We start from the raw sequence: 49,409 nt of genomic DNA, 5'->3' as shown, positions 1-49,409 counted from the left end.
CTCAGCACCACTGCGTTCAAGGGGATAATTTCTCAATAACGGGCGATCGCGAACACATAGAGAGCATGGACTGCCAATAACGTTAACCACACCAGCGTTACCGTCGGCATAAAGGGCACTGCCATGGGTTGCACCTGATGCCAAAACCAGCCACCGGAGTTAAAAGCAGCAAACAGGGCAACATGAACAGCAAAATTCATGCGATCGTCCAAGCGGCGATAGCTCGGATCACGACGATCAGGCTTGCGCGGCCAACGGGGAGGCATATAGAGCGTACCTAAATCACTTCCAGCTCATCGGGGTGCAAATGGGCAATGAACTTGGGACTAAACCGCACCTGAATCGGGTAGTTGGGACTAATGGGACGGCCTTGCCAGTCGCTGAGAATGGCGAAAATCTCTCCTTCCATGCCCTGAATGTCAAAGGGTTCGTTACGGTGATCGGGATGGTGATAGACGATGGTAGGGGTCTTAACGCGCACCCGCAGACCGACTCTTAAGGATTGTTGCTCGATAACACTCATTCGTTTCTTGCTCTCCTCGACTGGCAGGGGGTTTCTTTTTATCGTCGCATACGGGGCGATCGCCTTAGGACAACTGAAAATCAATTGTTACCATTACTGCCCGATCGCTGTCAGTTGGTAGAGGAGATCATCAAATGACTAGGGGAGTTACCATTGGCCCCCATTGTCAGGGGGGGCATCAGGAGCAAGGAGCGCACTTGATGGCGTTTTTCGGGGCTGAGGTATTCCTGCTGGACACACCGCCAAGTTTGCCACTGGCGTGTTTGCTCAAGGGCAATCATTTCTGCGAGGCAAGGAGAGGCTTGGCGGAGGTTGAGTCCGAGTTCAGTACGGAAAAAGTCATAGAGGACAACGCCATCGTGAAGTGTACCTAAGAGTTCTTGCAGCTGAGCAAAGGCGTCCACCTGTTCGGTGAAGGCGTCTCCATAGACACTGCTAAAGAGTTCCATCTGATAGCGGACTCGCTTGGTTTGCTTGCGGAGATCGTGGAGTTCTTCACCCGCTGTTTGCAGCCACTGGGGCGGGTTGCTAACCGCAAGAAAGAGGGGGCGATCGCCCTGCCATTCAATGGCCACTTGCCACCCCGGATGCAGCAGCAGTTGACACACCAAGGGCAACAAAATATCTGGGGCAATCAGTTCCGTTGGCAAGTTGGCAATCTCACGATACTGAGGGGCAGCTAGCCATTCTTCTAGCCCCTGTTGCAATTTGCGATAGCGATCGCTCCGCAGCAGTTGCAGGGCTTTTTGCAGCAGTTCTGTCCGTTGCTTTTCGAGTTTTTTAATGAGTTTTGCCAGTTGTTGTTGCTCAGGGCGAGGTAGGTGAGGGTAATACTGCTCCTTAAGCGCCAGCATCATCACATCCAAATCCCGTACGGGACTAAGACTGCCGGCGATCGCCCGCACCCGCTGAATCGAAACCCCCTTGGGCAAACGCACTGTATTGCAAAAGACCTCCAGAGCCGTTCGCAGGCGGCGCAGACCTACCCGCATCTGGTGAATTGCCTCAACATCGCGATCGCGAATCACCCCCGGCTCGTGTTTGCTAATTTTGCGGTAGTACTTTTCAAAAGCGGCGTATGCGACATGCCCTAGGGTTTCCATAAGACCCCCTCCCTGCTCAACGCCCAAAGGAATACCACTATTAAATTTAACGTTTATTAACTAAGGCTACTTTTATCTTAACTTTAACTTAACCATATCCTACCGTTGTGGCTGAATCATGATCATGGCTCAGCAAAAAAAAGCCCCGCTCGATCAGAACGGGGATCAGGGAAATCAGTGAAGTAATTCAGTAAGAGCGGAATAAAAAATAAAAATTGGGAATCTTAGGCAGCCGCTAGATTTTTAGCAACAAAGTCCCAGTTCACCAGTTGGTTAAGGAAGTTATCAATGAAGTCGGGACGACGGTTTTGGTAGTCGAGATAGTAGGCGTGCTCCCACACGTCAAGGGTCAGCAGAGGCACTTGCCCATGAACCAAAGGATTTTCGGCATTGGGGGTTTTGGTCACTTTCAGCGTACCCGCTTCGAGCACCAGCCATGCCCAACCACTACCAAACTGGGTCGCTGCCGCATTTTTGAACTGAGACTTGAACTCGTCGTAGCTACCAAAGGCACTGTTGATCCGAGCGGCCACATCACCTGTAGGAGCGCCACCGCCACCGGGCTTGAGGCTATTCCAGAAGAAGGTGTGATTCCACACTTGAGCTGCGTTGTTGAAGATGCCCACCTTGGCAGCATCGCCATAGGTTATGCGAATAACATCTTCAAGGGATTTGTCAGCCAGTTCAGTATCTTGAGTCAGTTTATTCAGGTTGTCCACGTAGGCTTTATGGTGCTTGCCATAGTGAAATTCAAAGGTTTTCGCAGACATCCCATAGGGTTCAAGGGCACCCGGATCAAAGGGAAGGGGTTCTTGTACAAATGCCATAGTGCTCAATACCTCTCTAAAGGTGATGCAGGTTTAGGCTACTAGAGATCAGTCATCGCCAAAAGGCACCTAGCAGCAGTGCCCATCGCCTAATTAACAATTCGCAATAATTATATCATCCTCCTTTCCCCTTTAGAAAAGAGCTGTCTGGCAGCATGATATGTTCAAAGGGGTTCTTGGGTCTTGGGTTCTATGGTTGCTTCTGTCCTTCGCCTAGATCAGGTTTTGATTCCTGAGGATGCCCCCATTCGCTTTGGTACCGATGGCTGGCGGGGCATCATTGGCGCTGAGTTTACTTTTAACCGTCTGCTGCGGGCAGCCAAGGCAGCGGCGGCAGTGCTCCATCAAACCTATGGCAAGGGCACAACGCCTCGCATCATTGTGGGCTACGATCGCCGGTTTTTAGCGGAACAGTTGGCCGCAGCCGTTGCTCAATTACTGGCGAGCCAAGGCTATGAGGTGTGGCTTTCCAATTGTGCGGCACCGACCCCCGCCTTTAGTTGGGCCGTCAAAGCAGAGGGAGCTATTGGCGGCTTGGTAATGACGGCAAGTCACAATCCCGGTATCTATGCGGGACTGAAGGTGAAGGGCGCCTTTGGCGGCTCCGTACCCACGACCGTCACCCAAGCCATTGAAGCGCAGTTAGCTCAGGGAGACCCGCCACCCGTGGGTGAGGCCAAAACAGACTATCAAGCCTTTGATCCGTGGCCCAGCTATTGTGCAGCCTTGCGCACCCATGTTGATCCAAGACCCATTCGTGAGGCGATCGCCACCGGTAAGCTGCAAGTCTGTGCCGATGTCATGCATGGGGTCGCCGCCGGTGGATTAGAGCGGTTATTGGAGATTCCCATATCGGAGTTTCGGCGCGATCGCGATCCCCTCTTTGGGGGGGGTGCTCCTGAACCGATTGGCCGTTATTTAGCCACAACCCAAGAGCAGCTGCGGCAACAACACAGTGCTACCCCGACAGTGTGTTTAGTCTTTGATGGTGATGCCGATCGCCTAGCAGTCATTGATGGCGAGGGGGTGCTGTACACTGCCCAAGAAATTATTCCCATCTTGATTGATCATCTGGCACAACACAGTAGCTACCGAGGGGCCGTGATCAAATCCATTAGCAGTTCTGATCTGGTGGCGCGAGTGGCCGCCCACCATGGTTTAGCGGTGATTGAAACGCCCATTGGCTTTAAGTACATTGGCGATCGCATGCTCGCTGGAGAAACCATTCTCTTAGGGGGTGAAGAATCCGGTGGGATTGGCTATGGCCACCATCTTCCCGAGCGAGATGCCTTACTCTCAGCATTGTACCTACTACAAGCCCTGGTAACATCTGGCTTCAGCGTAGGGGAATACTATCAGCAGTTGCAGGCAACCACGAACTTTTACAGTGCCTACGATCGCCTTGATCTCACCCTGACGTCCTCCGCGCAGCGGCAAAAACTGGAGACGATGCTAGCTGAGCATCCCTTCACCCAGATTCTAGATATGCCCGTCAGCCATTGGGACACCATTGACGGCTACAAATTTCAGCTGGCCAATGGCAGTTGGTTGCTGATTCGCTTTAGTGGCACCGAACCGCTGCTGCGCCTCTACTGCCAAGGGAAAACGCCTGAAGAAGTGCAGCGCATTTTAGAATGGGCAAATCAATGGGCAGTTTCAGTGGCCAATAATGCCTCTAGCACCCCAGCGGGCTCCTCAGCAACAGCCGGGTAAAGCACGCTCAAAAAGAATCACAATCGTCATCTACACGTCATCTCCAAAATAATGGAAAAATCCTAATGTCAGTAGACCCCTCTAGCGAAAGTTCCGCCGCCAGTGTCCGGGCGCCCCTCTCCCTCTGGACAAAATTAGCCTTCGGTGCTGGTGATCTCGGAACTGCTATCACTGCCAATTTACAGGTGTTTTTCCTGATGGTGTTCTTGACCAATGTGGCTGGACTCAATGCTGGCTTGGCAGGCAGTGTGTTGATGATTGGCAAAATCTGGGATGCCATCAATGATCCGATCATCGGCTACCTGAGCGATCGCACCCCTGTGGGCAAGTGGGGACGCCGCCACATTTGGATGATCTCAGCAGCCCTTCCCTTTGGCATTTGCTTTTTCTTGAACTGGTGGGTACCGACGACGAATCAAGGGTTGCTCTTTGGCTATTACGTTCTCATGGGTCTCCTCTTTAGCACGTTTTACACCGCAGTCAATCTGCCCTACAGCACCCTAACACCAGAACTCACGGAGGACTACAACGAACGCACCAGTCTGAATAGTTTTCGCTTTGCCTTTTCCATTGGTGGCAGTATTGGCTCGCTGCTGTTGGCGCAATTTCTCTTCCAAGTCATTAAGGAACCCAAAACTCAGTACATTGTTCTAGGGGGCATTGCCGCCGTATTATCTGTGCTGCCCATCTATTGGTGTGTCTGGGGCACACGGCAACGGGTACGGGAGTTTGAACGGCATACCCCCAGCCAACACCCTTTACCCCTGAGGACGCAACTGCGCTTGGTCTTTAGCAATCGGCCTTTCCTATTCGTGATGGGGATTTACCTCTGTTCTTGGCTGGCGGTGCAAATTACTGCCTCGCTGATTCCCTTTTTTATTGGCGATTGGTTGCAAATGTCCCCTGCCGAATATACGCAAGTGGCACTGGCGGTTCAATCGACAGCGATGATCATGCTCTTTGTCTGGAGTGCTGTGAGTCGGCGTATTGGTAAAAAGGCGGTGTATTACATGGGCATGGCACTGTGGATTATGGCTCAGGCCGGCTTGTTTTTATTGCAGCCGGGGCAAACAACGCTGGTGTATGTGTGCGCGATTCTGGCGGGGTTTGGGGTTTCGACGGCCTACCTTGTCCCTTGGTCAATGATTCCCGATGTGATTGATCTCGACGAACTCAATAGTGGCCAGCGGCGGGAGGGGGTCTTCTATGCCTTTATGGTGCTACTGCAAAAAATTGGTCTTGCCTTGGGACTGTTTCTAGTGGGTCAGGCCTTGCAGTGGGCAGGCTACCTCTCCAGCGTTGCCGATGAGCCGCGCCCCGTTCAGCCTGCCTCGGCACTGTTGGCAATCCGCATTACTATTGGGCCGCTACCGACCTTTTTGCTCATTATTGGCATTGTTTTGGCCTACCTCTATCCCATTACGCAGCCGGTACACCAAGCAATTCTCTTAAAGCTGCACGCTAAACGGCAAGGAGAGGCGGGTGCATGAAGGGCTGGTACGTGGGCGATCGCGCCTTTGTTTGGGGAGAGCGCACCTACATTATGGGGATCTTAAATATCACCCCCGACAGTTTTAGCGATGGCGGTGACTTTTTTAATCCCGCTAGTGCCGTTGCCCATGCCCTCGAAATGGTAGCAGCAGGGGTTGATGTCATTGATGTCGGCGGCGAGTCCACCCGGCCGGGCGCCAGTGAAGTGCCAATTAGTGCCGAGTTAGCGCGGGTGTTGCCCGTGATTGAGGGCATCCGTCAGCAGTCGCAGATTCCCATTTCCATTGATACGACCCATGCGGTGGTTGCTCGGGCAGCGGTGGCAGCAGGTGCCAATATCGTTAACGATGTCTCAGGCGGGCAGGCGGATCCGGAAATGTTTGCCACGGTAGCAGCATTGGGGGTGCCCTATATCCTCATGCATCGGCGGGGAACCCCAGCCACCATGCAGCAATTAACTGACTACGAAGATTTGATTGGCAATTTGCTTAGCTATTTTCAGGAACAAACGCAGCGAGCGATCGCCAGCGGCATTCCCCCCGAACACCTGATGATTGATCCCGGCATTGGTTTTGCCAAAACCACGCCCCAGAATCTCACCCTTTTACGAGAACTGCGGCAATTTCACAGCCTTGGCTATCCTCTCCTGCTGGGGCCATCGCGCAAACGCTTCATTGGCGACGTGCTGAACCTGCCTAATCCTAAAGACCGGGTTTGGGGTACCGCAGCGGTCTGCTGTCATGCCATTGCCCAAGGGGTCGAGATGGTGCGCGTCCATGATGTGGCGGCAATGGTGCAAGTGTGTCGGATGGCCGATGTACTCTGGCGATCGCCCTAGGGAGACTCAAACCACTTGAGGATACCCACCGCTATGAGAAAAAGACTCGCCAAGCCCTCTAAATAGGGGCCAAAGCGCAAGGGGGTTTGTTCGCGGAGTTGCTGCCCCAACCAAAAGCCACTGCCAATGCAGACCCAACTGGTTACTGTACTCGCTATCACGGCATCAAAAATTGGTAGGCGCGCCAAGCCCGCAGCTACCCCTGTGGCAAAGTTTGTCAGGGTCAATGCCAAACCCAACAGCAGCGACTGGTAGAGCGTGAAGTCGTAGGCATAGTCAAGAATTGGTAATAAGTTCGGCTTTGTGGTTTTAGACGGATGATTCAAGTTGAGCAAGACTCCCCCCAGTGCCGATGCCCCCATGACTATCAGTAAACCACTGCCAAGCCGCTGTGCCCAAATCAACGGCACATACTGCTGCACCCACCCACCCAACCCCATGGCCAAAAAGGTACTGCTACCAGAAAGAGCCGCAATCAGGACATTACCCAGCCCACTCATACGATAGCGGCGCAGGCCATAGCTAACGGCCACGCTAAAGTTATCCATATTGGTGGCAAAGCCAAAGAGTAGGGAGGCGATCGCGACGGGGGGCACTAAGAAACCTCTCAACAATTCACCCTGAGCATCAGCGATTTCTAAGGACAAAGGCACCTCTTAATTAGGAGGGTCTTGCGGGGCGATCGCAAATTTTCTGGGGGGGTGCATATCCCTTGAGGGCTTTTCTCACCGAGACTGCTCAATCTAAGCCCCGCCACTATGCTTGGGTAGATTAGGAACAATTGCTGCGCCCCGGAGCAGGCACACACAACTCCCACTCAGCATTAAAGGGTTCATAGCCCAGGGCCACCCCTGCACGTTCCGCCTGGTAGCGCACTTCCTCAAAGCAGTCAAAGCCATCGGGGCGCACAGCAATGATAATGTACTCGCGATCGCTCCGACGACGGAGGTTGGCCAACAAAATGGCCAGTGTGGAAGTGGGCTTCGTGAGGTCTGCTTTGGGCACCAGCACCTTTTGGGGATGGATGATGACCCCCTCGCGACGACACTCCAAATAGCGGGGGGTACGTTCCCCATTTTGGGCATTTTCCCGTGCCAAAATTTGCACATTGGTGCGTTCTCGCCCAAGACTACTGGCACTAATCACCACCACAAGCAGGATTAGCGTGCCAATGGTACAGGCCAAGATCGAAAGGAAGGGAAATAAGTCCAGTTGCAAATGGTGGGATTGACGCCGCTGCACAGCCTGATGCCTTACATGATTTTGGGCACACGGAAAAAGTCATCCTCGCGATCCGGGGCGATCGCCAGTAGATCCTCCCGATTCGGCCAAGGTTCCAACACATCGGGACGGGTCACATTACTGACTTCAATCGCACGGGTTGTCGGCGGAATATCGGTGACATCCAGTTCACTCAATTGGTTCACATAGTCAAGGATGCTATCTAGTTGCTGTGTCAGCGCTTCAATTTCACTTTCATCGACAGCGAGGCGAGCCAAGTGAGCGACCTTGCGCACATCCTCTGCGGTAATGACTTTTGTTGCCATGCGTGATCCCTTAGAAATAAACATCCATACTGGAGCGACCCGTGGTCTTCAGCCAGTTTTGCGCCTCGATATAGTTATTGGGCGCCAGTTGAATCGCTCGTTTCCAGTAGTCTGCGGCGCGATCAAAGAGTTGTTCAGCCTCCTCCGAGCGCTGCTGCTCTTCTGCCTGTGTCCCCAAGTAGTGGTAGATCACCGCAATATTATTGAGGGCTTGGGGCATGCGGGGATTGAGTTCAAGGGCTTGGTGATAATACTCTAGGGCTTTTTCATGATCACCATTACTGGCGTGGATCAGGCCAATGTTGTAGAGGATGTAGCTGCGATCGTTGGGGTCTTCCTCGAGTTCTAGGGCTGCTTGGTAGTTCTCTAATGCCTCAGCATATTCCCCGTCCGCTTGGGCAGACATGCCATCGCGATAATAGGCAAAGGCGGTTTTTGACTGCGAACTGGTGGGCAAAACCTTGAGAATGAGGTCAGCCATGACCGTAAAGGTTTTGTCAATAAAATTGTCGTTCCGTTGCGATCGCGGCATAGAGCCTCCTTGAACGGTCTCTTGCCTAGTGTATCAAAAGCACCACCAGCGATCGCACCCCTCGCCAATGCCTAAGATTTAGATTTGTAGCGTTCCACCAAGAGGCCCCTAACCCAGACCTAAGATCGTCATACAGCCCTTTTCTAAGATATGGCGTGTACGAATGAGGAGAGCATCCTATCCTCCAGCGGTTTTGACTGTTTTCAGCGTGTGCCATCCTTGGGAAAAGGGCTGTAGTGGCCATCCGTGCCGTGATGCTCACCAGATGTTGGGAGTTTAAGATTTATGATTGAAAATATTCTATTGGCAGACTCAGGAACTGGACAATCCGAACAAATGCTCAAGTCGCTGATGGAGTTGCCAGCGATTCAACGGGCTGCCGTCACTGTTTTGCACGTGATTCCACCGAAAATTACTGCCGAGGAGATGGCCGAACAACGTCAAGCGGGTGCCAAACTCCTAGCGGAAGCCGTTGCCCGACTGCACCTTGACCCAGTGATTAGTGTCAATACCATGCTGCGGGAGGGGGATCCTAAGGATACCGTGTTGCACGTGGCCGATGAAATCAATGCCGATTTGATCATCATGGGATCGCGGGGACTCAAGCGCCTGCAATCCATTCTCGAAAACTCCGTCAGCCAGTATGTGTTTCAACTGTCTTCCCGACCGATGTTGCTGGTGCGCGATGACCTCTTTGTGAAGAAAATCAACCGCATCATGGTAGCGCTCAATAATTCTGCCGCAGCCAAAGCCTCCTTACACTTAGCCGTGCGCCTGATGGAGGGGATCAAGGGTGGCAAACTCATTCTTGCCCATGTCAATCCCGACCTCAAGGGTCATGCCGATACCCCCCGCACGGCTGCTGAAAAAGATCCAATTCTTGCGGAAGCGGCAACAGTGGCCAAGCAGCGGGGTGTGGAATACCAGTGTGTCCTGACCACTGGCAAGCCCGCTGAAGAAATCTGCCGCATTGCTGCTGATACCAATGCCGATCTCCTCGTTCTGGGTTCCCCGGATCGGCGTCCGTCGATCGCTCGCAGTTTACCCGACTTGGATCGCCTTTTGGGCACTTCCCTGTCTGACTATGTGCGGGTCTATGCCGAGTGCCCCGTGCTCTTTGTGCGACAATCGGAGACGTAGTCTGGTCTAGCGGCAGTGACCTTTTTCGATGATCTGCGCTGGCAGGGCGATCGCCAGTGGCGACAATTGGCTGAATCCCTTGAGTACACCTTTCTCCAACTCTTTCGCCAGCAAACGGAGCCGTTTTGGGAGGACTCCCCCTCCTTAGAGGCATGGCTACGCTGGTTCTTTCAGGGGGTCTTGCTGGTTGGCCTTGGATTCGCCCTGTATTTTCTAGGGCGCAGTCTGTGGCGATGGTGGCAGGGACGATCGCGATCCTCCTCAGCAACACTCGTTTCTACCCATGAGGAGCGACCCAAACCCGTACGGGAATGGTTAGAACTCGCCCAAAACCTACAATTGGCGGGGGACTACCGGGGGGCCTGCCGTGCTCTTTACATGGCTTTGCTCTATCGGTTGCAGGAGGCGGGCTGGCTGCGGCTTCAGACCCACTGGACCAATAGCGACTACCTGCGGGAATTGGAGCGGCTCTTTCAACTGGGGGAGCGATCGCCAGCCGTGCGGCGGAGTATTCAGCACCTCTTTCAAGTTCACAGCCGCAGTTACTATGGGGCCGAGGCGGTGGATGCCCAAACCCTAGCCACCTGTCAAGCCGCCTATTTTGAGGTGGAACCCTTCCTGCGGGAGCGCCAGCAATGATCGCGATCAACCGTCGCCAGTGGTTCTTCCTCGGCTTCGCTGTCCTTGTGCTGTTGGTGGTTGGCCTCCTGATTTTGGTGGTGGCTCCCAGTAGCCGCGCTGGCTCCTCCTTTGATTCCTCCCCTTGGGGCACCCAGCAGTTTTATACCTACCTAGAGCAGCAGGAGTTTCGGGTGGAGCGCTGGCAGCGGAACTATAACAACCTCAAGGGCAAAGGGCACATTCTTATTCAGATTAGTGGTCGCCCCATCGGCTGGCCACCGTCCCTTGAGGAGTGGCTGGCTCAGGGCAATACGCTAGTGCGCTTCTACTGGCATGGTGAACCCACCGCCGCCCCCTTTGAGGAACGGCTCTCAACGCCTCAGGGCAATGTCTTGATTGAAACGCGCCGCCGCGTTCCTTTCCAGCAGGGCGATCGCCCCCTCCTCAAGGATGATCACGGTTTGATTGTCTATCTCAAATACACCCACAGTCTCCATAACCATGAACAGCGCGTCCTTGGCGTCTATCCTTGGTTGGTAGCCAATGTCTATGGCGGCGAAACGGGCCTTGCCAACTTTGCGGTTGTGGCTCAGCTCTTGCAGGAGGTGGCTGAACCGGGGGCAACGATATACTTTGATGAATGGCTGCACGGCTACCGCCAACGCACTCCAGAGGAGGGGGTCAGTGAGACAGTGCCTCAAACCCTCTTCGACTACTTTAGTCGTACCCCTTGGTTGGCTGTGGGGCTACAATTCGCCCTCTTGCTTCTCTTTTTGCTATGGCAGCAAAGTCAACATTTTGGCCCGCCCCTATTGGAAAAAGAACCTGTCGCCAGTAATAGTGCTGCCTACATTGAAGCCCTCGCAGGCGTTCTGCAGCGGGCACGGCAGCGGCAGTTTGTCCTAGAACAGCTTCAAGATCGCTTCCGCTATGATTTGGCCAATCAACTCGGCCTTGCCACCAATCCTCACCATCTGCCTAGGGATGCAGAACTCATTCAAGCGTGGCAAATAGCAACGGGGCGATCGCCCGACTCCCTGCAAGACCTCCTCAGTATGCACCAAAGCATTGATGATTCTCAGTTACTCAAATGGCTAGAGCAGGCTGGCAGGGTCCTACAGGCTCTGGAAAGGGCTGTCTGATGATCTAGCCTTTGGGCTTTGTCTTCACACACACTGGTCCATTGACAAGGGTTTGGCAAGCCAAGCGATAATTCTCTGGCTTACGGCGGAGCTTGCGTTCTTCCACTGGCGTGCGAGGGGAGAGATTTTCCATGCCCTCGACAATCTCAACCATACAGGTGCCACACTGACCATAGCCCCCACAATTAAAGAGCTTGCCCTTGAGGGTGTAGAGGTCAACCCCCGCTTCCATTGCTTTTAAGCGCAGATTCGCACCGTTGGCAGCAATAATTTCTTTGTTTTCGTTAACAAACTTAATATTTGTGGCCACAAATTCAGTTTTGCTTGCCATAGGAACCTACGCTAGTTACCATTCTTAATACATTCTCATTTTGGCAGAAAAACTGCCCAACCGTAGCTGAAGTTACGGGTAAATTGGCCGTTAAACTCTTAGTAGGGAAGCGGTTGTTACCGTGATCCGGCTGCTTAATAAAATTTGTTCATGCAAACGCTAAATTTTTGTATAGGAGGAGCGTAGTCAATGGGACTACCCTGGTACCGAGTCCACACTGTCCTGATCAACGATCCAGGGCGGTTGATTGCGGCCCACCTGATGCACACGGCATTGGTCGCCGGTTGGGCAGGGTCGATGGCTCTTTATGAGCTAGCTATTTTTGATCCCAGTGATCCAGTTCTCAACCCAATGTGGCGACAGGGAATGTTTGTGTTGCCCTTCATGGCACGGTTGGGGGTCACGGGGTCTTGGAGCGGTTGGAGTATTACTGGCGAAACGGGGATTGACCCCGGTTTCTGGAGCTTTGAGGGGGTTGCCCTAGCTCACATCGTCCTGTCAGGTCTGTTGTTCTTGGCGGCCTGCTGGCACTGGGTCTATTGGGATCTCGAACTCTTCCGCGATCCTCGCACCGGTGAGCCTGCCCTCGACTTGCCGAAAATGTTTGGCATTCACCTGTTCCTTGCCGGTTTACTCTGCTTTGGCTTTGGTGCTTTTCACCTGACGGGCCTCTTTGGTCCTGGGATGTGGGTCTCTGACCCCTATGGCTTGACGGGCAGTGTTCAGCCTGTTGCCCCCGAATGGGGACCCGATGGCTTTAATCCCTACAACCCCGGTGGTGTGGTTGCTCACCATATCGCCGCAGGCATTGTCGGTATTATTGCTGGTTTATTCCACCTGCTGGTGCGTCCACCCCAACGGCTTTACAAAGCTCTGCGCATGGGGAATATCGAAACGGTACTCTCCAGCAGTATTGCCGCTGTCTTCTTTGCTGCCTTTGTCGTTGCCGGCACGATGTGGTATGGCAGTGCCACCACGCCCATTGAACTCTTTGGGCCGACTCGCTATCAGTGGGACAGTGGCTACTTCCAACAGGAAATTAACCGCCGCGTGCAGGCCTCCCTCGCCAGTGGCGCCACGCTTGAAGAGGCTTGGTCAGCCATCCCAGAGAAACTGGCCTTCTACGATTACATTGGCAATAACCCCGCGAAAGGTGGTCTCTTCCGTACTGGCCCGATGAACAAAGGGGATGGGATTGCCCAAGCTTGGAAAGGCCATGCTGTCTTCCGTAACAAAGAGGGTGAAGAACTCTTTGTTCGTCGCATGCCCAACTTCTTTGAAAGCTTCCCCGTCATTCTCACCGACAAGAATGGCGTTGTCAAAGCCGACATTCCCTTCCGTCGTGCTGAGGCGAAATATAGCTTTGAGCAACAAGGCGTTACCGTCAGCTTCTACGGTGGTGAATTGAACGGCCAAACCTTCACCGATCCACCCACCGTCAAGAGCTATGCCCGTAAAGCTATCTTCGGTGAGATCTTTGAATTCGACAAGGACACCCTCAACTCCGACGGGATTTTCCGCACCAGTCCCCGTGGCTGGTTTACCTTCGGCCATGCGGTGTTTGCTTTGCTCTTCTTCTTTGGTCACATTTGGCATGGTGCCCGTACGCTGTTCCGCGATGTCTTCTCTGGGATTGATCCCGAACTGTCGCCGGAGCAAGTGGAATGGGGCTTCTACCAAAAAGTGGGCGATGTCACCACTCGTCGCAAAGAAGCTGTCTAGTCATTCCTAGGGGACTACTATGGAAACCATCACCTACGTTTTCATCTTTGCCTGCATTATCGCGTTGTTCTTCTTTGCCATCTTCTTCCGTGAGCCTCCTCGGATCACTAAGAAGTAGCCTCTGACCCATCAGCGAATAGGTCTTTAATACTTGCCGATCGCCCCTGCGGTCGGTTTTTTGATTTTTATCTGATGTCCAGGGGGATGATGCCCGCCGATTCCTGAATCTTTCGCTCTCGAAGCCACGGTTTCTGGTACAGTCTTTATGGCATAGTGGGACGGCCAAGCTTGTTGTCTGTCAATCGCTAAGGAGAAACCTCTGAGTACCCGAGTCATTATTGTCCGCCACGGTGAAAGCACGTTTAATGTCCAAGAGCGGGTGCAAGGTCACAGTGATGCCTCTTCGCTCACGGAACGCGGTCGTTGGATGGCAGCCCAAGTGGGTCTCGCCCTGCGGGGCATTCCCATCCGCAAGATTTACACCAGTCCCCTGAAACGGGCAAAGGAAACCGCAGAGGGCATCCATGCTCAGCTCCAAGATCCGCAACTCAAGCCACCCCATTCCCTTGATTTACTCAAAGAGATTGCGCTGCCTGCTTGGGAAGATCTGCCCTTTGCTGAAGTGAAGGCACGGTTTCCAGAGGACTATCGGCGCTGGCAGGAAGCCCCAGAAACCTTGATGATGAAAATCACCACGGAGAGTGGTCAAACCGAGGAGTTTTTCCCGCTATTAGATCTCTACGATCGCGCGGGCATGGTCTTAGAAGCACTGCTGACGGCTCACGAAAATGAAACGATTGTCATTGTCGGTCACAGCGGTATGAACCGTGCCCTGATTTGCACGGGTCTCGGCTTGGGGGTCAAGGGCTATTTGCGGCTCCAGCAGGCCAATGGCGGCATTAGTGTCTTAAATTTCAGCAACGGCTTGCGGCAACCGGCCCAACTGGAGGCTCTTAATCTCACGAGCCATCTCAATGATCCCTTTCCACAGCCCCGCTTCAAGGAGCAAACGCTGCGCATCTTTCTCGTCCGCCACGGTGAAACGGATTGGAATCGCGAGGGACGCTTCCAAGGGCAAATAGATGTGCCCCTCAATGAAAATGGCCGTGCCCAAGCGGCGGCGGTGGCCGAGTTCCTCAAGGAGGTGCCCTTTCACCATGCCTTGAGTAGTCCTCTACTGCGTCCCAAGGATACGGCTTTGGCGATTTTGCAGTACCACCCTAGTGTGCAGCTAGAGCTAGAACCAGCCCTTGCGGAGATTAGCCATGGTGATTGGGAGGGCAAGTTTGAACTGGAGGTGGAGGCAGCCTATCCGGGGGAACTGGAACGCTGGCGGACAACCCCTGCCCTTGTGCAAATGCCCAATGGGGAAAACCTCCAACAGGTGCACGATCGCGTCGTTAAGGCGTGGGAAGAGTGGCTGAAACGCTGGCAAACCAATGCTCCCACCCCCCACAATGTTTTGGTTGTGGCTCACGATGCTACTAATAAGATCTTGCTCTGCCACATTGTTGGCTTGGGCATTGAAAACTTCTGGCTCTTTAAGCAGGGGAATGGCAGCGTTACGGTGATTGACTATCCCCTCAAGGGCGGTCTGCCGCGATTGCAGGCAGTGAATATCACCACCCATTTGGGGGGCGTGCTGGATCGGACGGCGGCAGGAGCCTTGTAGTCCATGGTGTGGCGACTGTTGCAACAGGTGCGGCTGCTAGATCCGGTCAACCGCCAAGATCAACGCGCGGATGTGCTGCTTGCAGAGGATCAACTGGTGGCGATCGCTCCGGCGGAGGTGCCCGCTGATGTAGAAATCATCCCAGCCAGTGATTGGGTTTTGGCACCACCCTTGGTGGATCTCTACAGCCACAGTGGTCAGCCGGGCTATGAAGCGCGAGAAACCCTAGACAGCCTTTTGGCGGCTGCTGCTGCCGGAGGGGTGCAGCATTTAACCCTATTGCCCACCACGGAACCCGTGATTGATGATCCTGCCCTTTGGCAAGCATTACAACGGCAGATACCGCCCACCGCTTGGTCACAGGTACGGGTTTGGGGTGCACTCACCCAAGGATGCAAGGGGACGGCACTGACGGATTTAGCCGAACTGGCGGCCAGTGGCGTGGTTGGCTTTTGTGATGACCGAGGGTTGACCCATTGGCCCTTGGTGCAGCGGGCACTAACCTATCTCCAACCCTTTGGAAAACCCGTTGCCCTTTGGCCCTTTGATCCGGCCTTGGCGGCAAATGGGGTGGCGCGGCAAAGTGGCGTAGCCACTCGTCTGGGATTGGTGGAGCAACTCGTCTGCTGTGAAACCATTCCCCTATTGGCGATTTTGGAATTGGCACGCACCGTCTCAACCCCAATTCACCTCATGCGTCTGTCAACCGCTCGCAGTGTCGAGATTCTCGCTAAGGACAAGCCCGCAGGGGTCAGTGCCAGTGTGTCGTGGCTACATTTGGTCTTTGGGGTTGAGGATTTAGTTAGTTACGATCCAAATCTCCGCCTTGAGCCACCCCTAGGGACGGCCCGCGATCGCCAAGCGCTGATTGAAGGACTCAAAACGGGGGTCATTGAGGCGATCGCCATTGACCACACCCCCTTGCTCTATGAAGAAAAAATGGTTTCCTTTGCCGAGGCACTCCCCGGTGCCATTGGCCTCGAATTAGCCCTACCCGCCCTCTGGCAGGAGCTCGTTGCCAAGGAATACCTGAGTGCCGTTGATCTGTGGCACGCCCTCAGTACGGCACCGGCGCGGATTTTGGGCATTGAGCCACCCCGCCTCGAACTGCACAGTCGCCACTTTGTTCTCTTTGATCCAACCGTGATCTGGACAGTGACGCACCAAAGCCTGCGATCGCGCGCCAGCAATACGCCCTTTTGGCAGCAATCCCTGCGGGGTCAACTGGTGCCCTTTTCGCCTAGCATCAACTCTGGCCGCACCCACTGATCAAACTCCTCAGCCGTGAGGTACCCCAATGCCACCGCTGCTTCCTTCAGGGTTTGACCTTCGCTGTAGGCTTTTTTCGCGACTGCTGCTGCCTTGTCGTAGCCAATGTGGGGGTTCAAGGCCGTCACCAACATCAGCGATCGCTGCAGATGGCGCTGAATTTGCTCCCGATTGGGTTCAATGCCCACAAGGCAAAACTGGGTAAAGGCTTCACCGGCATCACTCAGAAGTTCAATCGAGCGCAGCACATTGTGAATGATCAGGGGCTTAAAAACATTCAGTTCAAAATTTCCTTGGCTGCCGGCTATCCCCACTGCGGCATCATTGCCCATCACCTGCACACACACCATCGTCAGGGCTTCGCATTGGGTGGGGTTGACCTTGCCCGGCATAATCGACGACCCCGGTTCATTGGCAGGTAAGATCAGTTCTCCTAAACCACAACGGGGGCCTGAGGCCAACCAACGAATATCATTGGCCATTTTCATCATTGCTGCGGCCAATGTTTTTAGGGCACCACTGAGCATCACCAAGGGATCATGGGCTGCCAAGGCGGCAAAGGGATTTTCTGCCTTGCAAAAGGGATACCCCGTCATAGCTGCCAATTCCGCTGCCACGCGATCGCCAAAGCCGGGGGGGGCATTGAGACCCGTACCCACTGCTGTACCACCAATGGCGAGGGGATAGAGATGCTGTAATGTGTACTCAATATGGGCTTGACAGGCAGCGATTTGACTGGCATAACCCGAGAATTCTTGACCAAGGGTTAGAGGCACCGCATCCATCAAGTGAGTGCGCCCAATTTTAATAATGTCAGCAAAGGCCGTCACTTTTTCCTGCAATACCGCCAGTAAGTGCCGCAGCATCGGCAGCAGTCGCTCCTGAAGCTCAATCACTGTGGCAACATGCATTGCCGTCGGAAAGGTGTCATTAGAAGACTGGCTACAGTTCACATGGTCATTGGGGTGGATCGGAGTTTTGCTCCCCTTAGTGCCCCCTGCCAGTTCAATGGCACGGTTGGCAATCACCTCATTCACATTCATATTGGTTTGGGTACCGCTGCCCGTCTGCCAAATGGAGAGGGGAAACTGATCATCCCAGCGTCCCTCAATGACTTCAGTGGCAGCTTGAATAATCCATGCCGCCTTATCCGCAGCTAAAACCCCTAAATCGCGGTTGGCGATCGCTGCCGCCTTTTTTAGCCGTGCCATGGCATGGATCACCTCTAGGGGCATCCGCAGGCTACCAATAGGAAAATATTTGAGGGAACGCGCCGTCTGGGCACCCCAATAGCAGTCCGCTGGCACCTCAATGGCACCCAAGGAATCGTATTCTATGCGAGTTGCAGTTGTCATTCAGAGCTATTCACCCAATCGTTACTAGAGAATTATCCCAACTAACTGCCAATCCCTTCCTGGAGTGCGTCTTGAAGGACTGCATCGCTGACACCATGACGCTTGAGGCTTGCAATTAATGCAGACAATGTTGTGTCACTCTGTATTCCTGTTCCCGGCGCGTTGCTCTGCGAGCCGAGATGATCTGAATAATATTAAATAATATCTTCACGCTCAATGAAGACAACGTACAGCAGATTGCAGCGCCGATCTAGGCTAATGATGGCATCACACGCTTCGTCATTGCGACTTGCATCAACAACCACTGGCATTGGAGGGTATCAAAGTTAATCTTTCAATTTTGAGTGCCTTCCTTGGGGGAGGAGCTATTCTAAAACGTATTTGGGAAAAGCAAATGTCCGATTGTGGTTGCCACATTGAAGTAAAAAATGCAGCGGAGCGTAAAACCCTGCGCATCGTACTTCTTGTGAATTTAGCGATGTTTCTTGTGGAGTTGGGTAGCGGCATCCTGGCTCATTCCACAGCGTTGATTGCTGATTCTCTTGATATGCTTGCCGATGCTCTGGTCTATGGCCTCTCCCTCTATGCTGCGGGGCGTTCTCCAAGGCACAAAACCCGTGCGGCAGTTCTGAGTGGTCTTTTTCAGATGACCCTTGCAGTTTTAATTTTGGGGGACGTGATCCGTCGCTTTACAGCAGGTAGTGCGCCAGAGGCTGATTGGATGATGGCGATCGCTTTCCTTGGACTGGTGGCCAATGGCTACTGCCTTTACTTAATTGCCAAACATCGGCAAGGGGAGGTGCACATGCGCGCCAGTTGGATTTTTACCCAAAATGACGTGATTGCTAATGTCAGTGTAATGATTGCCGGCGGACTGGTCGCCCTCTTTCAATCCCCTTATCCCGATTTGATGGTGGGCTTTGGCATTGCCAGCCTCGTTCTTTGGGGAGGGATTCGCATTGTGCGGGATGCACGGCAAGCGGCGATGAACACCCCTGTAGAATAAGTAGGGTTACTTTTTGGGGAAGTCTCCTGTGAGCGCACCAGCGATCGCCATCATTGACTACGATATGGGCAATCTGCATTCCGTTAGTAAAGCCCTTGATGTGGTGGGGGCAACGCCCCTAGTGAGCGATCGCCCCCGTGACATTTTAGCTGCTGATGCTGTAGTACTCCCCGGTGTGGGTGCCTTTGACCCAGCCATGACTCATCTCCACGAGCGGGAACTGGTGCCTGTCATTCAGCAGGTGATTCAGCAGGGGATGCCCTTTTTGGGGATTTGCCTTGGCCTGCAAGTCCTCTTTGAAGGCAGTGAAGAGGGAACAGAACCCGGCCTTGGTATTTTTGCAGGTAAAGTCAAACGCTTTCAGTCTGAACCCGGCCTCACAATCCCCCACATGGGCTGGAACCAACTGACCTTGACCCAATCCGCCTGTCCCCTCTGGCAGGATTTACCGCCAACCCCTTGGGTATATTTTGTCCACTCCTACTTTGTGGCCCCTGATAATCCAGAGCTAGTGGCTGCAACCGTCCGTCATGGTCAGCAAACTGTTACAGCCGCGATCGCCCGCAACAACGTCTTTGCTTGTCAATTTCACCCTGAAAAGTCGGGTAAGGTCGGCTTGCAACTTCTGCGCAACTTTGTTACTTTGGTCACACATCAGTGTAGCTATTCCAATAAAGGATGAAATATTATTCAGTACAATAATCGATACACACCACCGTTTCCTCCCCATGGCTCTCTACCCATTTCTGGAGCTGCCGTTGATACGCATCTATTTTTTTCGGGTGATGCCCCTCTGGTTGAGGGCCTAACTAATGGTGGAAACTTGTATGCCAAATCGCTGGGCACGGTCGATCTTTAGCTCTCTTGAGACTTGAGACAGTTGTAGTATTGATTTAATTAACGCGCCCTGGAGGACTCGAACCCCCGACATCCGGTTTTGGAGACCGACGTTCTACCAACTGAACTAAGGACGCAAGGCTGTTTACAGAGAGCGATCAAACCGTGCTTTGATGCGCGAAGCTTTACCCATAAGGTTGCGCAGGTAGTAGAGTTTAGCACGGCGGACTTTACCCCGCTGGATTACTTTTATACTATCAATTCGTGGCGAATGTAGCAAAAAGACGCGCTCAACGCCCACTCCTTGAAAGACACGGCGCACAGTAATGGTGCGGTTAATGCCCGTGTTGCGCATGGCAATTACATCCCCTTCGTAGGGTTGGACACGCTCTTTACCGCCTTCTTGAATTTTGACTCCGACCCGAACGCGATCGCCCACATGAATCACGGGCAAGTCAGCCTTCATGTGCTCCGCTTCAATCGAGCGAATAATGTCTTGGGCGTTCATGACAGTTCCTTAACTCGCAATCTCTTAGCATACCCTAAGTATTTAGACTTGTCTAGGCCAGTTTTTCATTTCTTCCCTTGCACATCGCCAAGGGTGTATCCCAAGCTCAGCAGCATCCGCCGCAGTAGGGGCAAGCTCAAGCCAATGACATTACTAGGAGTCCCGACAATTTTCTCGACAAAGGCACCACCTTGGCCATCGAGGGCAAAACCACCAGCACAGGCAAGGGGTTCACCAGAAGCGACATAGGTGGCGATTTCGGCATCGCTAATATCGGCAAAAACGACTTGGGTGGACTCCACCTCAACACAGGTGCGCCCCTGTGCCAAATCAATCAAGGCATGGCCTGTCAGCAATTCTCCCGTTTGACCGCGCATTTGTTGCCAGCGGGCGATCGCCACCTCTGGCGAGGCTGGTTTACCATGAATTTCACCGCCAAGAACTAAGACAGAATCACAGCCCAAAATTAAGGCGGGAGCTGAATGACTCTGAGCCACCGTTTCTGCTTTACACCGTGCCAGTAGCCGCACCAGTTCTGTCGGCGTTGTTGCCTGAATCACTGACTCATCAAAGTAACTGGGTTGAATGATTGGATCAATACCAATTTGTTGCAGCAATTGGCGGCGGGCAGGGGACGCCGAGGCAAGGACAAAGGGCACCATAGCGCTGTGTTTGAGGCAACCAGTCTTCATGATCTCATATTGAAATCATTAAAGCTGAATGAGGTGTCCGATTGAGGGCTTATTATTTTAGGTGTTGCATCTGGAGCCAAACCAATGACGAGTGCCGCCTACACCTACACTCCCCCCGGCGGGCTACCCCAAGATGCGCCCTTACCCGATCACTTTTTGCCCTACAAAACACTCCAGTCGCTGCCGGAGATTTGGCCCCTATTGGCACAACGTCATGGGGACGTGGTGGCTCTTGATGCTCCCTACGAAGACCCTCCGACTCGCATTACCTACAGTGAACTCTATCAACGCATTCAACGTTTTGCTGCTGGCCTACAAGCGCTGGGTGTCGCTCCTGGCGATCGCGTGGCCTTATTTGCTGACAATAGTCCCCGCTGGCTGATTGCCGATCAAGGCAGTATGATGGCCGGTGCCATTAATGTGGTGCGCAGTGGTACCGCAGAGGCTCAAGAACTTCTCTACATTTTGCGCGATAGTGGTTCAACCCTGCTGCTGATTGAAAACTTGGCCACCTTGCACAAACTTCAAGAGGGTTTAGCAGAGACACGGGTGCAAACCGTTGTCCTCCTAAGTGCAGAACCCCCAGAACTGGCGCATTTTCCCCTGCGGCTCTTGAACTTTGGTCAAGTCTTTACGGAAGGCCAATATGGCACAGTGCGAGCAGTAGCCATTACCCCCAATGACTTGGCAACTCTGATGTACACCTCTGGTACCACGGGTCAACCCAAGGGCGTGATGGTTACCCATGGGGGGCTGCTGAGTCAAATCGTCAATCTCTGGGCAATTGTGCAACCCCAGGTGGGCGATCGCATCCTTAGTATCTTGCCCATTTGGCATGCCTACGAACGGGTGGTCGAGTACTTTCTCTTTGCCTGTGGCTGTAGCCAAACCTATACTAACCTCCGTCACTTCAAGAACGACTTAAAACGGTGTAAGCCCCACTACATGATTGCCGTACCCCGTATCTGGGAAGGATTTTATGAAGGGGTGCAAAAGCAACTGCGCGATGCCCCGGCCACAAAGCGGCGTCTTGCCCGGTTTTTCCTCAGTGTTGGCCAGCAATATGTCCTGCAACGGCGACTGCTCACTGGTCTCAGTCTGACCAACCCCCATCCCAGCGGTTGGCAAAAATTTGTTGCCCGTCTGCAAACCTTTTTCCTCAAGCCCCTCTACGAACTGGGGGAGAAGCGCGTCTATAGCAAAATTCGTGAAGCCACGGGCGGTGAGATTAAACAGGTGATTAGTGGTGGCGGTGCCCTTGCCCCCCATTTGGACACATTCTATGAAGTCATTAACCTAGAAGTACTGGTGGGCTATGGCCTTACAGAAACGGCTGTGGTCCTGACCGCTCGCCGCTCTTGGGCGAATCTTCGGGGATCCGCTGGTCGTCCTATTCCCGATACCGCGATTAAGATTGTGGATCCAGAAACTAAAGCCCCCGTTGAGTTTGGCCAAAAAGGACTGGTGATGGCCAAAGGGCCACAGGTGATGCGCGGCTACTATAACAAACCGGAGGCCACTGCCAAAGTGCTGGATGCTGAAGGCTGGTTTGACACTGGGGACTTGGGCTACCTCACCCCCAATGGGGATCTGGTGCTGACGGGGCGGCAGAAGGACACGATTGTTCTCAGCAACGGTGAAAATATTGAACCGCAGCCCATTGAGGATGCCTGTGTCCGCAGCGCCTATATTGATCAAATTATGCTGGTGGGACAGGATCAAAAAGCCCTTGGTGCCCTAATTGTGCCCAATTTAGACGCTCTGGAGCAGTGGGTGGTTGCCAAGGGTTACCGACTGGAGTTGCCGAACCGACCGGCAGCGGCGGGCACGGGTGAACTGGTGACGCTAGAGAGCAAAGTGATTATTGATCTCTACCGCCAAGAACTGCTGCGGGAAGTGCAAAATCGCCCTGGCTATAGCCCAAATGATCGCATTGCCACATTTCGCTTTGTCCTCGAACCCTTTACGATAGAGAATGGTCTTTTGACCCAAACCCTAAAAATTCGCCGTCATGTCGTGAGCGATCGCTACCGCGATATGATTAACGCCATGTTTGAGTAATCTCCATGACAGACCCTATGGATACTAAACTGCTCTTGCGGCGCCAAATTATGGTGAAAGCAATCGTCACTCCCGAGTGGAAAGACGATGCCCAAAGGCAGCTTCAGGCACAACTAAATCAAGTGGATAACCAAATTCAACAGTTGGATTTTCAATTGCAGCAAGTGATTGACGAACTGCGCAAAAGTAATGAAGCAGCGGATGTGGTCTCTGCCCGCATTCAAGAGGTTCAAGGGCAAGCCAACAACCAAAAGTCACAACTGTTGCAGCAAAAAAATCTGATTCTTCAACAATTGGATCAGGTGCAACGCCTAGAAATGGGTCAGGAAGTGGATCAAGGTCAAGTGGATAATTTTTTCTATGTCACCAAAGGAGACAACCTGATCCAAAAAATGCAGGTGGAGATTCTCCTGCGCAATGGCGTCATCGAAGAAATTCGCGGCACGCTCTAAGCTTTTACCTTTCATTTTTTGGTGAATTTGACTCCCTCTCGATTGCCAACCAAGGATAGCAGCCTCTATGATTCGTGAACTGTTCATGCCCGCCCTCAGCTCCACCATGACCGAAGGGAAAATTGTCTCTTGGGTGAAATCTCCCGGGGATAAGGTGGCCAAAGGGGAAACCGTGCTGATTGTGGAATCCGACAAGGCCGATATGGATGTGGAGTCCTTCTACGACGGTTATTTGGCGGTGATTACCGTGCCTGCTGGCGAAGTGGCACCCGTCGGTTCCACCATTGGCCTCGTAGCAGAAACAGAAGCAGAAATTGCTGAAGCAGAGGCAAAGGCCAAGTCCCTTGGGGTGGCTACGAGTTCTACGGCAACGGCCTCGACTCCCGCTGCAGCCACGAGTAATGGCTCCGCAACGGCTCCTGTGGCAGTGTCTGCTCCCGCCAGCCCTGTCGCTGCAACTCCTGGGCGAGTGATTGCTTCCCCCCGTGCCCGCAAATTGGCTAAGGAACACAACATTGATTTGCAAACCCTCAAGGGCACTGGCCCCAATGGTCGGATTACCGCCGGCGATGTGGAAGCCTTGATTGCTGCGCCTGCAACCGCCGTCGCACCAGGAGCAACACCCCCTGTCCCCACAGCCGCTACTGCTCCGGTTGGGGCCAAGGAGGATTTGGTGCCCCTGACAACGCTACAAAATGCCGTTGTGCGGAATATGGTGGCCAGCCTTGGCATTCCCGACTTTCATGTGGCCTACACGATTACAACGGATGCCTTGGATCGGCTGTACCAGCAAATCAAATCAAAAGGGGTGACAATGACAGCACTCCTTGCCAAGGCGATCGCCTTGACATTGCAAAAACACCCAATTATGAATGCCTATTACACGGAGCAAGGGATTCAATACCGTCGCGACATTAACATTGCTGTGGCTGTGGCGATGCCGGGGGGGGGTCTGATTACACCGGTGCTGAAGAACGCTGATCAAATTGACATCTACAGCCTCTCGCGCACTTGGAAAGACTTAGTGGAGCGGGCACGCGCCAAGCAACTGCAACCCGATGAGTACAGCACGGGCACCTTTAGCCTCTCAAACCTCGGGATGTTTGGCGTTGACTCCTTTGATGCCATTCTCACGCCCGGTCAAGGGGCTATTATGGCGGTGGGGGCGTCCCGCCCGACGGTGGTTGCCACAGAGGATGGCCTGCTGGGGGTAAAACGGCAGATGAAGGTGAATATCACCTGTGATCACCGCGTGATCTATGGTGCCGATGCTGCTGCTTTCCTTCAGGATTTGGCGAAACTGATTGAAACCAATCCCCAAGCACTGACGCTCTAAACTGTGACTGCCCTGCTGGAAATCAGGGATCTCCATTTTGGCTATGGGTCAACCCCCTCACTACTCCAAGGGATTAATCTCACGGTGCAAAGGGGCGATCGCCTTGGCATCATTGGTGACAATGGTTCGGGCAAAACCACACTCCTGCTTCTCTGTGCTGCTGTTCTCAAGCCACAGCGGGGAACGATCACCTGCTTGGGGCAGTCAGTGGTGGCTGGACAGTTTCAACCAGCAGTGGGGGTTGTGCTGCAACATCCAGCGGATCAGTTAATTGGGGCTACCGTAGCCGAGGATGTCGCCTTTGGTCCTGAAAACTTGGGCTGTCCGACCGCAGAGGTGCGGCAGCGAGTGCATCAAGCCTTGGCCATGACCGGCACTCAGCATTTGGCCGATCGTGTGCCCCATCAACTGTCGGGAGGAGAACAACGCATGGTGGCGATCGCGGGCATTTTAGCCATGCAGCCGCAGTTGATTCTCTATGATGAACCCACGGCCTTTTTGGATCAGCGGAGTTGTGGCACGTTGATCGAGTTTTTGCAGGCGGATACCACCTCCGGCATCATCGTTAGCCATGACCCTGCATTTTTACGCACAGTCTGTACGCAAATTTTGCTCCTAGAGTCAGGACATCTCCGTCCAGTGGCGTTGTAACCTATGCTGCATCGTCGCGTTTGGCTGTTGTTCTTTCTCTTCTGTTGGAGTTTGTGTTGGACGATTTGGCCAGTACAGGCGCAAAACTCAACGCTGATTCGCGGCGTCTGGCTGACAACCAATGATTTACCGATCCTGCGCGATCGCCCTCGGTTGGAAGCAACCCTCAATGATTTACAGCGGCTGAACTTCAACACCCTCTACCCCGTTGTTTGGAACTCTGGCTATGTCAGTTTCCCCAGTGCCACGGCAAGGAATCTGGGAATTCAGCCCTTTGTACTGCGGGGAATCCAAGACTACGACATTCTCGGGGAACTCACACAGCAGGCGCACTGCCGCAATCTGTTGGTCATTCCTTGGTTCGAATTTGGCTTCATGGTGCCAGAAACCTCAGAACTCGCCCTTGGCCATCCGGACTGGCTCACCCAAGGGGTCAATGGTCAAACCACTCGCTTAACGGCGGCCGGGGAAGTGGCGTGGCTCAATCCCTTTCATCCGCAGGTACAAGCCTTTCTCACGAGTATTGTCCTTGAGGTGCTGCGGCAGTATCCAGTGGATGGTGTACAGTTTGATGACCACCTCAGCCTGCCCGTGGAGTTTGGCTACGATCCCTACACCCGTGCCCTCTATCAGCGGGAAACGCAAAAGCCCGTTCCCGATAATCCCCGTGATCCGGACTGGATGCGCTGGCGTGCCGACAAACTCACTGCCTTTGTGCAAACGTTGCGGCAGCAGGTAAAGCAAGAATTTCCCAATGCCATTTTTTCCGTCTCACCGACCACATTGCCCACCGCCTACCAAACATTTCTCCAAGATTGGCCGCAGTGGGTCGCCCTCGGACTCCTTGATGAAGTGATTGTGCAAGTCTATCGCTACAATCTTCCCAGCTTTGTGCAGCAGTTGACTCAGCCGGAGATGCTCCACGCCCAAGCCAAAATTCCCACTGCCGTTGGTGTCCTCACGGGGCTACGTACCAGCCCTGTGCCCATTGAACTGGTGGATGCCAAGGTAGAAGCTGCGCTGCGATCGGGACTGGGGGTGTCCTTTTTCTCCTTTGAGACGCTGTGGGAACGGGCGCCGGAACCCCGCGATCGCCGCCAAAGTACAATCCTCTTTCATTTTCGCCAGCCCCTGCCGAGGCGATTCTTTGGCCAGACTTGCCCGAAGGCTTAACAGTCAAGGGTGGTTTCGCGCTCCCAGGGGGTCACTCGATGACGAAACTCTTCCCATTCTCGGGATTTGAGTTTGAGGTAGGCATCCACACACTCACTGCCGAGGCGCTCGCGAAAGAGGGGATCCCGATCCAGGGCTTCTAAGGCCAACATCAGATTTTGCGGCACTTCCTTGGCAGTTCCCTGCGGCAGCGGGTCGGTGTAGCTATTGTTGTCGTAGCGTGGCCCCGGCTCAAGCTTGTTAACAATGCCATCCAAGCCAGCGGCAATCACGGCTGCCGTGAGCAAGTAGGGGTTCGCGGCGCCATCGGCTAGGCGCAGTTCAAAGCGTCCAGAATCGGGAATCCGAATCGCATGGGTGCGGTTATTGCGGGTGTAGGTCAGGGTGCTGGGAGACCAAGTGGCACCAGAAAGAGTCACAGGGGCACTGAGACGACGATAGGAATTGACGGTTGGAGAGGTAAAGGCACAGAGGGCTTCACCGTGGGCCAAGACACCGGCAATGAAGTGGTAGGCGATAGCCGATAGCCCCAACTCCCCCTGATCATCATGAAAGAGATTCATCTTCCCCTCCAGATCCCAAAGGGAGAGGTGCATGTGGCAGCCATTACCCGTCAGGTGCTCAAAGGGCTTGGGCATAAATGTGGCACGGTAGCCGTGGAGTTCAGCAATACTTTTGACCATGTACTTAAAGAAGGCGTGGCGATCGCTGGTTACCAAGGCATCATCAAAAAGCCAATTCATTTCAAATTGGCCGTTGGCGTCTTCATGGTCATTTTGGTAGGGTTGCCAGCCGAGGGTCTGCATCCCATCGCAAATATCGCGGATCACCTCAAAGCGGCGCATCAGGCTCAGTTGGTCATAGCAGGGCTTCGCCTGAGTATCGGCTGCATCGGAAAGGCTCTGACCGTCCGCACTCAGGAGCATAAACTCACACTCAACACCTGTGCGGGGACGAAAGCCTAAGTCTGTCGCCTGCTGCAGCACCTGTTGTAGCACCCAACGGGGGGTTTGTTTCAGGGGGGTGTTATCCCCTTGGAGTAAATTGGCCGGCATCCATGCCACCTCCGGCTTCCAAGGCAAGGGAAACACGCACTGGCGATCGCCGACTGCAAGGACATCGGCATCGGCGGGGGTCATCTCTAGCCAAGCCGCAAATCCTGCAAACCCCGCTTGTCCTGCGGCCATGCGATCCACCACCGCTGCGGGAACCAGTTTCGCGCGTTGTACGCCCAATAAATCAGTAAATGAGATCAGAAAATAGGTAATGCCGTGGGCGTCAGCGTAGGCAGCAAGGGACTCCGACATAAACACACGATCACCCAAAAGGATTGGTCACAGTATAAGCGGATCCCTTATGAAGTCAAGGGGGGAGGCCTTCTAGAGCTTACTGCCGCACTCCGGACAGAAGCGATGGCTAGAGATAGTTTTTGCCCCACAGTTGGCGCAGTAGATCAATTCGGCAGCCTTTTCGAGCACCTTGCGTTCCGGCAGCCCCAGCATTTGCGAGTTGGCCTTGCCGGGGGCAACCATCGGGTAGCAATTTTCATCGCGGGTAACATGGGCATCCAGTAGCACTGGGCCATCGTAGGCCAAGACTTCTTGGACAATCGCATCCAAATCGTGGCGATCGCTCACCCGCAACCCCTTAACCCCGTAGGCCTCCGCCAATTTCACAAAATCGGGCATCCCCTTGGCCATATTGGAATGGGAATAACGCGCCTCGTAAAAGGCCTGCTGCCACTGGCGCACCATTCCCTGCCAAAAATTGTTAATAATGACCGTCTTGACAGCAATACCATACTGAGCCAATGTGGCCAACTCTTGGGAATTCATTTGAAAACTGGCATCGCCACTAATACAGATCACCTGTTGATCGGGTAGTGCCACCTTCACCCCCATTGCTGCGGGCATGCCAAAGCCCATCGTGCCCAAGCCGGCACTGGAAATCCAACGCCGAGGGCCATTTTTCAGGAATTGCGCCGCCCACATCTGGTGCTGACCCACATCAGTCGTGTAGTAGGCATCAGGTGCATGGCGACCAAAGGCAACAATCACCTCTTGGGGCGAGAGTTCACCACTGGGCTGCGGCACGACGAGGGGATAGTCCTCTTTCCAGACCTTGATGCGCTCGAGCCACGCTTGGGTGGCGGGTTCAACGGCTTCACCACTGTCTTCAATGTGCTTGAGGAGTTGCTGGAGCACTGGTTTAACGCTGCCAACAATCGGCACATCAGGCACGCGGTTTTTGCCCACTTCGGCAGGATCAATGTCAATGTGAATCACCTTAGCGCGGGAGGCAAATTCATCCAGCTTACCAGTCACGCGATCGTCAAACCGCGCCCCCACGGCAATCAATAGATCACATTCACTGACGGCAAAGTTGGCATAGGCGGTGCCATGCATCCCCAACATACCCACAGAGAGGGGATGGGACTCAGGAAACGCCCCCTTACCCATGAGCGTTGTTGTCACAGGAATCTGGAATAGCTCGGCTAACCTAAGCACCTCCTCGTGAGCACCCGCTGTAATCGCACCGCCCCCCACATAGAGCAAGGGTCGCTTGGCCGCACGAATCAATTGAACCGCTTGGGCAATTTGACGGGCATTGCCGCGAATCGTGGGACGATAGCCCCGCAGCTTGACCTGCCCCGGCTCGATCGGTTCATACTCACAGACTTCTAGGCCGACATCCTTGGGAATATCCACGAGCACAGGTCCTGGCCGGCCAGTGGTGGCAATGTAAATGGCCTCCGCAACAATCCGTGCCATATCCTTGGCTTCGCGCACCACATAGGAGTGCTTGACAATCGGCAGCGTAATGCCAAAGATATCGGTTTCCTGAAAGGCATCGGTACCAATGGCGGAGCGGGGCACCTGACCTGTGATCACCAGCAGTGGAATTGAATCCATGTGGGCTGTGGCAATGCCTGTAACTAAGTTCGTCGCCCCCGGCCCTGAAGTACCAAAACACACCCCCACTTGACCTGTGGCACGAGCGTAGCCGTCAGCGGCATGGGCTGCCCCCTGTTCGTGGCGCACCAGAATGTGCTGAATGATTCCCTTTGACTCAGCACGGTACAGTTCATCGTAAATCGGTAAAATTGCTCCACCAGGATAGCCAAAAATATGCTTAACGCCGTGACGGCATAGGGTATCAATAAGAATGTATGCTCCAGTTGCTTGCACAGGCCAACCTCGTCAGGCAGTGGTGGTAAATGTTTCTAAATTCTAGTTTTTCAATTAGGGTCTCGGCAAGAGCGCAAAGGCTTGAAAGCATTGAATTCTTGGCCTTAAACTCCTCAATGCTTAACATATCTTTGCAATTAGGACCTGCCTCTCTTTGACGAAAGAACGCTGTTGATTTAGTTAGGTAAAATGCGCATTAAGGTTTGACCATACTCAATTGGTTCAGCATTTTGCACCAGAATTTCCACCACTTGGCCATTCACTTCGGCTTCAATTTCATTCATCAGCTTCATGGCTTCAATGATGCAAACCACTTGGCCTTTTCTGACGGTATCGCCCACTTCGACAAAGGGGGGTTCATCGGGAGCGGGGGCACGATAAAAGGTGCCTACCATTGGCGCCACAATGTCCACGGTTTTACGGTTGGCGGGGGGTGGCGTTGGTTCCGGATCGGGGGTCACGGCTGGAGGGGACACAGGTGTGGGCGTGACGGTTGATGCAGGAGCTGGAGCCACAACCACGGGGGTGCTGCCACTGATCTGCTCACGCTTGCGGAGTTGAAGTTCCAGTTCGCCACTCTTAAGGTTGAGTTCGGTGACGCTGGTTTGATCAAACATTAGTAGCAATTCGCGTACTTGGTTGAGGTCAAGCTCCACACCCATTACTCCTATTCGCGGCCAAGATACGTATCTGAGCGAGTATCAATGCGAATCCGCTCGCCTACGGAGATAAATAACGGTACCATGACTTGGGCACCGGTTTCGACAATAGCGGGTTTCGAGCCACCAGTGGCAGTATCCCCTTTAACCCCCGGATCGGTTTGCACCACTTCTAAAACAACGGAGTTGGGTAGCTCCACCTCAAGGACTTGCTCACCCCATTTGACGATATTGACTTCCATCCCTTCTTTGAGATACTTGGCGCGATCGCCGATTTGTGCGGGCGTGAGGCGAGCCTCCTCATAGCTTTCCATGTCCATAAAGACATAGTCTTCGCCATCTTTGTAGGTATGCTGCATGGTGCGTTTTTCAAGAGTGGCTTGGGGAACGGTCTCGCCGGCGCGGAAGGTGCGCTCAATCACGTTGCCCGTTTGCACATTCTTTAGCTTTGTTCGCACAAAGGCTGAGCCTTTACCGGGTTTGACGTGCAAAAATTCGACGACTCGCCAGACAGCACCATCCAACTCAATACTTACACCGGGGCGAAAATCATTACTGGAAATCATGTCCTACCGTGCAGTTCACCAAGCTATTATTGTATCCTTGAGCGTTGCCGTTCCTAACACTGTTGAGCAGATTTCCCTAGAGCCAGATCCATTGGCACCCCTTGGAATTCCCAAAGGGCGATCGCCCCGCTAAATGCTAAACTGAAGATTAATGTGAAGGATATGCCAAAAACAGTAACCATGGCTGCAACCCTTGAATTGAGTCAAGAAAACGTCGAAAAAGTCCTTGATGAACTCCGCCCTTATTTAATGGCCGATGGCGGTAATGTCGAACTTGTGGAAATTGAAGGGCCTGTGGTACGACTGCGCTTACAGGGTGCCTGTGGTTCTTGCCCTAGTTCGACGATGACGCTGCGCATGGGTATTGAGCGCAAGTTAAAGGAATCCATTCCAGAGATTGCTGAAGTCCAGCAGGTTCTTTAGGCTGCTGGGGAGAGATAAAGAGTGGCGATCGCGATCGAGTTAGCCCCAGATCAGATTGATCGTCTGGACTTATCCCCCCTGCAACATGTCCTTGACCCCCTGATGGCAGAGCAGCGGCTTCTAGATCATCACCAAGCGCTGCGTTTTACGATTAACTATCCCCGCCCAGCGGATGAACCTGATCTAGAACTTTCGGAATTGCCACCCGTGCGCCTTTGGTTCATTCGTGCTGATGTCTGCTACCCATGGCTACCCTATTTACTGGATTGGTCAGCGGGAGAACTAGTGCGTTATGGGGCAATGCTCGTGCCCCACGAATTTCATCCACAGCAGGGCATTATCTTCAACCCCCAAGCCCTTGATATTTTTGTCATGGCCAAGGTGTTTACCCTTTGGCAGTGGCTTCAGGGGCAGGGGTATCCTGCGGCTGAAAAGATTAAGGGAATGGCTGCCATGTTTGGTTATGAGCTGGATAGTGAGCTTTTTGCGCTGCTGCAATAAATAATTAATTATTGGCATGAGTACCACCTTGGGGATTGATTTTGGTACCTCGGGGGCGCGGGCGATCGCCCTCGATCCGGAAGGCAATATTCTCGCCACCGCCCGTCGTCCGTTGCACCAGCCCGATCAACCCCAAGAATGGGCAGCAACGCTGCGGGCGTTGATTTTAGATATTCCAAGTGCTATCCGTCAGCAAATTCAGCGGATTGCCATTGATGCCACCTCTAGCACCGTTTTCCTCTGTGATGCTCAGGGGCAGCCCTGCTCACCCGTTCTCCTCTACAACGACGATCGCGCCCAGGATCATGTTCAAACGCTGCGGCAGATTTTAACCACGGATCACCTTGTCCTGGGTGCCACCAGTAGTCTAGTTAAGCTGTTGTGGCTCCAGACCCACTACCCCACCGTCAACGCTGTTTTGGTACACCAAGCCGATTGGCTGGCCTTTTTGCTCCATGGTCAACTGGGCATTTCCGACTGGCACAATGCCCTGAAGTTGGGCTATGACGCGGCCAAGGAAGCTTACCCCGACTGGTTTAGCCACCCGACGCTTGCCCCCTTGCAGTCTCTGCTCCCTAAGGTCGTTCCCCCCGGTACGGTTCTAGGAAAGGTCACAGCCACCGATTTAGGCTTGTCTCCAACGTGTGAGGTGTGTGCCGGTACCACCGATAGCATTGCCGCCTTCTTGGCTAGTGGCGCCTCTGAGCTGGGTGAAGCGGTGACATCTTTGGGGTCAACCCTTGTGCTGAAGCTCTTGAGTGCCTCTAGGGTAGAGGATTTGACAGCAGGCATCTATAGTCATCGCCTGGGCGATCGCTGGCTGGTGGGGGGCGCCTCCAACTGTGGTGCGGCGATTTTAGCCCAGTTTTTTAGCCAAGAGGAACTAGAGCGCCTCAGTGTCCAAATAGATGTCAGTCAACCCACGGGCTTGGACTACTATCCCCTGCTCAAGCGGGGTGAACGCTTTCCCATCAATGATCCTGACCTCGAGCCTTGCCTAGAACCGCGACCCGCCGACCCTCGCCTCTTTTTACAGGGACTCCTTGAAAGTCTCAGTCGCATTGAAGCCCAAGGCTATGCCCAATTGCAGCGTTTGGGTGCCTCACCCCTGAAACGCATCTGGACGGCTGGGGGGGGTGCCCGTAATCCAGCATGGTTAGCGCTGCGCCAGCGATACCTAGGGGTGCCGGTGGTCATTTCATTCCACACTGAGGCCGCCTATGGAACAGCCCGTCTTGCTCAAGGCTCACTCAACTTGGGTACAACTGCTCCTGAATTTCCAGCTTCAGCCGATTGAGGATATGGCGCTGATCCAGTTGACTGAGGATTTGCTGAACAACAGTTTTGGGTCCTACAGCACCCCAGCCTGCGCCGTTGGCAAAATAGGTTTTGGCTACTTGCCCCATCGTATAGGAGGAAACGCCAGCAATCCCCGCCTGGGTCATGGCGACTGAGAGGTAAGGGCCAAGGGCAATGCCACCGCTCATGGGTGTAGCCAATCCCAACAGGCCCTTGAGGGAACTGAGGCCCAAATTGACGGCAAATTCGCCTAAACTAATGCTGCCCATGGCAAGGGCAATGGTTTGGAGCAGTTCCTTGGCGCCTGCGTCTGTAAGTTCAATATCGTAGAGCCGCGAGAGCAGTTGAATCGTTGTCAAGTCAATGACAGCACTGCTGACCATATCGAGCACAGTGACGGGGTTGAGGGCGATCGCCAGCGCCTTGGTCACTGCCCCCTTCCAAATTAGTTGGTTGGCCTCCTGATCCCGCAGTTTCAGCTTGTAGCGAGTTAACTCTTCACTCACTTTATTGGCAAAGAGCATTGAATTGAGGGCAATCAGGGCTTTGCCTTCGCGCTCTAGCACCTCCAAGATTTTGCGTTTCAGGGGTTCCACTTGGGGGGCACCGACGGTCATTTTCACCTGTACTCGGCCTTGGCGATCGCGGTTCACTTGGGGGACAAGGGGTGCTGCCGCTACCATGACAATTTCTTCGGGAGAGAGGAGTTCTTTGACGCGCTCATCACGGATTTTGCTATAGATAGCCTCGCGATCCGCCTCTGGATACTGATCCACTTTGTTAAAAACCAGAATCATTGGCTTGCCTATCTGCCGCAACTCACTGAGGGCTTGGTATTCAAGACGGGTCAAGTCGCCGGCAATGACGAAGAGAATCAAATCTGCTTGAGCTGCTACCTCTCGTGCCAGTTGCTCCCGTGCGGCGCCATTGACTTCGTCCAACCCCGGTGTATCAATCAGGCGAATGGGATTGCCACGCTGGGCTTCAGAAATTTGCCAAAGGGCACTGGCTTCCTTTTGGGTCACGCCATGAATGGGTCCAGTGGCAAAGTAGGGTTCGCCCAGCAGGGCATTGAGCAGGGAGGATTTCCCCCGCCCCACCATGCCAAAGACGGCAATTTGCACGACACCATAGTGGAGCTTGTCGAGCATTTCTTCGAGGTCAGCGATCGCGCGAGCGAGGGAGACTTTTTCGGTGCCAGTGGCTTTGCACTCGAGCAGTAATTTTTCAAGGGCACTCTTGGCCGCTGCGTAGCTACGGGCGCTTTGGTAGTCCTCAAGGTCATCAATCGTGCCTTGAAGTTCCTTTAGGAGGGAATTCACTGGCGATCGCTCTATCACAGATGCAACACTGACGTTACAAAGATTTGCTTTTTATTCTAAGGTCAAGAACGGGACTGGTGCGATTTGAACGCACGGCCTAGCGCTTAGGAGGCGCTCGCTCTATCCGACTGAGCTACAGCCCCAAAGATACACCTTCTATCCTAGCGAGTTTCTGTTGGAGGCACTGTTGCCCCGAAGGCGTCAATCTCCTGAAACAAGCGCTCTAGGGGAGCATTGGGTTCTAAAAACGAGAAGAGATGCTTGTAGCGCAGCTTGCCTTCCTGATCAATGAGAAACTGCGCCGGTAGCGGTGCCCCCAAGGCTTGACCGGTGCGGTATTTGCGAAAGACTTGGCAACTGGGGTCATAGAGCAGGGGCATCTTTAAGGCCATATCCGCCTTAACCTTCTCACTTTGGTGGGCATCGGTACTGGTGACCACAAGAACCGCCACTCCCTTGCCTTGAAAGGTGTTATAGTTTTCATTCAAGGCCTTGAGATAGGGATAGCACAGTGGGCAGTATTGGTGCTCTGTGAAGATACGGGTAAACACCAACAGGAGCGGCTGCTCTTTCCACACCTTTGAAAGGCGAACAGGCTCACTTAACGCTACGCCGGGTAGCTCCACATCTGGAACCAGCGCACCCCGCTTCAATTGGTTTTGAGGCGGCAGTGGCCACGCATTTTGCCAAAACCGCTCATTAAAGAGGCCACTGAAGTTGGTGGAGGTGAGGAACGGTAATTGAACAGCCATGGCTCCCTCGCTGGTGGCTCAACAATTCCCTAGCGATCGACGGACCCCATAATTACATCGATACTGCCAAGGATAGCAACAATATCCGCCACTTTCATTCCCTTCAGCAACTGGGGCAGCACTTGCAGGTTATTGAAATCCGGTGGACGAATCTTCCAGCGCCAAGGGAAGACATTATCATCCCCAATCAGATAAATGCCTAGTTCTCCTTTCCCCGATTCAACGCGCACATAGTGCTCCCCTTTGGGAATTTTGAAGGTGGGAGCCAGCTTCTTGCCAATGTACTGATAGTCAAAGCCATTCCACTCTGACTTAGCACCCTCGCGCATCCGCTTGGCTTCGAGGTTTTCGTAGGGACCACCGGGCAAACCATCTAAGGCTTGGCGAATGATCTTCACCGATTCGCGCATTTCCTGAATACGAACAATGTAGCGGGCAAGGCAATCACCTTCCGTGGCCACAGGTACCTCCCAGTCGAAGTCGTCATAGCACTCGTAGTGATCCACCTTGCGCAGATCCCACTTCACGCCGGAGGCGCGGAGCATCGGCCCCGATAGCCCCCAGTTGATGGCATCCTCACGGCTAATTTTGCCCACCCCCTGTAAGCGGCGCACAAAGATGGGGTTGTTGGTGATCAGGCGCTCGTATTCATCCACCTTGGGCAGGAAGTAATCGCAAAAGTCGCGGCACTTGGTCACCCAGCCATAGGTGAGGTCGGCGGCCACTCCCCCTATGCGGAAGTAATTGTTGTTAATGAAGCGCATGCCTGTGGCGGCTTCAAAGAGATCGTAGATGTACTCCCGCTCGCGGAAGATGTAGAAAAAGGGCGTCTGGGCACCGACATCCGCCAAGAAGGGGCCTAACCACAGCAGGTGATTGGCAATGCGGTTCAGCTCCAGCATGATCACGCGGATATAGCTGGCACGCTTGGGCACGGGAATACCGGCCAACTTTTCGGGAGCGTTGACAGTAACCGCTTCGTTAAACATCCCGGCGGCGTAGTCCCAACGACTCACGTAGGGGATGAACATAATGTTGGTGCGGTTTTCGGCAATTTTCTCCATGCCGCGATGGAGGTAGCCAATCACCGGCTCGCAGTCAATCACATCTTCGCCATCAAGGGTCACCATTAACCGCAAGACCCCGTGCATTGAGGGATGGTGCGGCCCCATGTTGATGACCATGGGTTCTGTGCGAGTCTCTATCGTGGGCATAGATGGCAGTTCCGCTAGAGGGTTGGACGCTTATCTTATGCTACACAGGTTTTCCCCGCTTGCCAATTCAAATTTGCTTATGGCTTAAATAACGGTGCCATCGGGGATCACGGCATTTTTGATAATCACCACGACACCGCTGCGAATATAAAATCCCTGATCCTCACGGTTGGATTCTTCAACATGGTCTTTGTTGATGATTTTGACATCGTGGCCAATGCAGGCATTTTTATCGACGATTGCCCTGCGAATGACACTGTTGGCACCAATGCCGATGGGGATTTTGTGTTGCAGAGCCAGTTGGTGGCGTTGTGCTGAGTCTTGGTAGTAGTCGGCTCCCATCAAAAGGGAGTGGTCAATGACACATCCCGATTCTATCCGCGATCGCACCCCCAAAACGGAATGGTGGACTTGGCATTCCTTAAGAATGCAGCCCTCGCTAATGATCGACTCTGTGATCGTGCAACTGAGAATCTTACTGGGGGGCAAATAGCGGGGACGGGTGTAGATGGGGGCGTTTTCGTCGTAGAAGCTAAAGGGCGGCTGGGGTTGTTGGGTCAGGGCAAGGTTGGCTTCGTAGAAGGATCCAATCGTGCCAATATCTTCCCAGTAGCCGTTAAAAACGTAGGTTTGGACAAGATGAGAGCGAGCCGCAGCGGGGATAATTTCCTTGCCAAAGTCTGTGGCATTGGCCATCTGTTGCAGTAGATCAATGAGAACTTGCCGCTTAAAGACGTAAATTCCCATCGAGGCAATGTAGGGTTTGCGATGGGCTTCCTCAGCACTGAGGCCATAGCGGGTTGTGTCTACTCGCATATCCCGTAGGGCATCCCCCGTGGGTTTTTCACGGAAGTCAACGACTCGGCCTGTGCCATCTACCTTAATCAAGCCAAAGCCAGAGGCGGACTTCTCATCAACGGGCAACACAGAGAGGGTAATATCGGCACCCGTGTCGCGGTGGCGCTGCACAAAAAGGCGATAGTCCATGCGGTAGAGGTGATCGCCTGAAAGAATCAGGTATTCATCTACGTCCCAATCGGCCAGCAGCCACAGGTATTGCCGCACAGCATCAGCAGTGCCCTGAAACCAGTTGGGATTTTCTGGGGTTTGTTGGGCTGCTAGGACTTCGACAAAGCCACCTGTTAGGCCGGGGAAGGTATAGGTACGGGCAATGTGACGATTGAGGGAGGCCGAGTTGAATTGGGTAAGGACGTAAATGTTATTGATTTCGGAGTTGATGCAATTGCTCACAGGAATATCAATGAGGCGATATTTTCCAGCAAGGGGAACCGCAGGCTTGGCGCGACGCTTGGTCAAGGGATAGAGACGTGTGCCGGCACCGCCCCCAAGGATAATTGCCAGGACTCGTTTCATTGAAAACTCCATCTGAACGGCCACATCAACAGTGTACGCTGTGGCGGCACTTCTCTTTGCGCAGCGGACGCCTTTTGGTAAAGAAGCCGCGCAATGGCATGATAATGATACTTGGTCGTTGATCCCAAGCGGGGAGTGGCAGCATGGGATTTGTGGACATTGCGATCGCGGATTTAGCAGCAGACTACGGCGTGTCGGTCGAAACGGTCTGTGCGTGGTGCGATCGCTTGGGTATTCGCTATACCAGTCCACAAACACGATTGCCCCTTGAAGATGCCAAAGCAATTATTTTGGCCTTGACGACCCCTGCGCCCGCCAACGATCAACCAGACACACCGCAATCGTAAGACCTGCTTATTGGGAGAACTATGTTAAAAAAATGCGTTTGGCTTGCGGTCGCTCTCTGCCTCTGCCTCTGGCAACTCACCACGGGCACAGCACTGGCCGCCGAACTGACCCCTGAAGTCCTGACTGTCCCCCTCAACAGCGAGGGCAAAACGATTACGCTGACGGAAAAACAATACCTAGAGGGTAAGCGCCTCTTCCAGTATGCTTGTGCCTCTTGCCATGTGGGAGGGATTACCAAAACAAACCCCAGCTTGGATTTGCGCACGGAAACCCTCGCCCTAGCCACGCCGCCACGGGATAACATTGAAGGCCTGGTGGACTATATGAAGAACCCCACCACCTACGATGGTGAGCAAGAAATTGCTGAGGTGCACCCCAGTCTGCGCAGTGCCGACATTTTCCCGAAAATGCGCAACCTGACGGAGAAAGATTTGGTGGCGATCGCCGGCCATATTCTCGTCGAACCCAAAATCTTGGGTGATAAATGGGGCGGTGGCAAAGTTTATTACTAATGACTCGTAACAAGGATGTTCCCAACACCCATGTACCAACCTCACTTTTGGCAACGGTCTCTCAGCTGGCTCTGCGGTGGTCTCTTGATTCTGCTGCTAGGCTGGGCGATCGCGCCGGCAACGGCACTGGCAGCCGCCAGGGTAGATAACTATGTGATCCAATACCTCAAGGTAACGGACAGCGTAGAATTGCCCTTCAATGATCGCGGTGAGACCAAAACCTTCACAGCAGCGGATCTGACCCGTGGCAAGCGGCTCTTTGAGGAAAACTGCAAAAACTGTCATGTTGGTGGCAGCACCTTACCCAATCCTTTGGTGTCACTCTCTCTGCAGGATCTCAAGGGGGCAACGCCGCCACGGGATACGATCGCGAGCCTCGTTGCTTTCCAGCGATCGCCGAGATCCTACGATGGCAGCGAAGAGAGTTATTCCTGCCGCCGTGTGAGTGAGGACTGGTTGACCACGGAACAGCTTGAGACCTTAGCTGCTTTTATTTTGCGAGCGGCGGCCGTCGCGCCCGGTTGGGGCGTAGAAAGCTTTCCGGACAGTGCCCCCTAGGTTGGGAACTTTGCTACACTGACCTTTGGTGAACCTTGCACCCCTTGATTTTTGGGGCTTTATCCATACCCTGACGCATTCCATGAAAGGAGAACTCCGTTGAAAAAGCTATTCATTTGTGTTTGGGCGATCGCTCTCTTTGTCAGCCTCACCCCTGCGGCCTTGGCAGCAGATTTAGCCAATGGCGCCAAAGTCTTTAGCGGCAACTGCGCAGCCTGTCACATGGGGGGCGGCAATGTCGTGATGGCCAACAAAACCCTGAAAAAAGAAGCTCTTGAGCAATTTGGCATGTACTCTGAGGATGCCATTATCTACCAAGTGCAGCACGGCAAAAATGCCATGCCCGCTTTTGCGGGTCGTCTCACCGATGAGCAAATTCAAGATGTGGCTGCCTACGTGCTCGATCAAGCTGCCAAGGGTTGGGCACGCTAAAATTGCCACAGTCTGAAAATAACGATTGATGAAGGGTGTAGGCCTAGAGTCTACATCCTTTTTTTGTTCTGTTACTGCCCTCCAAGTCCTGCGAAGATAGATGTTGTGTTCTGCATCCCCTAGGAGATCCTCTCTAGAACCAGTGCAATTCATATAATGATGAAAGACTTGCTCCTACAAAAAGGCGGTACATTTGGGCTATGCCTGCTGCCCCATTGCCAGCAAACGAACCGGAACGGCAACGTGCCCTTGAGCAGTATCGAGTCCTAGATACGCCTCCGGAACCTGTCTTTGATGAAATTACAAATTTAGCGGCGGCCATTTGCGAAACCCCCATTGCCCTAATTAGTCTCATTGATCGCCAGCGGCAATGGTTTAAGTCCAAGGTGGGGCTAGATGCCTGTGAAACCCCACGCAGTATTGCCTTCTGTGCCCATGTGATCCTTCAGCCAGAACTGGTGGTGGTGCCGGATGCGCGGTTGGATCCCCGCTTTGCCGATAATCCCGTTGTTACAGGGCCGCCCTATATCCGCTTCTATGCGGGCATGCCCTTGATTACTCCCGATGGCTATGGCATTGGTACCCTGTGCGTGGTGGACTATCAGCCGCGTGAGCTAAACCCCCTTCAACAGCAAACCCTGCGCACCCTTGCTCGCCAAGTCATTAGTGAACTGGAAATCCGCCATCACTTAGAGGTCACCCAGCAACAATTAGCCCACATCCAGCAGATGAGCAGCCTCCAAGAGGCGGTCTTCAATAGTAGTAATCACGCCATTATTGCCACCCGTACCGATGGCATCATCACGCTGATGAATCGAGCCGCCGAGAAATGGCTGGGATACCCTGCCTCAGAACTGGTGGGTAAAGCAACCCCAGAACGTTTCCATGATCCTCAAGAGGTGGAACGCTATGCCCAGATTCTCAGTGCCCAATTGGAAGAACCCATTCCTGCGGGGTTTGAGACTCTCGTGGCCCGGGCGCGGCGTGGTTTGGCAGATGAACAGGAGTGGACATTTGTACGGCGGGATGGCTCTCGCTTCCCTGTGTCCCTGTCAGTCACCCCGATTCATGATAGCCAAGAGCAACTGATTGGCTTTTTGGAGTTAGCAGTTGATATTACTGATAAGAAGCAAATTGAGGCGGAGCTGCGACTGCGGGAGCGAGCCATTATTGCTAGTACTAACGGCATTGTGATTACCGACTACCGCCAACCCGATAATCCAATTATCTATGTGAACCCCGCCTTTGAGCGGATGACGGGATATCGAGCAACGGAGGTGATCGGCAAAAATTGCCGCTTTTTGCAGGGGCGCGATCGCCATCAACCGGGGGCTGAAGCAATTCGTAATGCAATTAAAAAAGGCCAATCCTGCCGTGTGGTGCTGCGCAACTACCGCAAAAACGGCCAACCTTTTTGGAATGAGCTTGCCATCTCCCCGATTTATAACGAATTTGGCGAAATTACGCACTACATTGGCATTCAAAGTGATGTCAGCGAACGGCAGCGGGCACAACTCTTTTTACAACAGCAGGTAAAACGCACGCTGCTTCTCAACCGCATTACCGAGGAAATTCGCCAGCAAATCGAGCGGGAACACATTTGTCGCACAGCTGTCCAGCAGGTGGGGACAACCCTGAATGTCAGTCGTTGCCTCCTATTTGTGTATCAAGAGAATGCCCCCTCACCGATGGAACTGGTGGCGGAGTATTGTGCGCCGGGGGTGCCCTCCGTCAATGAGTGTGATCTTGATTTGGCACAGATACGCGGTTCATTTTTGGAGTCGGTCTTTGCCTCTGATGAAGTCTTTAGCTGCGATGATGTCACTACCGACAATCGCCTGATTGCCCTTCATCAGTACTGCGAAGCCCTGAGTGTGAAATCTGCGGTGATTGTGCGCACGGCCTATCGCAATCAAGCCAATGGTTTACTCATTTTGCACCAGTGCGATCGCCAGCGGCGGTGGACGGAGGCCATTAAAAGTTTGCTTAAGAGTGTGGCGGCACAGGTGGGGATTGGCCTCGCCCAAGTACAACTCCTTGAACAGGAAACCCGCCAACGTCAGCAACTGCAACAGCAAATGCAGCGGGCATTACTCCTGAATCAAATTACTGAACAGATTCGCCAGAGCCTCGATACGGAGACAGTTTTTGAAACAACTGTCACTCAAATTGGTCGTGCCTTTGGGGTTAGTCGCTGTTTAATTCACCGCTACGAGCCGGGGCCCCCACCACGTATTCCTGATGTGGCCGAATATCTGCAACCGGGCTACGCATCTATGAAGGGGGTTAATGTGCTCGTGGAGAATAACCCCCACACCTTGAAGGTCTTAGAAAAGGTCTTAGAAAGTGATGCCGCCGTTGTTTCCCATGATGTGACCCAAGATCCCCTCTTTGCCAATACAGAGAAACTATGCTGCCAGTTTGAAATCAAGTCAATGCTGGCCATTCGTACGTCCTATAAAGGAGTGCCCAACGGTGTTATTAGCCTGCACCAGTGCGATCGCCAGCGACAGTGGACCCCTGAGGAAATCGAACTTCTAGAGGCGGTGGCAGCTCAAGTGGGGATTGCGATCGCCCAAGCGGAACTCCTGCGCCATGAACAGCAGCAGCGACAATTGTTGGCTCAGCAAAACCAAGAACTCGAGCAAGCCCGCCTGCAAGCAGAACTGGCCAACCGTGCCAAGAGTGAATTTTTGGCCACCATGAGCCATGAAATCCGCACCCCCATGAATGCTGTTTTGGGCTTTACGAATTTGCTCTTGGATACGCCCCTCAATGAGCAGCAACGGGATTTTTTGCAAACTCTACACCAAGCCGGTGAGACACTCCTAGCAATTATTAACGACATTCTTGACTTCTCGAAAATTGAATCGGGCAAGTTGGTACTGGAGCAGCAGCCCTTTGATGTGCGTGAGTGCGTGGAGGATGTCCTGAGCCTATTGGCCAGCAAAGCTGAGGAGAAGGAGTTAGAGTTAGTTTACACTTGTACCCCCGAAACCCCTGCCCAAGTTAAAGGGGACGTGACACGGCTACGGCAGATTCTCGTTAACTTAGTGGGCAATGGGATTAAGTTTACCCCCGAAGGCCAAGTCGTCGTCCATGTGAGCGTGGTCAAGCACAAGGGCAAGAATTTTCTCCAATTTCAAGTCCAGGATACGGGCATTGGCATTCCCAGCGATCGCTTGGATCGGCTCTTCAAGCCCTTTAGCCAAGTGGATGCCTCCACGACGCGCGAGTATGGCGGTACAGGCCTAGGGCTAGTCATTAGCAAACGCCTCTGTGAGTTAATGGGCGGTGATATGTTTGTTGAGAGTGTTGAGGGTCAGGGCACAACATTTACCTTTACGATCCTCGTCAAAGAGCAAAAACCCTATGTACCACCAGCAGTTCACCCTGCTCTAGAAAGCAAGCGTGTCCTTGTTGTTGATGACAATGCCGCTAGCCGTGAGAATCTCTGTACATTACTGCAAAACTGGGGCATGGTGCCTATTGGGTATGGCGATCCCCAACTGGTTCTGGAGGCTCCTCCCCAGTGGGATTTGGCAGTAATTGATTTGAATATGCCCCAGATGACCGGGCTTCAGTTATCAGAGCGGTTGCAATCAGAGCCGCACTTCAGGCAACAGCCGATTATCCTGCTCACGCCCCTGAGTTGGCTGGAAACTGCTAACCGCAAGGAATTGATCACGGCTCACGTCCCCAAACCCATTCGCCCCCTGACCCTACGCCAAACCCTAATTAAGACCCTCAGCAGTGAATCCGCAACTCAGCCTGCCCTGACAAAAACAAGCATTGATCCCAGCTTGGGCAGTCGCTTTCCGCTGCGCATCCTCCTTGCTGAGGACAATGCTGTTAACCAAAAGGTGGCACTGCATATTCTCAAGCGGATGGGCTACCGTGCCGATGTGGCGGCCAATGGCCTCGAGGTGCTTGAAGCACTGCAACAGCGCCCCTACGATGTTGTGCTGATGGATGTGCAAATGCCAAAGATGGATGGCCTCGAGACCACCGAACGCATCTGTGCCCAATGGCCCCCCAGTCAACGCCCTTGGATTATTGCCATGACAGCAAATGCCCTAGCCGGCGATCGCGAACGCTGCTTTGCAGCGGGTATGGATGACTACATCAGTAAACCGATTAAAATGGAAGCCCTTGCCGCTGCCCTCAACCGCTGTCGCTGCCTCAGTCCCAAGACGACCTACCCGCAACTGTGTGAGCAGATCAGTTTTGAGGGTGATCAGAATACAGCAGAGTCTATGACCTAGAGATATTTGGCCAAGAGCAGATGAAGTTTCTCCTTGGTGGCTGCGGGTACTTTGTCAAGGGGAGTGAGAATAGCATTCTTTAAGGCACGGTGGGCTTTAGAGGCTGGTGGATGCTCATGGAGGCGTTTGACGGTTTCGCAGATAATTGCTTGGGCATTTTTGACATTGCGCTGCAAGTTGCCGATAATCATCTCCACTGTGACTGAGTCATGCTCTGGGTGCCAGCAGTCGTAGTCCGTGACGAGTGCCAGCGTTGCATAGGCAATCTCCGCTTCACGAGCGAGTTTGGCCTCCGGTAGATTCGTCATGCCAATCACGGTGCCGCCCCACGAGCGGTACAGGTTAGACTCTGCTAGCGTCGAGAAAGCAGGGCCTTCCATACACACATAGGTACCTTGGCGGTGAAGGGTGACATCGGGCAGGTTGAGATCGGCGATCGCATCTGCGAGAACACCAGCAAGGGCAGGACACACCGGATCGGCAAAGCCAATGTGCGCCACAATGCCATCACCAAAGAATGTGGAAATGCGGTTACGGGTACGGTCAATAAACTGATCGGGCACCACCATATCAAGGGGTTTCACCTGTTCCTGTAGGGAACCCACCGCAGACGCAGAAAGCAGGTACTCGACTCCAAGGGATTTGAAGCCATAGATGTTGGCACGAAAGGGAATCTCCGTCGGCAGTAGATGGTGATTGCGGCCATGGCGTGCCAAAAAGACGACAGGAACCCCAGCAATCTTGCCGCAAATAAAGGCATCGGAAGGATCACCAAAGGGCGTAGTCAGACGTACCTCTTCGACATCGGTGAGGGCATCCATCTTGTAGAGACCACTACCGCCAATAATGCCAATTTTTGCAGTCATGGAGATTCCTAAAACACCAATCGGCAATAGCTTAGCATTAGTTGGCCGGCTTTAGATGCCACTGAGGGGGTTGAACTGGTAGTTGGAGCCTTTAGGGCCATTGGGTCCCGGTGCCGCTTGAACCAGAGGAACTCGATCAAAAGTACCACTGGCAGTTTGCCCCTGAATTTGCACCCCTTGGCGGAGCAGTTGTTGGGTGCTGGCGCGATCGCCCCCTTGAACCATCGCTTGGGCAAGAGCCTGAGTCGCATCGTAGGCCGTAGTGGTGCGCCAACTAATCTGCCCCCGCCACGCTTGTGCCGCCTGCTGAGCAAAGGGATCACTGGGGTTGGTACTCCAAGGCACCGCCAGAATCATACCATTAATGGCACTATCCCCCTTGATCAATAAATCGGGGCCGTAGAGTTGATCACTACCAAACAATGGCACGGGGGTAGTTTGGGTTTGATTGGCAATGGCAAGGGCAACGGCATCATTCACCCGTGCGCGACTCATGGCCAAAATGACCACATTGGCTCCCGCTTGCTGTGCTGTGGTCATTGCTGTATTGGCATTAAAGCCGGCAGCAGCCACATCAATCTGTTGCACCACTCGAGTACCAAAGCGAGGCAGGGCAGCAACCAATTTAGTTTTCAGTTCATCACTGTAGGGGCTATCGCTGTTGTAGAGAACAGCCACTTTGGCATTAGGGACTTTTTTCGCTGCGGCTTGGGCAAGGGTATTGGCGGCATTATCAAGGTAGGTATTGAGGAGTTGCTGCCCCTTTTCATTCAGGGATAGCGTCTGGACCTGTACTGTACCGTTGCCTTGGGGGGTGACATTCGTGGTTAAGGGAGAAAGAGCGGCAATCCCCGCTTGCTCATAAACTTGTAGAGCGGCACGACTATTGGCATCGGTGCCATGACCTAGTACCCCTTGGATTGAACTGTTGATCAAATCTTCGGCCAAACTGGTCACGCCATTGGGGCTGTTTTCATTGACAATAGCGACTTCAAGGGCACGACTGGGGCCACTGGCATTAAAGCGCTCTTGGTACTGAGCTACCCCCCGCAGAATTTCCTTGGCGGTATCGGGACTGGTGCCGATGGGAACAACGGTGGCCATTGTCATGGGGTTGCCGGCTTGACGGGCACGGGCATTGTTGAGATAAATGCGTGCCTCTGGATCATTGGGATCGAGGGTGACCAGTTCTTGATACTTGGCGATCGCCTGTGCCCAATCTCCCTGATCAAAGGCAAGGGCGGCTTCCTGCTTGAGGGCTGCTCGCTGGGGATTCGGCTCACTGATCAGGATGCGCTCCCCTTGGCTAATGTGTGCTGTGTTGCGGGCGGTGGTTTTGCTCACCAGTTGGTTGTTACTGGTTGTCGCTTCCGTCAGGGGTGAAGTATTGCCGCCACGGCTGGCAATAAAAATTCGATAGCCGAGGAAACCAATACCACCCGCGAGTAATAGAACCACCCCAAGGGCAGCAGCAACTAGCGGTAGTTTCGACTTTCCAGCGCCAGTAGCACTGTTACCACTGGCAGGATTCATGGCCTCACGGGGTAGGCCACACACATCACAGTCAGGACCAAAGTTTTCATAGGGGGAGTGGGCACCACTGGCATTGGGGTAGGATTTACCATTTTTAGGTATGCCATCGCACTTCCAAGAAGCGGGAGATGGTGCCATGATGTCCCCCTTTCAGTGAACTTGAGTCAGTGTGCTGTCTTAGGCACGGGCAAGAACAGGATTTTCATCCTCGGTGTCTTCGGTGTCGGTCTCTTCTTCGAGGACAATCGTCATGAAGCGGAGAATGTTTTCGTTGAGACGCATGGCGCGCTCAAGGGGGGCGATCGCCGTCCCAGCAACAGTATAGGTCATCAGGATATAGTAGCCCTCCCGCAGTTTCTTGATCGGGTAGGCAAACCGACGCTTACCGCGATTTTGTACCTTAAGCTTTGTCGCACCCTGTTCTTCTAAAAGAGTGCGAAATTGGCTAATGGTTTGTTCCAGTTGTTCTTCGCCCACATCAGGACGAATAATGTAAAGCGTTTCGTAGTTCCGTGTCATCATTGAGGTCAACTCCTTTTGGACAAATGGCCTTTTGACGGATGCAAAAAGCAAGGCTTTATAATTCTAGCACCGCAGTTTGCCATTCTTGGCAAGGAGGATTAATTTAATGCAAAGATAGCTGTACAATGCTGAGCATTGGTTATCAATAGTGTACACTGCCGAGATATGTCACGCCGAAAGAAGCCAGTGCGTATTTCAAGGTCAGCCTGCACACCTTGCGGCGGTGGCAAAAGCGAGGACTCATCAAAGCCATCCGCACCCCCTCTGGTACAGAGCGGCGTTACGACCTCGACTCTTGGACAGGGGCAACAGCAAAAACAAACAATCAAGCCGTTGTGCTCTATACCAGAGTTAGCAGTCCCGCCCAACAACCCGACCTCAATCGCCAAGTTGCCAAACTGGTTGAACTCTATCCTAGACCCGAAGTGGTGGCAGAGATTGGCAGTGGTCTCAACTTCAAGCGTCAATAGTTCCTTTCCTTATTGGAATGAGTGGGTCGAGGCGATGTCACAACAATTGTGGTCGCTCATCAAGACCGACTCTACCGATTTGGATTCGACCTTGTGCAGTGGTATTGTCAACGACACGGGTGTCAAATCGTGGTTCTCGATGATCAGGAGCTGTCTCCCCAACAAGAATTGGTTGAGGATATTCTCGCCATCCTCCACTGCTTCAGCAGCAGACTCTACGGACTGCGCAAGTACAAAACTGCAATCCAGAAAGATCAGGATTTATCCGCAGCCTGAATTGGCAAAACTATGGAAGCAGTGGCAGGTAGCATCCCGATACTGCTACAACCAAGGGATTGCCTATATGCGGCAACACGGGTTGGTCAGGAATAAATACAAACTCCGCGACCAAATCATGAATTCTGAGTTGCTGCAATGGGTCAAAGATAGCCCCTGCCACATTCGGCAAAATGCGATCTTTGAGGCGTGGTTAGCCTTTAAGGCCAGCCCAAATGCAAGGTTTCGTAGCATACGGGATAAAACGCATACGTTGCAGTTCAACCAGGGAAACTATCGCAGTGGCACGGGGTATCCACGGTTAACCAAGGGATTGAGCTTTGTTGCCAGCGAGCCAGTCCCCCGTGAGTGCAACTATGGCACCGAATTCGTGCGGATTAAAGACCGCTGGTATGCGACTTTTCCTGAACCTGTTGTTGTTGAGATCACGCCAGCAACGGGAGTCATTGCCCTCGACTCCGGTGTGAGAACGTTCTTAACGGGAGGGGATGCGTTTGTAGAAATTGGCAAAGGCGACTTTGGACGCACTGCTCGCCTCTACTTGGATAGCTGGGTCTCGCGGATGACCAAGGTGAATGCCAAGCGGCGGCCACGGATGCGGATGGCCAGAGTGCGAGAACGGATTCAGAACTTGATTGATGAGTGCCACAAGCAGGTGGCTCACGGGTTGACGACCAACTACCGTTTGCTTTTTCTGCCGACATGGTGGCCAAGGCGGGTCGGAAATTCGGTCATGCCACCACAGGATGCCACGTGATTGGCAAGGCATCTTGGGAACTTTTCTCAAGGCTGTGCGGGATACCGCCTTCCTACTCAGTAATGCGTGGGATACTATCGCTTCAGTGTTGAGTAGTAGCGCTCAGCAGTGTTCAGCGTAAATGGATCAGAAAAGGGGACTAATTCACTATGGTGGAACGGTTTGTGCGGGTGCAGACCACGGGGGGACAGATTCATTACGGCACACTGCAACTCAATCGTGAAGTGATGATCTGGGATGCGGCACCGTGGCTCCACGGCCAACCCACGAACCACGTCCTCAGTCCCGATAGCTACCAACTCTTGGCTCCCTGCTCCCCCTCAAAAATTGTTGCTGTCGGACGCAACTATGTGAAGCACGCTGCGGAAATGGGCGATAGTGTGCCCCCTGAGCCATTGATTTTTCTAAAACCGCCGACAACGGTTCAAGCCCCCGGCTGTCCCATTTGGTATCCACCCCAAGTAAAGCGGGTGGACTACGAGGGGGAATTGGCGGTGGTCATTGGTCGTCGTACCCGTGCCTGCCCTGAAAATGAAGCTCTTGAGCATATTTGGGGCTACACCATCGCTAACGATGTCACCGCTCGAGATCTTCAGCAGCGGGAGCAGCAATGGACGCGGGCTAAGGGTTTTGACACATTTTGCCCCCTAGGTCCTTGGATTGTGCGAGAGGTTCCCAGTGATGCGCGGTTGCAAACATTTATTAATGAGGCTGCACAACCCGTCCAGTCAGCAACGATTGATCAAATGGTTTTCTCACCCGCAAAGTTGGTGAGTTTCATTAGCTATGTGATGACACTGCTGCCGGGGGATGTGGTGTTAACGGGGACACCCGCAGGAATTGGTGCACTACAGGTGGGCGATCGCGTGCGCGTCGAAATTGAAGGCATTGGCAGCCTCCTGTCGGTAGTCACAACACCTGAAACCCCTTGGACACCCCCCTTAGGTCGCGCCTATTAGGAATATCCCTCTTTATCGAATTCAATTTGAAGATAGCCTGAATAAAGGCTGTGTAATGAACAACCAGCCCG

51 protein-coding genes, 2 tRNA genes and 2 pseudogenes are annotated in these 49,409 nt (G+C 53.4%); 29 read left to right on the top strand and 26 right to left on the bottom strand.

The genetic code is table 11. From position 1 onward, the window contains the following. Positions 1-32: 32 nt before the first annotated feature. From IGQ15_RS05905 to IGQ15_RS05890, 4 genes are all read right to left on the bottom strand, one after another. Positions 33-266, bottom strand: coding sequence for a hypothetical protein (locus tag IGQ15_RS05905; protein WP_297049668.1), 234 nt, complete (start codon positions 264-266; stop codon positions 33-35). An 11-nt stretch (positions 267-277) separates the two neighbouring features. Continuing rightward, positions 278-523: a ferredoxin-thioredoxin reductase variable chain gene (locus IGQ15_RS05900; RefSeq protein ID WP_297049665.1), complete on the bottom strand. Its 246-nt coding sequence runs from the start codon at positions 521-523 to the stop codon at positions 278-280. Positions 524-633: 110 nt separating this feature from the next. Further along, entirely contained in the window at positions 634-1,626 is a 993-nt protein-coding gene (locus IGQ15_RS05895) for a CHAD domain-containing protein (protein WP_297049661.1), read from the bottom strand. Between the two features lie 224 nt (positions 1,627-1,850). Continuing rightward, a complete protein-coding gene (locus tag IGQ15_RS05890; RefSeq protein WP_181495045.1) occupies positions 1,851-2,453 on the bottom strand; it encodes a superoxide dismutase in 603 nt (200 codons plus the stop codon). Positions 2,454-2,645: 192 nt separating this feature from the next. Between IGQ15_RS05890 and IGQ15_RS05885 the strand changes: the two genes are divergently transcribed. The 3 genes from IGQ15_RS05885 to folP all read left to right on the top strand — a co-directional run bounded on the left by IGQ15_RS05885 (position 2,646) and on the right by folP (position 6,495). Next, the gene (locus IGQ15_RS05885; RefSeq protein WP_297049655.1) at positions 2,646-4,166 is read left to right on the top strand and encodes a phosphoglucomutase/phosphomannomutase family protein; all 1,521 of its coding nucleotides are present in this window, start codon (positions 2,646-2,648) and stop codon (positions 4,164-4,166) included. A gap of 65 nt (positions 4,167-4,231) precedes the next feature. Beyond that, positions 4,232-5,656 carry an MFS transporter gene (locus IGQ15_RS05880; protein WP_297049654.1) on the top strand — a complete coding sequence of 475 codons (1,425 nt, stop codon included), beginning with the start codon at positions 4,232-4,234 and terminating at the stop codon, positions 5,654-5,656. Continuing rightward, positions 5,653-6,495: a dihydropteroate synthase gene (gene folP, locus IGQ15_RS05875; protein WP_297049651.1), complete on the top strand. Its 843-nt coding sequence runs from the start codon at positions 5,653-5,655 to the stop codon at positions 6,493-6,495. Before IGQ15_RS05880 ends, folP begins: the two co-directional genes overlap by 4 nt. Here folP and IGQ15_RS05870 read toward each other — a convergent pair. The 4 genes from IGQ15_RS05870 to IGQ15_RS05855 form a co-directional block, all read right to left on the bottom strand. Continuing rightward, entirely contained in the window at positions 6,492-7,106 is a 615-nt protein-coding gene (locus tag IGQ15_RS05870; RefSeq protein WP_297049648.1) for a hypothetical protein, read from the bottom strand. The genes folP and IGQ15_RS05870 overlap by 4 nt on opposite strands. 160 nt (positions 7,107-7,266) lie before the next feature. Further along, a complete protein-coding gene (locus tag IGQ15_RS05865; protein ID WP_297049645.1) occupies positions 7,267-7,737 on the bottom strand; it encodes a hypothetical protein in 471 nt (156 codons plus the stop codon). 11 nt (positions 7,738-7,748) lie between these two features. Next, positions 7,749-8,042, bottom strand: coding sequence for an Asp-tRNA(Asn)/Glu-tRNA(Gln) amidotransferase subunit GatC (gene gatC, locus IGQ15_RS05860; protein ID WP_297049642.1), 294 nt, complete (start codon positions 8,040-8,042; stop codon positions 7,749-7,751). 10 nt (positions 8,043-8,052) lie between these two features. Next, a complete protein-coding gene (locus tag IGQ15_RS05855; protein WP_149819824.1) occupies positions 8,053-8,574 on the bottom strand; it encodes a photosystem I assembly protein Ycf3 in 522 nt (173 codons plus the stop codon). 285 nt (positions 8,575-8,859) lie between these two features. Here IGQ15_RS05855 and IGQ15_RS05850 point away from each other — a divergent pair, with 285 nt between their 5' ends. Genes IGQ15_RS05850 through IGQ15_RS05840 form a run of 3 tightly spaced genes read left to right on the top strand, consistent with a single transcriptional unit; the run spans position 8,860 to position 11,477 of the window. Further along, on the top strand, positions 8,860-9,714 hold the full coding sequence (locus tag IGQ15_RS05850) for a universal stress protein (protein WP_297049639.1): 855 nt from the start codon (positions 8,860-8,862) through the stop codon (positions 9,712-9,714). A gap of 15 nt (positions 9,715-9,729) precedes the next feature. Continuing rightward, positions 9,730-10,353, top strand: coding sequence for a DUF4129 domain-containing protein (locus IGQ15_RS05845; RefSeq protein ID WP_297049636.1), 624 nt, complete (start codon positions 9,730-9,732; stop codon positions 10,351-10,353). After that, positions 10,350-11,477: a DUF4350 domain-containing protein gene (locus tag IGQ15_RS05840; RefSeq protein WP_297049633.1), complete on the top strand. Its 1,128-nt coding sequence runs from the start codon at positions 10,350-10,352 to the stop codon at positions 11,475-11,477. Before IGQ15_RS05845 ends, IGQ15_RS05840 begins: the two co-directional genes overlap by 4 nt. Before the next feature lie 4 nt (positions 11,478-11,481). Here IGQ15_RS05840 and IGQ15_RS05835 read toward each other — a convergent pair whose 3' ends face one another. Continuing rightward, positions 11,482-11,808 carry a 2Fe-2S iron-sulfur cluster-binding protein gene (locus IGQ15_RS05835; protein ID WP_297049629.1) on the bottom strand — a complete coding sequence of 109 codons (327 nt, stop codon included), beginning with the start codon at positions 11,806-11,808 and terminating at the stop codon, positions 11,482-11,484. A 189-nt stretch (positions 11,809-11,997) separates the two neighbouring features. On the opposite strand from IGQ15_RS05835, the gene psbB reads away from it, so the two are divergent. The 4 genes from psbB to IGQ15_RS05815 all read left to right on the top strand — a co-directional run bounded on the left by psbB (position 11,998) and on the right by IGQ15_RS05815 (position 16,471). After that, a complete protein-coding gene (gene psbB, locus IGQ15_RS05830) occupies positions 11,998-13,530 on the top strand; it encodes a photosystem II chlorophyll-binding protein CP47 (RefSeq protein ID WP_297049625.1) in 1,533 nt (510 codons plus the stop codon). 19 nt (positions 13,531-13,549) lie between these two features. Continuing rightward, entirely contained in the window at positions 13,550-13,648 is a 99-nt protein-coding gene (locus tag IGQ15_RS05825; RefSeq protein WP_011057371.1) for a photosystem II reaction center protein T, read from the top strand. A 201-nt stretch (positions 13,649-13,849) separates the two neighbouring features. Next, on the top strand, positions 13,850-15,202 hold the full coding sequence (locus tag IGQ15_RS05820; protein WP_363315799.1) for a histidine phosphatase family protein: 1,353 nt from the start codon (positions 13,850-13,852) through the stop codon (positions 15,200-15,202). A 3-nt stretch (positions 15,203-15,205) separates the two neighbouring features. Further along, a complete protein-coding gene (locus IGQ15_RS05815) occupies positions 15,206-16,471 on the top strand; it encodes a dihydroorotase (RefSeq protein ID WP_297049622.1) in 1,266 nt (421 codons plus the stop codon). Here the strand turns inward: IGQ15_RS05815 and fumC are convergent. Both fumC and IGQ15_RS12040 read right to left on the bottom strand, forming a co-directional pair. Continuing rightward, positions 16,423-17,826 (bottom strand): class II fumarate hydratase, encoded by a 1,404-nt coding sequence (gene fumC / locus IGQ15_RS05810; protein WP_297049619.1) that lies wholly within the window; start codon positions 17,824-17,826, stop codon positions 16,423-16,425. The two genes, IGQ15_RS05815 and fumC, sit on opposite strands and share 49 nt — an antisense overlap. Positions 17,827-17,941: 115 nt before the next feature. Continuing rightward, positions 17,942-18,131 (bottom strand): annotated as a pseudogene (locus IGQ15_RS12040) (hypothetical protein); the annotation flags it as partial. 89 nt (positions 18,132-18,220) lie between these two features. On the opposite strand from IGQ15_RS12040, the gene IGQ15_RS05805 reads away from it, so the two are divergent. Next, positions 18,221-18,832 (top strand): cation diffusion facilitator family transporter, encoded by a 612-nt coding sequence (locus IGQ15_RS05805; protein ID WP_297049616.1) that lies wholly within the window; start codon positions 18,221-18,223, stop codon positions 18,830-18,832. 28 nt (positions 18,833-18,860) lie between these two features. After that, on the top strand, positions 18,861-19,514 hold the full coding sequence (gene hisH / locus IGQ15_RS05800) for an imidazole glycerol phosphate synthase subunit HisH (RefSeq protein WP_297049613.1): 654 nt from the start codon (positions 18,861-18,863) through the stop codon (positions 19,512-19,514). 219 nt (positions 19,515-19,733) lie between these two features. On the opposite strand, the gene IGQ15_RS05795 is transcribed toward hisH, so the two are convergent. The 3 genes from IGQ15_RS05795 to IGQ15_RS05785 all read right to left on the bottom strand — a co-directional run bounded on the left by IGQ15_RS05795 (position 19,734) and on the right by IGQ15_RS05785 (position 20,839). Continuing rightward, positions 19,734-19,806, bottom strand: a tRNA-Trp gene (locus tag IGQ15_RS05795). Positions 19,807-19,814: 8 nt separating this feature from the next. Next, entirely contained in the window at positions 19,815-20,177 is a 363-nt protein-coding gene (rplS, locus tag IGQ15_RS05790) for a 50S ribosomal protein L19 (protein WP_297049610.1), read from the bottom strand. Positions 20,178-20,242: 65 nt separating this feature from the next. Further along, complete coding sequence (locus IGQ15_RS05785) at positions 20,243-20,839, bottom strand: nucleoside triphosphate pyrophosphatase (protein ID WP_297049673.1); 597 nt, start codon at positions 20,837-20,839, stop codon at positions 20,243-20,245. Between the two features lie 114 nt (positions 20,840-20,953). Here IGQ15_RS05785 and IGQ15_RS05780 point away from each other — a divergent pair, with 114 nt between their 5' ends. From IGQ15_RS05780 to IGQ15_RS05760, 5 genes are all read left to right on the top strand, one after another. Beyond that, positions 20,954-22,930, top strand: a complete 1,977-nt coding sequence (locus tag IGQ15_RS05780) for an AMP-binding protein (RefSeq protein WP_297049607.1) — start codon at positions 20,954-20,956, stop codon at positions 22,928-22,930. 17 nt (positions 22,931-22,947) lie between these two features. Next, complete coding sequence (locus IGQ15_RS05775) at positions 22,948-23,382, top strand: YlqD family protein (RefSeq protein WP_297049604.1); 435 nt, start codon at positions 22,948-22,950, stop codon at positions 23,380-23,382. Positions 23,383-23,449: 67 nt separating this feature from the next. Then, positions 23,450-24,718 carry a dihydrolipoamide acetyltransferase family protein gene (locus IGQ15_RS05770; RefSeq protein ID WP_297049600.1) on the top strand — a complete coding sequence of 423 codons (1,269 nt, stop codon included), beginning with the start codon at positions 23,450-23,452 and terminating at the stop codon, positions 24,716-24,718. A 3-nt stretch (positions 24,719-24,721) separates the two neighbouring features. After that, a complete protein-coding gene (locus tag IGQ15_RS05765; protein WP_297049596.1) occupies positions 24,722-25,369 on the top strand; it encodes an ABC transporter ATP-binding protein in 648 nt (215 codons plus the stop codon). A gap of 3 nt (positions 25,370-25,372) precedes the next feature. Then, a complete protein-coding gene (locus tag IGQ15_RS05760) occupies positions 25,373-26,542 on the top strand; it encodes a family 10 glycosylhydrolase (protein ID WP_297049593.1) in 1,170 nt (389 codons plus the stop codon). Here the strand turns inward: IGQ15_RS05760 and glnT are convergent. The 4 genes from glnT to efp form a co-directional block, all read right to left on the bottom strand. After that, a complete protein-coding gene (gene glnT / locus IGQ15_RS05755; protein WP_297049590.1) occupies positions 26,539-27,849 on the bottom strand; it encodes a type III glutamate--ammonia ligase in 1,311 nt (436 codons plus the stop codon). The genes IGQ15_RS05760 and glnT overlap by 4 nt on opposite strands. Positions 27,850-27,921: 72 nt before the next feature. After that, on the bottom strand, positions 27,922-29,730 hold the full coding sequence (ilvB, locus tag IGQ15_RS05750; RefSeq protein WP_297049587.1) for a biosynthetic-type acetolactate synthase large subunit: 1,809 nt from the start codon (positions 29,728-29,730) through the stop codon (positions 27,922-27,924). A gap of 176 nt (positions 29,731-29,906) precedes the next feature. Beyond that, positions 29,907-30,386: an acetyl-CoA carboxylase biotin carboxyl carrier protein gene (gene accB, locus IGQ15_RS05745; protein ID WP_297049671.1), complete on the bottom strand. Its 480-nt coding sequence runs from the start codon at positions 30,384-30,386 to the stop codon at positions 29,907-29,909. An 11-nt stretch (positions 30,387-30,397) separates the two neighbouring features. Next, on the bottom strand, positions 30,398-30,955 hold the full coding sequence (gene efp, locus IGQ15_RS05740) for an elongation factor P (RefSeq protein ID WP_297049585.1): 558 nt from the start codon (positions 30,953-30,955) through the stop codon (positions 30,398-30,400). On the opposite strand from efp, the gene IGQ15_RS05735 reads away from it, so the two are divergent. The 4 genes from IGQ15_RS05735 to IGQ15_RS05720 are packed head-to-tail and all read left to right on the top strand — an operon-like array spanning position 30,954 to position 33,176. Further along, on the top strand, positions 30,954-31,088 hold the full coding sequence (locus IGQ15_RS05735) for a hypothetical protein (RefSeq protein ID WP_297049582.1): 135 nt from the start codon (positions 30,954-30,956) through the stop codon (positions 31,086-31,088). The two genes, efp and IGQ15_RS05735, sit on opposite strands and share 2 nt — an antisense overlap. A 47-nt stretch (positions 31,089-31,135) precedes the next feature. Beyond that, positions 31,136-31,378, top strand: a complete 243-nt coding sequence (locus IGQ15_RS05730; protein WP_297049579.1) for a NifU family protein — start codon at positions 31,136-31,138, stop codon at positions 31,376-31,378. Positions 31,379-31,399: 21 nt separating this feature from the next. After that, the gene (locus IGQ15_RS05725; protein WP_297049575.1) at positions 31,400-31,879 is read left to right on the top strand and encodes a CRR6 family NdhI maturation factor; all 480 of its coding nucleotides are present in this window, start codon (positions 31,400-31,402) and stop codon (positions 31,877-31,879) included. A gap of 16 nt (positions 31,880-31,895) precedes the next feature. After that, the gene (locus tag IGQ15_RS05720) at positions 31,896-33,176 is read left to right on the top strand and encodes an FGGY-family carbohydrate kinase (protein ID WP_297049572.1); all 1,281 of its coding nucleotides are present in this window, start codon (positions 31,896-31,898) and stop codon (positions 33,174-33,176) included. Here the strand turns inward: IGQ15_RS05720 and IGQ15_RS05715 are convergent. From IGQ15_RS05715 to IGQ15_RS05695, 5 genes are all read right to left on the bottom strand, one after another. Further along, entirely contained in the window at positions 33,130-34,500 is a 1,371-nt protein-coding gene (locus tag IGQ15_RS05715) for a GTP-binding protein (protein WP_297049569.1), read from the bottom strand. The two genes, IGQ15_RS05720 and IGQ15_RS05715, sit on opposite strands and share 47 nt — an antisense overlap. Positions 34,501-34,569: 69 nt before the next feature. Next, a tRNA-Arg gene (locus IGQ15_RS05710) sits at positions 34,570-34,643 on the bottom strand. A gap of 18 nt (positions 34,644-34,661) precedes the next feature. Further along, a complete protein-coding gene (locus tag IGQ15_RS05705) occupies positions 34,662-35,252 on the bottom strand; it encodes a peroxiredoxin-like family protein (protein WP_297049566.1) in 591 nt (196 codons plus the stop codon). Positions 35,253-35,281: 29 nt separating this feature from the next. Then, positions 35,282-36,466: an NAD(P)H-quinone oxidoreductase subunit H gene (locus IGQ15_RS05700; protein ID WP_297049562.1), complete on the bottom strand. Its 1,185-nt coding sequence runs from the start codon at positions 36,464-36,466 to the stop codon at positions 35,282-35,284. An 84-nt stretch (positions 36,467-36,550) separates the two neighbouring features. Then, a complete protein-coding gene (locus tag IGQ15_RS05695; protein WP_297049558.1) occupies positions 36,551-37,840 on the bottom strand; it encodes a glucose-1-phosphate adenylyltransferase in 1,290 nt (429 codons plus the stop codon). A gap of 143 nt (positions 37,841-37,983) precedes the next feature. Between IGQ15_RS05695 and IGQ15_RS05690 the strand changes: the two genes are divergently transcribed. The 5 genes from IGQ15_RS05690 to IGQ15_RS05670 all read left to right on the top strand — a co-directional run bounded on the left by IGQ15_RS05690 (position 37,984) and on the right by IGQ15_RS05670 (position 43,955). Continuing rightward, a complete protein-coding gene (locus IGQ15_RS05690; RefSeq protein WP_024124421.1) occupies positions 37,984-38,187 on the top strand; it encodes a hypothetical protein in 204 nt (67 codons plus the stop codon). Positions 38,188-38,208: 21 nt separating this feature from the next. Then, positions 38,209-38,700, top strand: coding sequence for a photosystem II cytochrome c-550 (gene psbV, locus IGQ15_RS05685; RefSeq protein WP_024124422.1), 492 nt, complete (start codon positions 38,209-38,211; stop codon positions 38,698-38,700). Between the two features lie 30 nt (positions 38,701-38,730). Next, positions 38,731-39,258, top strand: a complete 528-nt coding sequence (gene psbV2, locus IGQ15_RS05680; protein WP_297049555.1) for a photosystem II cytochrome PsbV2 — start codon at positions 38,731-38,733, stop codon at positions 39,256-39,258. A gap of 99 nt (positions 39,259-39,357) precedes the next feature. Next, complete coding sequence (petJ, locus tag IGQ15_RS05675) at positions 39,358-39,690, top strand: cytochrome c6 PetJ (RefSeq protein ID WP_297049551.1); 333 nt, start codon at positions 39,358-39,360, stop codon at positions 39,688-39,690. Positions 39,691-39,890: 200 nt separating this feature from the next. Beyond that, positions 39,891-43,955: a GAF domain-containing protein gene (locus IGQ15_RS05670; protein WP_297049549.1), complete on the top strand. Its 4,065-nt coding sequence runs from the start codon at positions 39,891-39,893 to the stop codon at positions 43,953-43,955. On the opposite strand, the gene IGQ15_RS05665 is transcribed toward IGQ15_RS05670, so the two are convergent. Genes IGQ15_RS05665 through rpsF form a run of 3 tightly spaced genes read right to left on the bottom strand, consistent with a single transcriptional unit; the run spans position 43,952 to position 46,876 of the window. Beyond that, the gene (locus tag IGQ15_RS05665; protein ID WP_297049546.1) at positions 43,952-44,821 is read right to left on the bottom strand and encodes an S-methyl-5'-thioadenosine phosphorylase; all 870 of its coding nucleotides are present in this window, start codon (positions 44,819-44,821) and stop codon (positions 43,952-43,954) included. The two genes, IGQ15_RS05670 and IGQ15_RS05665, sit on opposite strands and share 4 nt — an antisense overlap. A 51-nt stretch (positions 44,822-44,872) precedes the next feature. Next, positions 44,873-46,492: an ABC transporter substrate-binding protein gene (locus IGQ15_RS05660; protein WP_297049543.1), complete on the bottom strand. Its 1,620-nt coding sequence runs from the start codon at positions 46,490-46,492 to the stop codon at positions 44,873-44,875. Between the two features lie 39 nt (positions 46,493-46,531). Continuing rightward, entirely contained in the window at positions 46,532-46,876 is a 345-nt protein-coding gene (rpsF, locus tag IGQ15_RS05655) for a 30S ribosomal protein S6 (RefSeq protein WP_363315798.1), read from the bottom strand. 155 nt (positions 46,877-47,031) lie between these two features. Between rpsF and IGQ15_RS05650 the strand changes: the two are divergent. From IGQ15_RS05650 to IGQ15_RS05640, 3 genes and pseudogenes are all read left to right on the top strand, one after another. Next, positions 47,032-47,622: pseudogene (locus tag IGQ15_RS05650) on the top strand (IS607 family transposase). A gap of 118 nt (positions 47,623-47,740) precedes the next feature. Further along, a complete protein-coding gene (locus IGQ15_RS05645; protein ID WP_297049537.1) occupies positions 47,741-48,379 on the top strand; it encodes a hypothetical protein in 639 nt (212 codons plus the stop codon). A 149-nt stretch (positions 48,380-48,528) separates the two neighbouring features. After that, positions 48,529-49,338, top strand: a complete 810-nt coding sequence (locus IGQ15_RS05640; RefSeq protein ID WP_297049535.1) for a fumarylacetoacetate hydrolase family protein — start codon at positions 48,529-48,531, stop codon at positions 49,336-49,338. The last annotated feature ends 71 nt before the right edge of the window (positions 49,339-49,409 follow it).

Origin of the sequence: Thermosynechococcus sp. M98_K2018_005 (assembly GCF_015295825.1) — a bacterium.
Classification (GTDB): Bacteria; Cyanobacteriota; Cyanobacteriia; order Thermosynechococcales; family Thermosynechococcaceae; genus Thermosynechococcus.
Note: the sequence above shows the minus strand (reverse complement) of the source record. Positions and strands in the feature narration are given on the sequence as shown.

Bases quoted from the DNA above. Each gene is read 5' to 3' on its own strand.
- IGQ15_RS05905 (WP_297049668.1), bottom strand. From the start codon at position 266: ATGCCTCCCCGTTGGCCGCGCAAGCCTGATCGTCGTGATCCGAGCTAT.
- IGQ15_RS05900 (WP_297049665.1), bottom strand. From the start codon at position 523: ATGAGTGTTATCGAGCAACAATCCTTAAGAGTCGGTCTGCGGGTGCGC.
- IGQ15_RS05895 (WP_297049661.1), bottom strand. From the start codon at position 1,626: ATGGAAACCCTAGGGCATGTCGCATACGCCGCTTTTGAAAAGTACTAC.
- IGQ15_RS05890 (WP_181495045.1), bottom strand. From the start codon at position 2,453: ATGGCATTTGTACAAGAACCCCTTCCCTTTGATCCGGGTGCCCTTGAA.
- IGQ15_RS05885 (WP_297049655.1), top strand. From the start codon at position 2,646: ATGGTTGCTTCTGTCCTTCGCCTAGATCAGGTTTTGATTCCTGAGGAT.
- IGQ15_RS05880 (WP_297049654.1), top strand. From the start codon at position 4,232: ATGTCAGTAGACCCCTCTAGCGAAAGTTCCGCCGCCAGTGTCCGGGCG.
- folP (WP_297049651.1), top strand. From the start codon at position 5,653: ATGAAGGGCTGGTACGTGGGCGATCGCGCCTTTGTTTGGGGAGAGCGC.
- gatC (WP_297049642.1), bottom strand. From the start codon at position 8,042: ATGGCAACAAAAGTCATTACCGCAGAGGATGTGCGCAAGGTCGCTCAC.
- IGQ15_RS05855 (WP_149819824.1), bottom strand. From the start codon at position 8,574: ATGCCGCGATCGCAACGGAACGACAATTTTATTGACAAAACCTTTACG.
- IGQ15_RS05850 (WP_297049639.1), top strand. From the start codon at position 8,860: ATGATTGAAAATATTCTATTGGCAGACTCAGGAACTGGACAATCCGAA.
- IGQ15_RS05840 (WP_297049633.1), top strand. From the start codon at position 10,350: ATGATCGCGATCAACCGTCGCCAGTGGTTCTTCCTCGGCTTCGCTGTC.
- IGQ15_RS05835 (WP_297049629.1), bottom strand. From the start codon at position 11,808: ATGGCAAGCAAAACTGAATTTGTGGCCACAAATATTAAGTTTGTTAAC.
- psbB (WP_297049625.1), top strand. From the start codon at position 11,998: ATGGGACTACCCTGGTACCGAGTCCACACTGTCCTGATCAACGATCCA.
- IGQ15_RS05825 (WP_011057371.1), top strand. From the start codon at position 13,550: ATGGAAACCATCACCTACGTTTTCATCTTTGCCTGCATTATCGCGTTG.
- IGQ15_RS05815 (WP_297049622.1), top strand. From the start codon at position 15,206: ATGGTGTGGCGACTGTTGCAACAGGTGCGGCTGCTAGATCCGGTCAAC.
- fumC (WP_297049619.1), bottom strand. From the start codon at position 17,826: ATGACAACTGCAACTCGCATAGAATACGATTCCTTGGGTGCCATTGAG.
- IGQ15_RS05805 (WP_297049616.1), top strand. From the start codon at position 18,221: ATGTCCGATTGTGGTTGCCACATTGAAGTAAAAAATGCAGCGGAGCGT.
- rplS (WP_297049610.1), bottom strand. From the start codon at position 20,177: ATGAACGCCCAAGACATTATTCGCTCGATTGAAGCGGAGCACATGAAG.
- IGQ15_RS05785 (WP_297049673.1), bottom strand. From the start codon at position 20,839: ATGGTGCCCTTTGTCCTTGCCTCGGCGTCCCCTGCCCGCCGCCAATTG.
- IGQ15_RS05780 (WP_297049607.1), top strand. From the start codon at position 20,954: ATGACGAGTGCCGCCTACACCTACACTCCCCCCGGCGGGCTACCCCAA.
- IGQ15_RS05775 (WP_297049604.1), top strand. From the start codon at position 22,948: ATGGATACTAAACTGCTCTTGCGGCGCCAAATTATGGTGAAAGCAATC.
- IGQ15_RS05770 (WP_297049600.1), top strand. From the start codon at position 23,450: ATGATTCGTGAACTGTTCATGCCCGCCCTCAGCTCCACCATGACCGAA.
- IGQ15_RS05760 (WP_297049593.1), top strand. From the start codon at position 25,373: ATGCTGCATCGTCGCGTTTGGCTGTTGTTCTTTCTCTTCTGTTGGAGT.
- glnT (WP_297049590.1), bottom strand. From the start codon at position 27,849: ATGTCGGAGTCCCTTGCTGCCTACGCTGACGCCCACGGCATTACCTAT.
- IGQ15_RS05735 (WP_297049582.1), top strand. From the start codon at position 30,954: ATGTCCTACCGTGCAGTTCACCAAGCTATTATTGTATCCTTGAGCGTT.
- efp (WP_297049585.1), bottom strand. From the start codon at position 30,955: ATGATTTCCAGTAATGATTTTCGCCCCGGTGTAAGTATTGAGTTGGAT.
- IGQ15_RS05730 (WP_297049579.1), top strand. From the start codon at position 31,136: ATGGCTGCAACCCTTGAATTGAGTCAAGAAAACGTCGAAAAAGTCCTT.
- IGQ15_RS05720 (WP_297049572.1), top strand. From the start codon at position 31,896: ATGAGTACCACCTTGGGGATTGATTTTGGTACCTCGGGGGCGCGGGCG.
- IGQ15_RS05705 (WP_297049566.1), bottom strand. From the start codon at position 35,252: ATGGCTGTTCAATTACCGTTCCTCACCTCCACCAACTTCAGTGGCCTC.
- IGQ15_RS05700 (WP_297049562.1), bottom strand. From the start codon at position 36,466: ATGCCCACGATAGAGACTCGCACAGAACCCATGGTCATCAACATGGGG.
- IGQ15_RS05695 (WP_297049558.1), bottom strand. From the start codon at position 37,840: ATGAAACGAGTCCTGGCAATTATCCTTGGGGGCGGTGCCGGCACACGT.
- IGQ15_RS05690 (WP_024124421.1), top strand. From the start codon at position 37,984: ATGGGATTTGTGGACATTGCGATCGCGGATTTAGCAGCAGACTACGGC.
- psbV (WP_024124422.1), top strand. From the start codon at position 38,209: ATGTTAAAAAAATGCGTTTGGCTTGCGGTCGCTCTCTGCCTCTGCCTC.
- psbV2 (WP_297049555.1), top strand. From the start codon at position 38,731: ATGTACCAACCTCACTTTTGGCAACGGTCTCTCAGCTGGCTCTGCGGT.
- IGQ15_RS05670 (WP_297049549.1), top strand. From the start codon at position 39,891: ATGCCTGCTGCCCCATTGCCAGCAAACGAACCGGAACGGCAACGTGCC.
- IGQ15_RS05665 (WP_297049546.1), bottom strand. From the start codon at position 44,821: ATGACTGCAAAAATTGGCATTATTGGCGGTAGTGGTCTCTACAAGATG.
- IGQ15_RS05660 (WP_297049543.1), bottom strand. From the start codon at position 46,492: ATGGCACCATCTCCCGCTTCTTGGAAGTGCGATGGCATACCTAAAAAT.
- rpsF (WP_363315798.1), bottom strand. From the start codon at position 46,876: ATGATGACACGGAACTACGAAACGCTTTACATTATTCGTCCTGATGTG.
- IGQ15_RS05645 (WP_297049537.1), top strand. From the start codon at position 47,741: ATGAATTCTGAGTTGCTGCAATGGGTCAAAGATAGCCCCTGCCACATT.
- IGQ15_RS05640 (WP_297049535.1), top strand. From the start codon at position 48,529: ATGGTGGAACGGTTTGTGCGGGTGCAGACCACGGGGGGACAGATTCAT.